Here is a 57,437-nt window from a genome sequence, read left to right as displayed (position 1 = left end):
TCCTGCCGGGGAGCTGAACTGACTGCGGTCGGGAAGGGTAATCAGATCGAAACTGATCTGATAATAGGCGCGGTCGATGAACTGATGGTGGATACGGGCCCCACTGTGGCGGATGAGCTCTTCGGCCCTTTCAATAGGATCCCAGTCGATCTTCCTCCCCGGCTGCTCGCTGAGGGATGGAATCCCGCTGATCTGCGAGGCGTTGAATACCCAGGCATTGCTGACAACGGGCCTGGTCAGCGGCCGGAATTCCAGCAGTGGGTTTCCTTCTGCGTCAAGGACCGGACTCCCACTATCATCTAAAACCTGGCTGCGCTCCTGGGTCTTGACAAACTGGATTAAAGTACCCTTTTCGTTCCTGTTGACCCTATACCCGGCAAGCTCAGCCTGCTTGAAGGTCATCCACCTGGGATCCTCCCTAGCTGACAGCAAAAGATTTATCGCATTTATTCCCTTATAACGCTTAAGGGTCTGCTGGTTATAGGGCATTGAAAAAGTGGGTATGCCACTACCACTCCAGGGCTTTTGCCAGGGGGAAGTGCCTGCCCTGAGCTGCTCGATCAGGCGCTGGGCAACCTGAAGGTATAGGGGTTTGTGTTTGCTATCCATCTTCCCCTCCTTCCTCCTCTAAAAGTTCATCGGCTTGGGCCGCACCATATATTTCCGCCTGTACCAGGCTGAGCTCAAGTTTATCTGTCCGAGCGATCGCCTCCAGGATTTCCTGAATGGACTGGGGCTGTTGTTGGTCTTTGTTTTTCATGGTTCTGTTTTTTTGCCAGGATAACCTGAAGGGATAAAAGAAATTTTAAAGGATTCACGGTCTCGCCCCCCGAGCGTACTGAAAAATGGAGGTGCTCACCTGTGGCCCTCCCACTATGGCCGGAAATCCCGATCATGTCCCCTGCGCTCACCTTTTTACCGGGATAGACCAATACTGCGGAAAGATGTCCATATATACTTTCTGTCTTTCCATGGCAGATGCGGACAAAGTTTCCCAAAAAGCGGTCATGACCACAAGCACAGATCCTTCCCGGAAGGACAGCGCGGATGATCGAGCGCCTTGCCATAAGGTCAACGCCTCGGTGAAAATCCATGCGGCCTGTAATGGGATGGACCCGTGGACCGAACGGGCTTGTAGGCCTGAACGGGAAAATGGGAAGCGAGACAGCCTGGGAATAGGAGGTATAAAAACAGAGCTGGAACAAAACAGAAAGGATAACGATGTTTTTCACCTGCCATTCCTTTCCGGCTTTTCCCTCTCGCGCAGCTGCGAAAAGCCCATCAGTACCGAGAGGCTTACCGTGGCATACTTCATGGCATCTGGATTTTTTCTGAGGAGCTGCATCGCTTCGAGCAAAGAGGCGGAACTTCCCCTATCCTGTAGCATACTGACCCTTAGGAGTACTTTGAAGGTCTGCATTTCCATCACCCTGGCGCTGCTGAGCAGTTCTCGATAAAGGGTGTTCCTGTCTTTGAGCAGCTTTACCTCACCTGCCTCATGGCCGGATAAAGTGAGGTCCCCAAAACTGACCAGGACTGCCCCTGTGAGCTGATCGATGTGGCTGATCACGCCAAGTTTAATATTGTTATCCCTGTTATGCTCATGTGGGTTTTCCACCAAAGCCAGGTTAGAGAGATATTTTTCCATAATTATTTTTTGTGATCGGTGAAAGGATTTTTGAAACCGCCCCCGGTATCAAAAACCGGTGATCAGTTTACCGGGAAGCTGGCAGTAATGCCGGTAACTTCCCTGTTGATACGTTCGAAGTTTTCGGTGAGGACCTGCTCTTTTTTGCCCTTGAAATCGTAATAGACGGGCATGGCCGGATAGTTTTTCTCTTCTTCAGAAACAGCTTTCAGGTCTAAATTGACCCGGCAGTTGATCACTGGTGGTGAAAAGGAGCCGTTAAATGAACTTACCGTATCCCCGGCAAGCATCCCAACCAGTTCCCCGGCTTTTAAAGATGCAATCTTGCCCGAGGGAATGAGGTGCTCAAGGCGTTCACTAAAGGAAAGTGAGGTTTTGCCCCTGTCGATGGAAAGGCTTTCACTGAGCTGTTTTACTTTCCCGAAAAGCTTCTCCAGCCAGTCCAGGGTTTCTTTGTTCCTCACCGATCCTGAAAGCACATTGCCCACCACCGAGCAGATCGTTGTGGCCACTTCTTTGCCGAACTGCTGCTGGAACTGAGGGAGTTCCTGCAGGCCCATTAAAACTCCTACCCGGTTTGAACGCGCTGTTGCGATGAGGTTCTCGATCCGGTGCACGTAGATGGTAGGCAGCTCATCAAGCACCAGTGCGCTGGGCAGGTTGCCCTTGGAATTGATCAGCCTAGTCAGCCGGTTGAGCACAACGGAATAACAGGCAGAATTGATATTCTGGGTATTGGGGTCATTTGCCAGGATGAGCGTTCCTGGTGAGGAGGGATCACTAATCTTCAGAGAGAAGTCATCTCCGGAAAACACCCAATATGTCTCTTTAGTGGCCAGTCTGGATATAAATATTTTCAGCGTGCCCACCTGCCCCTCCAACTGGTCAAAAGCCTTAGCCCGGTATGCACTCATAAAAGGGGAAAGGAGTGATGCAAGCTCGGGATTGCTCAGCAGCGTAGCAAAGATGCGCTCATAGGGACTGTTAAGAAAAGAAAGCACATGGGGAAGAGTGGAATACCGTCCGTTCTGGTAACGCGAGAAAAAATAAATGCATGCCGATAGGAAATTTACCGCACTCTGGGTGAAAAATTGGTCACTACCCGAGGATTTATCCCCTTTTTTCAGTGCCTCCACTAAAGCTTCGGCAGTTTCCGAGGCATCTGCAAGGGTAAGGATATAATCCGCACGCAGTACATTGATACGCCTGGACATTTCTACAGTGTTCAGGTTGATCACATGAAAACGGTGGTTTTTCAGGCGTCCCTGCTTTTTACCGAGCAAAAAATGATAATAGGCCAGCTGCGCTAGGTCAAAGAACTTAAAATCGTAAATGCATAGGCAGAATTCCTTAGCCATCAACTGGCGTATGAAAGGCATGACCACCCCGAAACTCTTTCCCGATCCGGGGGTGCCGATTAAAAGGGTGCCACGGAAGATGTTTTCGATATTGATATACCCTTTCCTGACTTTTTTACGAAAATAAAACAGGCTTGGTATACTTACGCAGGCTGGTCCGCGGATTTCCTGGGTGGCTTGCATAAAGGATTCCTGTTCTATATTCCAACGGTCTTTGCCAAGGTGCGAACTAATGATTTTGGAGATATTGTCCATGGCGGTATGTATCAGTAACGTCCCAGAGATCAGTGTCAGGCAATAAAGGAGCTCTGCCCAGCTTAGGTGCATTATTACCTCAGGCCCACCTGGGGGATAAAACAGGGTGCCTAAAAAAAAGAGTGCAAGGCCTGAAGATAAAGGATATAAAACCGCTGTACGGTAATCAAATTCTTTTTCCTTTTTGCTCAGAGTACCAATGGAAACCAGTACCGTCAGCATCAGTATAAAACCCCTGGAGTATAAGGGATTGAAATAAATGCCGATTTTGGAAATCTGCAAAAGGATTTGTACAAGAAAAACACCGCCGGGAACATCAACTTCACAAATTTTGGGCAGGCAGATGAAAATAAAGATATCCAGGGATACCGAAAGGTAGATGCAAAAGCGCATAAAATGATGAAGCCCCTGCTGTTCTCTGCTCTCTTCCATAAGCCCTTGGATTAAAAGGTATCAGCCCGCAGAATATCCCCATATCTTATGCTCAAAGAAACCTTGCGATTAGAAAGCTGCTTTTCTGCCAGGGTCAGCACAAGGCGCTTATCTGGGGAAAAGCTCAGCTTATCGATAACCAGGATATTGCGCATGCGCCTGGTAAAAGCTTGAAAAGGGTAAAGCTGCCAAACTATCGGGACCGGAATAGACTGGTGGTTGGTGGCCCTGCTGATCTTCTTATCCTCCAGGCTAAGGCTGAATACATCTGTATTATAGGGCAGGGATGAACTGTTTTCAATATAAAGATCCAAAAAGATCAGCTCACCGATGCTGTAAAGCTGCCTGACTGCCAGCGATAGCCCATGGGAAGATACCTTCGATATGGGCTTCTGAAACCGCATGGCAAGTATGTCCAGCGCATTTTTTCTGATTTGAGGGATGCAGGTGCCCGCTGTGGGAAGATTTACCGGAACCATGTGCTCTGGCAGGATTTCGATATCAGTGACCGCTTCCCAAGCAGGGAGTTCACAGCCAAGATGCAGGCTATACTGGGCCATAAAAGTCTCAGCTATGATAGTTACCACGGCAGGCTGATCCGCTGGTTTTCCTTCCGGCAGAGAACCGGGACGGATGCAGAGGATATTCTCCCCGGTAAGCTCATAAGTGATTGCTGGGCTTGAAATATCAACATAACGGATGGGCTCAGGGGAGCGGAAGTGTAGGGGTACCCCCAGTATAATATCGATCCTTGGCAGACTGGAAATTGGTCTGCCAACAGGCTCCTGCGCAACAAGGCTCAGTTTGGCTAAAGCGAGCAGGGCAAAAAGAAATAATGTTTTCATTGTTTATGGTTTTAAAGGTTTTTCTGACGGGAGGAGAGCTCATTGGGATCGACGAGATAAAGCAGTGTGCCATATTTGATTTTGGCCTTGTTCTGACGGACCAGGCGGGTAAAGGCACCTGAAGCGGATTGGAAAACCCTCCCCATTACGCTCATGAGCTGCTTGTTTTCCCCCATGGCTCCATCGATGGTAAGTCCCTGAGAGGAAGAACTGCCAATCTCCCGCCCAAGGTCGCGGAATGCTGATGAGGGGACATAGATCCCCTTCATACCATCGAGATCATAGGCTTCAAGGTTTAGCGGCAGGATTTCACCGCCCAGAAGCACTGAACTGACCGATATACCAATTCGTTGGGCAGAAAAAGAAGATATGTTCCCAAAAAGCGTGGTCCCTTTTTTTATCAGTAATTTTCCAGCCCTAATGTCTGCGAGCAGCCGCATGCGCATTCGAGACCCCAGTCGTCCGGTAATCTGTTCATCTATCATGACTGGGATATTCACCGCTCCGGGCAGTTTCCCAGGGGCAGTTCCCGGGCCTTGGGGAATGCTGTCCATCCTTACCCGAAGGGCTTGGGGCAGTGCCTGCTTTTTCGCGGCCCCGGGTAGCAGGCCCGGCCTTTCCAGACCGGTCTGCATAGAGGAACCGCCTGCTCTGCCGATACTGTCCACAATGGCCATCTGGGCCCTAAAGACGGCCATGGGATCCTGCCCGAGGTCGCGATTTTCCGGTGATGTGGCTGATCGGCCCATCTCTTCAAGGGTTTTGGCGATCGCCCGGTCCCCTTGGAGGGCACTTTTACTTCTCTTCTGCGCATCCCTGATTCTTTCTCCCTTTTGAGCGAACTGTAGGATATCCGGAGCGGCGCCGGACTGCCCGTAACGGTTACGAATAACCGATTCAATGGAATCGAGCATTTTCTGACTGTTCAGGTGCTGGTCTGTCACCAGAGGAGCATCCAGCGGTTCTTCAGCGCCCAGCTGGCTCAGCGCAGAAGGGGCATCGGATTTGCGGTAGCGCTCTTCAAAGGCCTGGAGTTTATCTTGGAGTTTTTGACCACTGACTTCAGCGGATACCCCTGCCAGGCCACTCTGCAGTCCACCTTTTTCCCTCTCTGCCATTTTATCCCCTTTAGCGGCGTAAGCCCGGAAGATAAAAAACAAGAGTATGATAAAGGGCAGGCAGAGAACCGGCAGGACATAGCGCGGGTTTTTAAAGTTGATTTTTTTCATGGTTGGTGATGTTGGTCTGAAGCTGTCTTATTCTTTGCAGCATGGCTGCTATTTTGAGGCTATCGCCGGGGCTCAGCTGTTTTGTGGATAAAAGTCCATTTAGTTCAGCCTGCATCTGCAAGACCTGCATGAGATTTCCCGCGGACTGCGATAGTCCAAGGATCCCGGCCCCGGCTTTCTCCTTTAAGCCCTGCTGCCTGGTCCCGGCCATTTTCGGTTCTGTCCTGAACAGGGTAAAGCAGAGAATGGCCGAACATGCCAATAAGGACACCATTAACAGGAAGACACGCCTTGGATTGCGGGCAGACCATTGGGATATCCCTGCAAGGCGGGAGGAAAGCCATTTTAATGCAAATGGCGATAAGATAATATTGCGTTTTTCCTTAATCATACTTTTTTATGGTTTAAAAAGGGTTTTTCGATATTGTGGAGAGATCCCTGTTTTCAAGGGTCTTCCAGCTGGTGATCAGCACTGCATGGGGATTGTTTTCCGAGCGGGCGGAAAGATCACTTAAATGCCCTTCGGTGACCAGCGAGCGGGTCGCTACCGTACTTCTGCGGTCGATTCTCTGGGTGCCGTAATAGCGGAAATATTTTGCCTTTTCATCCAAAAAGATCGAGTCGGTCTGAATGGTGAGTACTGCCGAAGAAGACAATACCGAGGAGAAAAAACTGCGTTCCTTTAAATTATTGTATTCCCTGGCCCCGCTTTCATCGATCAGGTACATCGCCTGCCTCATCTGTCCCTCGATGTATTTTTCATCCGGGATAAGCGAAAAAAACAGGTTATGGAACCTTGCAATGTGGGCCCGGTATTCCGCGCCTCTGTTCACCTCGAGCGCTGTTCTTTTTGCCGCCAGGGGAACCGATCCGTTATCGAGCAGGTAGATTCGTTTTGTGGAAAGCTCGAACTGCCGGTAGGCAAAAAACGAGACCACCGAACAGACCAGCAGGCAGAGGAGGAAGCTTGAGGCGCAAAGGAAAGTTGCCAAGCGGATTTTGCTTTCTATATTTTTGATCAGCATACCTATCCTCCTATTGCTTTGCTGGCCATGCTTCCCATCGTGCCTGCCCCGGATCCCATGGCGCTTGCCGCAGAGCTGACTCCAGAGGTGGAGACAATCCAGGTTGAAATGCTGGGGACGGTAAACATGGTGAGCGCTCCGATGATAAAGGTGATGATGACCATTCCGAAGGAAAGTACACCGTTTGAGGCAAACCAGCCCAATTTTTCTATATCTGGTCCTGCGCTGCCCAAAAGCTCAGTGTAGCGGGAGATTTCGGCCTCCAGGGCATAATGCTGGAAAAGGGATGCCACGTACATCACCAGAAAACCGATCCCCGAATACAGGTTGACCGATATGAAACGTGCGATCCAGGTAGAAAAGGAATCACGGAAGGCAGGCAGGATACTGATCGCAACAGAGAAAGGACCTAAAATAATCAGTATGGTAGAAAATATGATCTGCACGGTAAAAATAACATATACACTGATGCGCAGAATCCATACTGCAAGGGTCTCCAGCAGGGAAGTAGCCAGCAGTTGCAGACCTATTTGCAGCCGGTTTCGCATTTCCACAACTGGGTTCCACACCTGCGAAAAGCCTTCTTTGACAGAGCTTTTGACCGATTCCCAGGCATGTTCATACCAGCTGTCGGCCTCTCTTGCGGCCACCTCGGTCTCAGCCTGTACCTTGAAAAGTGCATCTGCAACCTCGGTCATCAGTTTCGCACGTTGCAGTCGTAGGGCATTGATATCCTGCTGGCTCCCCTCAAAAAGCGCTGAAGTACGGTTTTCAACGATCTCTGCGGGAAAGGCCACCACCCGGGTGAAGACAGGCCACCATAAAATGACCATAGAAAGCCCGAAAGGACGCAGCAGGGGCATAATTTCCAGGCGCTTATCCCCAGAGATCATCTCATAACTTTTAATAGCAAAAAAGATGAGCATAAAAATCGCGCATAACGCCTGTGCATCAGCGATAAAGGCATCATAATGGGTCCATATGGTGGATTTCAGTTCCTTCAGGAAATGCATCATCCCCTCTTCGTACACCCCGTTCCCCTGAAGAAAATTAAAGGTTTCCTTAAAGGAGTCCGGCACCCCACCGGGGCCTGACTGTACCAAAAGGCCGGTCGTTACGGTAATCATACTTATTGTGTTCATGGCTATAATTTTGAATGTTTTAAAATTTCATCCGCGATGGCAATGTCTCTACTTGCAGCAGAGGAAAGTTTTGGTACGGTCTTACGGAGGATGCCGGCAGCATTTGAAATGGAAATATGTTTCCATGCCAGGCGTTTTTTTTCCATCCACACCGCCTCCAGCCTGCGGTATTCCTCCAGCATGCGCTGGTAGCTCAGCAGGCGTTCTCCTCTGGAAAGAGTGGTTTTCCTTGCAGTCTGCAAACGCTCAAGCAGGCTTTCCCTTTCCTCAATGAACCAGCTGTAGAGGCCTGAGGAGAGCAGGTAAGTCCGCTCTTTTGCTCCTATATTCTCCAGTTCATTTTTTTGGGGGCTTAAAAGGGGGGCGAAGGCATACCGGTAATACAGCTGCCACAGCGGGTCCATATCACTCAGCAGTCCTGAAAATGCGCTGGCCTTCCTCAGTGCTTGGTCTTTGAGCGTATCGCTGTGCAGCTTGTAGGCCTGATCGGCCTGCGACATGGCTACCGCTAGGGCTATACGCCTGGTCTGCGGCCCCTGTGGACCCAGCGGACGCAGGTCGTTGCCGGGATAATTGGGGTGTAGTGCCCAGGTGAGCCAGTAGTAGGGGTTTAGGCCCAAAAAGCCCGGTTTAGGGGTGAATTTATCCCTGTCCCACTGCTTGAATACCATGCGCTCCTGTTGGTTTTTGATGTGTTCATCATTGACCATACGCTGGGCAGGGCAGCATACGGCCCTTAACCCCATCAATAGTATTAAAATAACTTTCTTCATTTCTTTCTTATGGTTTTATAGTTCAATAGCAGATTTTCTACCATCCGTTTATCGGTATTTACAAAGCCGGAAAAAGGATTCACCAAACGCAACAGTCCCCGGCGGGCGGCCCAGTACATGCATTTCTGCATACTATAGAGCAGCGCACGGATTGTTTTGAGTTCCAGGGAGATCTTTTTCAACAGGGCATCACGCTTGCCAAAATCCATTAGCACGTTCTCCCCTTCCTTAAGCACCAGGGCCGATACCTCATCGGCCAGCCTGATGCCCCTGCCGGCCAGCTGCCTGCAGGTCTGCTCGGCGAAAGGCAGTAGCTGCGGGGATGATGCAGCTTGGGAGACCACCTGCCTTCCCGCGGAGAGGATTTCTAGTGTCAGCGAGCCGATCTGCCTTACCGCCAGCGCACTTTTAAGTCCCTGATCTACCTGCGCTAGGGAATTATAGATAAGTTGCTCGGTAAGGATCACCGCGCTTAAGTTTAGCTGTATATCTTTGAGCGCGCTGCCGGTTTCACCAAGGCCGTGCTGGTATCCCTGTTCGGCGGAAAGCCTGGCGGCATTGTTTTCCAGAACAGCTTTGAGGTGTCCCCGGTCGATGATGATGCGCTGAGCGGATGCAGCCTGGGCAATGAGTAACAGCAAAAGAGGCCATATTTTCATGGCACCGTCCTTAGCATTCGCAATTTCTGCAGGATTTCACCGGTGAGCACCTGGTCACGTTTCCCAAAATCAGAAAAACTCACCTGTCTTCCCTGCCTTCGCTGTAATGGTGCACGCAGAGCCAGACAGATCCCGTGTAAAGCGCTGCTGATCGAGCGCAGCTGGGATATGACCTGAAAAAAAAGAAGCTTTCGCTCGCTCTGGCGCATCTGGTTGAGGTCTGCGATGCTCAGGGCGAGCCCATAGAGGTATCGCAGGAGCAACTGCGCCTGATCGGCAAGATCCGCCTGAGCGGAAAGCGCCAGAGGGATGAGCAAAGGTTCCGAGCTGCAAAGGGAAATGATGGCCGATTGCTGGAGATAAATATCATCCAAAAGGGGGGAAGATTCGATGCCTATCTGCAGGGCATCGATAGCGCCCCCCAGCACCGAAAGCTGTGAGCTGATCTTTACATAACCTTCCTTGAGGCTTTTCATACCCCCGCGGTTCAGACTTTCCCCCACGAGCAGAACCCCCTGCCTATCTCGGGCGGAAGATTGCAAGCCATGTTCGCTTTTACTTTGGGAAATGAGCTGGTGGAGCAGGGCAATATTGATCTGGGCAGGACAGAAAAAAGGAAAAAAGGTCAGAAAGGATAAAAAAAGATAGATTTTCATGGTTTTAGTATTTTTGCGTGCAGGATTACCTCGCCAGCTATGCGCTTATCGATATTGATAAAGCCCCGGTAAGGATTGATTGAATTGAAAAAGCCCCGCTGCAAGGCCCAGTATACCGAGCGGTAGATGCCATAACTCACGCCTCTAAGCACTCCGAGTTTCACGGTGATGGCATTGAGCAGCCTTGCCCGTTCCCCGGAATCCATCAGGTTCCCTTTTCCGCCCTTGAGCACAAAGGCGGAAACCTCTGCGGCAAGGGCAGATGCACGCAAGGAAAACTCACGGCCGCCCTCTTCTGCGAACAGCAGGAACTGGGGGCTGTTTTTTGCCAGTAGGGCCGTCTTTTTAACATCAGAAAAAATGTCCTGAGAAATCTCATAGATATCCCTAACCGAAAGCAGTGATCCCATCACAGCAGATACCTCGCTAAGGCCGCGGTAGATATCTGCCTGCAGGGAGTTTACGATGCCCAGCTGGCCGGTGACCGAGAGCTGGGCCTTTTCGATAAGCGATAGCCGTGAATTGGTTTTATCCAGTTGGGAATTGATCATGCCCGAGCCTGCGGCAACAGCTGCCGAGGTTGCAGGATCCACATAAATCTGCGCACTGGAGAAGAAAACTGCGCAGATGAGAAAAGCGAAGGTGAAATAAACTGTTTTCATAACATTAATGGTTTTGGTTTGCGGTATTAACCCTGAGGACAAATTCTTCCAGGGAAAGCGATGAGGACTTCAGCTCCGAGATAAAGGTATCCAGTCCTTCACGCAGGGACCCATAACGGGATATGTAACTCTCAAGCGCAAGTTTTTCAGGTTTCTCGGTAGAGAAAACCAGATACTGGGCAAGCGAGACCTCGACCCCGTATACTTCCCCGCTTGCCCCCCTTTTGATGTACACTTCCTTAAACCTTGATCGACCCTGCCGGTTATCCAGGCGGTTGATGGTAAAAATTTTATTCTGTTCGGTCTCAGACAGGGATAAAAGGGAGGCAATCTGGCCGTAATTGTCCCTGAACTTACCCTGGTCGAGCAGGCATATGGTATCGGAGTTGCTGATGATGCTGTCCTTGATGACCGGGTTACCGATAATGTCGCTGAGTTCCTGGGTGACCACGATCGCCTCTCCCCAGAATTTCCTGACCGTTTTGTACATATAAAGCAGGTAAGAGGCCATTATCGGGGAGGCTACCGCCTTCCAGGCCTCTTCCAAAATCAGCGCCTTGCGCTGGTGGGTCCTGTGCCTCATTTTCTGCAGGAATACATCCATGATGATCAGCGTGACGATGGGAAAGAGCACCTTATGCTCGCGGATAGCGTCGATCTCAAAGATGACCAGACGCTCTGAAAACAGTGAGCTGTCCACATCCTGGTTAAGCAACTGACCGAACTCGCCACCGCTGCAGAACTTTTTGAGTACATAACGGTACTCTTCCAAATCAAAGCCCACCTGATCGCAGGCCATGACTCGTGAAATCTCGGAAAGGGAAAAATGGTAAAAGGAATCAAAGCAAAGCTGCCTTTCCTCGAGGTCTGATGAGAAAAAATCCAGGTAATAAGCAGTGATCACGCTGGAGATCAGCGTGTCCTCGAGCTGCGAGACCTCCCCCCCGCTGCCTCGGAAAAGCAGACAGATCAGCGTCTTTAAAAAATCCTTTTTTTCCAGGTTGTATTCTTCCCTGGATATCTTAAAAGGGTTCATCGTGATGGGCTGCTGTTCTGAATAAGTGAGATAACGTCCCCCAAAGTAGCTGCACAGCCCGCTGTAGGAATGCCCGGTATCAACGATAACCACGTCCATGTTATAGCGCATATACTGCTCGATGAGCGAGTTCATAAAAAATGACTTACCCGATCCGGATCCCCCGAGCACAAACTTTGACCGGTTGGCGATTCTCCCTTGATTGATAGGCAGGTCCGCTGGATCAATGCCTACCGGAATACCCTGGCGGTCAGTAAAATAGACTAGAAACCCGGATTGCTCGCTTTCCATGAGCCTTTCCCTGAACATCAGGCAGATTGCCGCCTCGCAGCTCAGTAGATACCAGTCGTAGCTTTTGAGCGAAATCCCGTTCCCGGGAAGTGCTGAGCGGAAAAGCTCGAACTGGTTATAGGCATTTCTCGAACAGATGATACCCTGCTGGAAAAGTGAGGACTCCACAAAGTTCACAGCCGGAGACAGCTGCCCTTTGCCGGCACAGATCAAAAGGTTATAATGTGCGTTCACAAGAAGCTCATTGTCCCTGGCTACGCAGGTAAGCAGTTCACTGATATCCGATGCGCACATCTGGTTGGCAGGATCAGCCAGGCCCGAGTGGCGTTTGGCCTTTAGCCTGAGCTTGCGAAGGGTAGCCTCCTGTGAGGGAATCTCAACAAACTGGTTGTAGACCATGCAGTGATAATGGGGCGTCTGATATAAAAAGGACAAGTTGTCCATTGCAAAGCCGTTAAAGGCATGTCCATCGTCCACCTGGCGGTATGTGCTCAACGATGAAGGCAGATCGATGGCTCCGGTATCAATCAAAGAAAGTATTTTGATTTCCCTATCCCCTATCTCAAGCCCTGTATCATCAGCTTTCAGGTTGTTATGACAGATGTGTGGCGAGGAAAAATCCATCGACAGGATCCCTTGGGTGAGCTGCCGGATCTCCCTTGCTGATAACTTCTGCGGCAAAAGACCGCTCTGGGTCAGCAGGTCCATCACCTTATCTGACCTGGAAAGAAAATCTGTCCGGGCGCGCTCATCATAGACATAAAAGGCACCTTTTTTAATCTGGCGCGTCAGGGTGAGATAAGTCTGGGTAGAGGTATAATACCGGCCTTTAAAATGATCATGGTAGCACTGCTCCAGAAAAGATTCCCCACCTTCTCTTTGATAGTTCTTTTTTGAAAAGATATCCTGCTTATGGATGATATGTCCCTCACCCATGACCTTGATCAGGTTGAGCATCACGCCGTGGAAGTGTTCATAGGGCTGGGGATCTCCGCAGTACTGCAGGGCGGGATTGGTAATCTTGATGATGAGCGAAAAATCCCCGCGGTCGGAATAAAGCAGCTCGGTGCTGCCCCAGGGGGCAATACCGCAATAGGGAAGATCAAAAGTTCTGTTTTTTGTTGCCATAACTGATTTTAAGTCTTGAGGGTTGGATAAAAATTCCGCGGTGGCGTGTTTTGGTATGCAGGCCTTTTCGCTGGCGGGAAAGGATCAGCATAAACATCGAGCTGATCACTACCAGGCTGAACAGTGCACCAAAGTACATGTTGAGCATTGCACCGATCAGCCCGCCGCTGATCAGCCCACCCACCAGGGCCGAGGCACCCCAGCCGATGAACTTGCCTTTGAGCCCTTTATAGCTTAAGGGTTTCTGGAGCCCTTTGTAAAGCTGGTAACGGCGAGGGTCATTCATACACCGAAGAAAGCCTTGATCACCACCGATACCAGTACTAGAAAAATGCAGGAACCGCCCCAGCTCATCACCTCTTTACTGATGTCCCGGTCCCCCGAATTCCACTTGATGTATACCATTACCCCACCGATTAACCCCACGACTGCTCCGATCCCCAGAATTAGGTTACTGACCGGATCGACATAACTGGACAGTGAGGAGGTGGCAGCATTGATACCAGTAGTCCCGCCCCCTTGTGCATAAAGGGACAGGCAAAGCGGCAACATGGCCGCCAGAAGGAAGCCCCGTTTTTGTTTATTTTTCATGATAGAATGGTTTATAGTAAAAAAATAAGCCCCTAAAGGCCAAAGAGCCCACGCAGAAAGACCCCGGTGAGCAAAAGAAAAAGACTGGCGAATAACCAGCCCATAACCTGGGCATCGATATGGTGCCTGGCAGTCTGCCAGTTAAGGTAGACCCTGAGTCCACCCAGCAGCCCCATGATGGCCCCCAGCACCATACTTAGGTCGGAAAAGCTGTAGTAAAAACCCTGTATCTCCTTGCCCGCCTGATAAAATTCCCCGATCCCCGGTGGGCTCTGCGCGATGCACTGCAGTGGGCAGAGCATCGACAACAACATCGCGGCAGCCCTGCTGCCCCGCTTAGCCTTTCGCGTAAACTTCATGATGAGATCTGGTTGGTCAGTAAAATGGCATCCCCTTCTGCAAGTCCGATAATCTCCTCGATGGAAACCCCTCCGCTTGTGCTAATGGATCCCGAGCTAAGGTAACGCTCAGGCTCCTCGGCCTCGGGCTCTGCCCCACCGGGATCTATCGCCGAGGCATCTATAGGTTCTTCAAATGAGGGGAGATCGATCAGCACGGCATCCGCCCTGGAGGCCTGGGAGCTGGAAACCAACAGGTCAAAAAGCAGGTTAAAAAAATAATAAAAAAAATAAAGGACAGAAATGCCATAGAAAAAGTGGGTTGGGTTGATCATATAAAATAAGTTTAGGGTTTACCGTTTTTTACTTTTACACAGGTATTGTGAATGGATAAGATCCAAGGTTGCGCCACAGCTTTCCAGAAGTCCGGCGGGAAGCAGCATTGAGCTGATCCGTTGGAAACCGATAAGCGAAGGGATCGCCGTGGATAATGAGCCGATTTGCCGCAGGACCTTATCAGCCTGTTCCTTTAAAGGATAGCCCGCACCCTGGATGATACGGTTGGGGACAAACAACAGGCGCAGTGAAGGCCTGATCCGCAGGGCCAGGCTGGCAAAATAGATACTCGCATTAAGTGTGGGACCATCATAACAGAATGGACAGATGAGTAATTCCAGTCCTGCAATGACCGCTATCAGTTCGGTGTGCTGCAAATCCGAAGGCAGATCAATAAGGATATAGCTGTCATTGCCCGCGCCCAGCTTTTCTCTTAGTGCACCCATCAGCCTTATCTCACAGGGCAGGTATTCAAAAGGGGGGGCGTGCTCCAAAAGGGCCGAGCGTTCCCCGAACCATCCAAGTGTCCAGCGGTCTTCCCTGCCGGAAAGATAAACGCTCATTTTTTGTTTTTCTGCCAGGTAGCTGGCAAGCAGCAGTGCCAGGGTACTTTTGCCCGTGCCGGCCTTAGTGTTTCCAATCCCTATAACCATAAAAAAATGTTGTTTTTTAAGTGTCCCTTACGGCTAAAATCTTACCGGTACTGTATCTACCTGCCCGAAAAAATCGGCCGGGAATGTTGATTTGAGGGCAGGCCTATGTCCAGAAACAGGGATAGGGGCATAATTTCCTCTGCATCTAACAGCCGGCGGTCCCGGTGGTCGATCAGGCTTAGGCCGGTAACCCCGGTCCTTGAAAAATGGTAACAGATTTCAAGTCCCTCGCTGTCCAGCAGAAAATCTGCAAGGTCCGAGCGGTATCCCGAAATCCTGCGCCACTGTTTTCCGCTTGTCTGCTGATAGATGGGCTCCGGCTTTGCGCTATGGGTATCCATCGCGCGTAAAATGACACTTTTGATCCGCGCGCTGCCCTGCAGGTCCCGGAAAGATTCGTCCAGACGGGCCTGCAGGGCGGAGGCATTGATGCGCATGAGCGTTTTTCCGTAACGGCGGATCAGAAAATTGCCCCGGTAGGGGAAAAAACGGTATCCGCAATTTCCCAATAGAGTCTTTAGCTGACCGGTAGAGCTGCAACGGTATGCCAGAAGGCGTGAAAGGTCTCTTTTAAAACTTTCCTGCTCATCTATCCCGCAGATCTTGTTGAGATGCCCGATCGCCCGCACGCGGTCAAACTGATCTGAGATCTTTGAGCCGTCTAGTCGCACATCGGTTGATAGGATATGCACATGAGCGTTATGGGTATCACTATGAAAAAAAACCAGGTAAGGCTGGCTGGCATACCCCATCGCTTCCATCCAGGCATGTGATACTTGGGCAAAGCCCGCACGGTCCATGCTCTCCCCGCGGGCAGAAAGCACCACATGGAACTGGTCATACCGGCTTCTGGAATTCAGCGAGGCCACCGCGCCAAAATAATGTTCCAGGTCAGCGGTCTTTAACCGATCGAAGCCGTCAAGGATTTCAAGGTTTTTACAGCACAGCAGCTCGGCCTCCCCCCTTGATACCTTCTCCATGTTATAGCGGATGGCGGGAAATCCCTTTGAGGTGGTAAAAAGTCTTACAATCATTGCGCTTATAGGGGTTTTGATTTAAGGTCCAGCCGCTGCATGATTGACCTGACTTGCCTTAAAAGGGATTCCTGCGAGGCGTGAAAGGTTTCCATGGAATTTTCCAGGCGCAGCAGAGAGCCTGAGTCCATCCCTGTTAACAGGCCTGAACCTTCTCTGATTTCGCCCAGCAGCGCACGGATAGCGCCAAGCTCGGTGCCGATACACCCAAAAAGGGCCAGCAGCTTGCCTGGATCTGCTTCGATCAGGCCGCCATGAACGACCTCCCTTCTGATGAGGTCTGATGAGTTGAGGTTAAGCGCTGCGGCTAAGGCACGGAACTTTCGATACTCATTATCATTCAGGTAACACCTGACAAGGTTTGCCCGGTGCCCTCCTTCTTTTCTTTTCGCCATAACTAGTTTTTTTAATGGTTAATGAATGTAAAGTTTACTTTCTGCTGGTTGAAGGAATGGCAGGCTACCTGGATTTCTTTTTCAAGTGGAAATTTTCCATCTGCCCTGGCGCTGCCCTTCTTTGGCTACTGGTGTGCTGGATCAGTTCGTTATAGTCGTTGTATCCCCGGTAGATTTGCGAACGGTCAATGGTATGGGGATGTTTTTTGAGAAATTCGTCACTGGCTTTTCTTCCCGAAAGATCATGGTCGAAATATATTTCCAGGTTGGCATAATTCCCGGCCAATTCAATAGCAGGATTTAAAAAGGCAACCGAGTTCAGGATCAATGCGCTGGAAGTCGCCTGTGGATAGTCTGTCTTCCAGCTCAGAAAATCCATCATGCCCTCGAAAACAGACAGAGAAGTACTGCTGCCTTGGATAAAACTCATTGACTTTCTGCCCAGGCAGCCTTTAAAGTTTTTGTTCCTCACCTCCCATCCCCCCAGCTCATTCTGCCAACCTGCAGCAAAGAGCTCCATACGTTTTCCACCTTCTTTTTTGACGCTATAGTATACCTCCCTGATATAGGGTGCTGCGACCTTGAGGATCCCCCTGCTGAAGAGAAAATCACTGATTGCAGCCTTACTACCAATCGGCCTTGTTTGCCGGATAAGATATGAAGGGTGTCGCATGGGCAGCTCGGTCTGCTGGGGAAGTACCATTATCGGCTGCCCCCCGGTGCCCCCGGCATGGGAAATGAGCTTTTCCATTGCCTGGCGGAAATCAAGCCCGGGCCAATAGGCAAGCGCGAAATCGACCACGGTCCCTCCCTTTGCAAGCCCGTGATCATACCAGATGCCCAACTTCTCATTGACGCAGAAGGATGGCGAGGTATCGTTCTCCCTGAGCATGGAGAGATAAAAAAGTTCTCCGCCCGAACGTTTACTGGGTTGAAAACCTAGGTTTGAGAGGAGCAGAACCAGGTTGGTCTCTTCCTTTAGTGCTTGAAGGTCAATTTTGTTCTCTTGCATATGCTATTAGTAATTTTGGGAGGAATTCCAGGTGCGTTTTATTATTACCAGAAAAAAGCGGGCAGGTACCAAAGGGCATAACAGCGCTAAAAAAAACGACAAAAAAAAGGGCACAACGCAAAAGCGCCTGCCCGGTTCCCCAAAAAGACAAGCTCATGGGGATATTTATTTTTCGGAACTACCAACGTCATTTTATACAAAACGGGCCCCATGGACCTGCCAATGCGTTTTCGCCTTTTTGAGGTTATCTCAAAGCTTCGCAAAATTTCCTGCGCTAGCAGGATAATGTTTCATTCCCATACGTCAAAGAGCTCTGCCCTCGCTCTGTAGCTCAAAGGCGGCGGAGCGGATGGACAAAGGTTTGACTTCTGTGGATTTTTCTTTGACAATACCCATGACAATACCCAACGATTAACTTAAAAACGAGCTTTAAACCTGCAAAGAGAAGCATACAGGAATTTATTTTTTCACAAGATCATGGCTAGGATAAGCCCTTAAGAGCCTATTGGATCTGAGAATGAACTGTTTTTCGGCCGGTATTAAAACCTGTTGGTCGAGAATTTCCCTGAGTTGGTATAATATGGTGGGAAAGGGTGAAACGTTTGACAGATGAGCGCGTCTCATTATCAAACAATCACAAGTTATTAATTAAGATATAAACAAAAATATTATGAAAAATTTATTCTCAACCTCAGCAAAATCTTTAATGGCAGCTTTACTTTTAGGCGCCTCAATCTTTACCACAAACGTGATGGCAGTTGAAAAGGAGCCTGTTAAAACCTCCGCCCCAAAAAACTTCGATAAGGTATTGGTAAGTGGAAATGTAGAAGTTACCCTGATCCAGAACGGAACCGAGGGTGTGGCCTACTCGGAGAACAATACCGGAAAAGTAAAAGTAGTGCAAGATGGATCGGCATTGAAAATTACTTCAACCGACAACCACTTGGCAAAAATCACAGTGTATGTAAAAAACATCTATCGTGTTCAGGCATCTGACCAAGCTCAAGTAAATACCAGTGGTAAACTTGATGTAAAATACCTCCAGGTATTTTTAACCGGTAACGCGGTGGCGAAAATCAATTCGAAAACCGAAAGTTTGTTTACTGTATTAGAAGGCAATGCTGATTTAAAATTAAGCGGTGCTACCCTAAGCCACAATCTGGTAATGGGAAATACCCCAAAATTGAACCTGGATAAATTTGCCGCCTCTAAAACAGAGGTCAGCACACCACCGACAAGCATTGTTCAAACTGCAGCTTTGTCCAAATAGAAACCCTCTTTTCATATCTTAAAGGCGACAAAGTTCTGTCGCTTTTTTTATACGCTGATTTTTCGTTTTCAAAACATATATTTACAAATCAACCGGAAAAGAAACTAGCGTTCCCGAATAATGAAAAACCTCTGCACAATTTTATTTGTACTCACTTTTGTTGCATGCCATTCCGATAAGGAAAAAAAGAATAAGCCCATCACTGGCGGTACCGCAAAAAAAGCAGTTGAGCGAACAAAGGCAGCTAAAATGCAGCTAGCGAACATAACCATTGCAGAATTTGTGGGTTATAATGATGATGGTGATTATTTTCAGCTCATGGCCCGCACAAAGAATGAAACCTTGTCTTTTATTAATGAGAGCAATGATGATAGAGGCTTGTTAAGGGGGGATCTAATCTCGATTGTATGGAAGACCGATACCATTTATATCGCTGGTGATGGTGACACACCACAACTGGCAGAAAAGATTATTTCAGTCAAAAAACTGCAGGATGGAAAGGTTTCCAGATTCAGAAAAACCTATAATAAGATCCTGAAGTACCACTGGCCGCAGGAAGAAAATTACACTAAATCCTATCTGGATAAACTTTATATGGTGGTTGAATATTATGTGGCAGGTTCGAAAAACCAACTGCTTGAGTTATTGATTAAAAATGGTGAAGAAATAGATTATTCCATAGAGCCCCAGACCAGGGAAGGTAGGGAATATGTACTTATCGGGATTTCGGGGATATCAGCGCACCACAGCAATACCATACAATGGCTTTATTACGATAACGGGCAGGATAAGCTATATGAATATGACCTGCCTAAAGACAGCCTAATTGAATTTAACAGATAAAACCTAATGCAATGACCGGTGCTTTTCTAATCAGCGTTTTAATTATAATTTTCCTTTTTAATTTCATTTTTTTAAGGAATAAATCACTAAAGGTAAAAATATTAGCTTCAATAGCACTGGTATTAGGGGCATTTGGGCTTTTAATCGCAATTGCTGCTTTTCTGTTTTACAACTCAACTGATCCAAGGGAAAGGGCCGCAGAAGAGGCTGCGCGGAGCAAGTGGCTTTCAATAAAGAACCTCACCCCATATAGCCATCTGGCTATCATTTCCTTCAGGTTTAAAGATGGAAAAGAGTTAAAAAAAATCAGCGATACACTAAATGTTACAACCGGGGCTTATCACTCATCTGAGTATATGCTACCAATATCAACGGGAGATAGCATTTATTTTCCCGAGGACTTCAAACTCCAGATCAAAGATTCCTTGAATAATACCATAGTAGCATATAATAAAGCGCAATTCCTTGATAAGGCAGTGAGTGACGATTCGACATATAGGCCAAAGAACAAAATGGCGTTGAATTTTTACGTGATAGAAATCAATTGATCGGCTGAGGCAACAGGATTATGCATATCCTAAATTCCCCGGTGACGATAAATTCAAGATGACCAGGCCTTTAAAAATTATTTCAATTCCCTTTATCAGCGTACGCATTGCAAATCATGACCTTCTTTTTTGTATCCAGACAGTCCCTACAGTAATAAATGCGAGCGCCTAAGTGATATTCTCAAGGTGGAAAATTAAAATAAACCTTATTATCCCAAGGGACGCTAAAGGTTAATTCCTTATTCCGCGGAATCCCTGCTGGTACCTGCGGCAAACTAAAAAGTGAAAGCCGGTTGCGTGTTGAGGTTTTTAAAGATCTCCAACATACTGTTCACAAGGAGGATAAACGGTATATACATCAACCGGAAGGCTCACTATTAAGAGCGTGTATCCATCAATTCCCTCTTGAGCAAAACTGTCCTGAGGTTATAAACCAATAGCAGATTAATATTCCTGCTGGTCATTACCCTCAATTCAATTCCGGTAAATAAAAGCCTGTACCCAACACTATATATAAACATGTAAAAAATAATTCCACCATTCGGCCGATTTAAATGGCCATTGGTCGAGAATTTCTATGTGTTGGTATAATTCCCTGTTTTTGGGTGCAACGTTTTGACTTCGACGGCGTCTTATCTACAAAAACAGAAACAAAATATTATTAAACATATAAATAACAGCATTATGAAAACCTCAATCAAAATCCTAACAAAATCTCTTTTAGCAGCAATGGTTTTAACATCATCCATCTTTACTACAAACGTACTGGCCGATGAGAAACAACCAACAAAAGTTTCAGTGCCTAGTAACTTCAGTAAAGTTTCAGTAAGTGGAAATGTGGAGGTAACATTGGTGCAGGGTCCGAGAGAAGGTATAAGTTATAATGATGATAATGCCGGAAAGGTAAAAGCAATCCAGGATGGATATACTCTAAAAATTTCCTCAGAAAGTAAAGAGGTTGCAAAAGTTACTGTTTATGTGAAAAATATTTACAGGGTTCAGGCATCTGAAAACGCAGTCGTAAAAACAACAGGTAAACTGGACACCAAATACCTTCAGGTATTCTTAAAAGAAAATGCAATGGTGGAAATCAACTCAAATACCGAGAGTATCTATACCGTAATCGAAGGTAATTCTGATTTAAAGTTGAAAGGTGCTACGCAAAACCACATTCTGGTAATGGGAAAAACACAAAAACTTAATCTGGATCGTTTTGCAGCTTTAAAAACAGAGATGAACACTCCTCAATCGTTGCAAATCGCATCGTTGGCAAAATAATTTATTCACTGATATATAAAAGGCGGCAAAATATAAGTTTTGCCGCCTTTTCATTTTTATTTTTTTTTGATTTATCAATTAAAAATCTGCGCTTCACGGTAGTCGTGATCCATCCTTTCGAGCCTGCCTGCATTAAAATGCAGTTTTACCGTTGATGTTCCGCTAACACTTGAGCTCACAAAATCTGAAAATACAAATTGCCAGTCATTATAGTTATTCAGATCAACATCATAAGGTTTGTTTAACGGCTTATCAGAAAGTACAAAACCATAGCTGGCATAAGCCGGCAACTGGTGAATCTTCAACAGTTTAGCCCCTATTGCACTAACCGGGTCATCTACCTTGATCGCTGTATCATCAGCAGCGCCATCCGGCCATTTAGCAACCCCTGTAGTCAGTCCACTGCCGGTGGCAATCTCCTGAATTTTATCAGCACTAAACAGAAATACCACACGATCTAAAGTCCCACTATTACTGTAAATAGTCAAGGCATAGTAAAATGGAATAATTTCTGCTACTTTTTCAGGGGTACTGTAAGGTTTGCGGCCATAAATGGCAACGTTTTGAAAATCAAGCGTTGAACCAGCTTTTTGTAGCTGTGCATATACCTCAGCTTGGGTACTGCCGATCTTGATACCCCATTTTTCCCCCATAGTAATCGATTCAGAATAATCGCCCTGCTTTTCCTTTTTACATGCCGATATGACAATCAGCAATAACATCATCGGTAATAGTTTTTTCATTGAATTGGTTAGGTATTGGTCTTATGGCTATAAACGGACAGATTATACCTTCCGCTACATCTTCAATAAAAATAATCGGCTAAAGGTCTCAGTTTAAAAATTTAGCTGAACATCCCTACTAAGGCCTATAGGCGTCCGCTTCTTCTATTTTTTTAATCAACACTTCACGCATCTGGTCCAAAAACCTGGTCTTGCTCATTCCTTTGCGCTGTTTGATCTCCGCAAAACGCCTGAAATACCGGCTTAAATTAACCTGAAAAAGCTGTTGAAAGGCAGCTGCAATCTCGGAAAGCTCTACCCTGCCATTATTGATCTGTCCCGAACCATGTAGTGCATAAAGGATTTCTATCAGGTTAAGGCTTTCCCCTGTCCACTTCATCCGGGCTTTGCCCACGACAGCATTTTCTGCTGTTAACCCCTTGCGAGCCGACAACTTTCTTTTTAAATAATCCTGTAGGAGCTCGCAGGCCCGGAACTTTGAAAATAGGTATTCATGGCCGGTACCGAAGGAGGGATCAACAGTAGGCACCGAACTCAGGCGAATGTCTTTTGATGATGCGCCACGTAAAAAAAAGAGGTGGTCAAGTTCGTCGTTACCCAGCCGGAAATATTGATACTGAAATTCATGCGAGCGGAGAAAACGGTTGATGTAGCGCACCTGTTCACGGTAATGATCATTTAGACGCTTACCCTCACCTAGTGGCCTAGTGGAATCGATATTCAGCAGTTCGGTGTAAAAGATCAGCCAACGGTAAAACATTGGTTTTTCTGTTTTAAAAAACCAGATTTCTTCATCTTCATCAGCAAACGGATATTTTTCGATGATCTGCTTTAGCTCATCGAGGTAGCGATGGACAGTTAGTACAGCATTTTTTAGCATATCCATTTTGTCCATCTGGTCATCATTGAATTTTTCAAGTTCTGCTTTCATTTTGGTATAAAGCGCAGAAGATAGTTTTTTGATCATATCAGCACAATAATTGGTTAGCCATAACAGAAATTTCCATCATGGTATGTAAATCGATAATCTGTCAATATGAGAAGCGTCAATTTAAAAACCAGCTGGCCCAACTGAAGGATATCAGCAAGAACATGGTTAAAACGAATGTTAACAATTCCCTTAACGAGGTTTAGTCAATGATAAAAAATGAAACAGGCGGTTAATCATTTGATAAGCTCAATATTTAGCGGGCATCTTATAAATGCCTAGTGATGGACTTGTATTCGTAAGATAAAAAAGAATATTCAGAGAATCATAAGTTAAATAAAATTCAAAAAGTTTTTTTCTTTATACTTGTATAAGTAAGGGGTGAGAGCCTTACATCCGGCGAAAGCCAGGAGAGCGTTAATTTAAATTGGGGTAATCATTAATCTGATTATCCCTTTTTTCATCCATTAAAACCTGCCTTTCCCAGGATCGAAAGCATCCGCATCATCAAATTTACTGTTCAGCCCGTTCTGCTACAACTCCAGGAAATGAGTCCTGCTCAGCCGCTTCCTCGTACTCAAGTCATCAAAACCACGCTTGGGAATCCCCAAATCAATCTCAAAACACCTCCCCATCCGCTCAAAAAACTCCGTAATCCCCACCTTACCGTTCTCAATCTGGCCCGACACAAAAAAGCGAATACGCCAGCTCAATTAGGTTCACCTTCTCCCCCGTCCATCGCATTCTCACAAGCCTTTACGGCAAGCTTACCTTGATCCGGTGACCCCGCCGTCTCGCCTTTACCTAGCTCTAAGCGCATCAGCTCCGCAAGCAGATAATCCCTCAACCTTTCCGCCGCCATAAACCTTGCCCACAGATCAGTACAGGGCGGGGCAAGACCATCACCAGCATCAAACCCAACCCCTAAAAGCATACCCCCACCCTCACCTGAATGCACAAAATACCTACCGTCCAGCTCATCCATCCCCTGGCAGAAATAAGCATACTGCAAAGGATACCGCGAAAACAACTGCTGGGCCAGCCCCAGTTCCCCTTTTAGATAACCCAACACCTTTTCCACCACATCCTCCGGCCTGGCCAGCTCAATAGCAAAACGGTCCGCCGCATAAAACTGCCAGCCCATCACCGAGGGCCACAACGTTTTAAAGAAATAAATCTCCTCTCCACTATCCGCAAAACCATTTTCCACCACCTGGGAAAGCTGCGCCAAACCATTCCTTACCAAAAGCACCACCGCCCTCATCCGGCTAAGCGGCGTAATTTCCGCCACATAAACCCTCCTGACATCTTTATCCATCTGCTCCACCAAGCGCAACACCTCATTTTTTTTAATACCGCCCATAACATTTTTTTTAGTTAAGAAATAAAATAAAAAAGCGTCAATCCAACAGAAGATAATAAAAGGACACAAAGGCCGTTTAAAATAATATCCTTCCGACGGGACAATATTATCAAGGTAAGTGCGCTAAAAAGTTGATTTGTGACACAATCGACAACCTATGCACAAACAAATCATTGATGAAGCCGATTTACTCGAAACGCTCAGCTTTATCGCACCCCTTCCCGCACCCTTGCAGCACCGGGTCAACCAGGAAGCAATCACCGAGAATTTTAGCCGCAAACACCTCCTGCTCAGGCCGGGTGAAATTTCAAGAAGATTATATTTTATCCGCAACGGTTTTTTACGTGCCTTTTTCTTAGACGAGAATGGAAAAGAATGCACCACCTGGTTCATGGGAAAAGGTGACCTGATGATCTCTGTTTACAGCTTTTTCACCCAAAAACCCGCCCATGAGTATATTGAAGTCCTTCAGGAATGCAAACTGCAATCAATAAGCTGGCAACAGTTAAATGCCTACTATGCGGACTTCCCACAAGGAAACCTATTGGGCAGGATCGTGACGCAGAAATACTACATCATGAGCGAGGAAAGAGCGATTTTTCTGCGTACCCAGACCCCAATCCTGCGCTACGAAAAACTGCTCGAACAGCATCCGGATATCCAGCAGCAAACCAGTCAACATAATATCGCCTCCTACCTCGGAATTTCCCGGGAAACCCTGAGCAGGATCAAGCGTAAAAAACTAAAAATGTGTCACCAGACACAAAAAGCGCAAAATCCGTCATTCATTCTTAAGTAAGAAATTAACAATATGAGCTCAAAACTTAAAATAATAATCGCATTCATACTCCTGATATCAGCATGCCATAAGGAACAAATCAGCGACGATCCATTATCAACAAACCCAGCTAAAAAAATTACCCTGCCCCTGCATGATGCAAAAGAATTTATTACCGGCATTGATCCCGATAGCGGCAAGGCAATTGCGAAAATCAAGATCGACTGGGAACTTGCGAAAAGCGAATCTACAAAAGAAGGCAATAAATTTACCATCTTGCTTAAAGGACAGCCCACCTATCAAAACATTAAACAAGGTTATAGACAACTCATCATATTGAGAAACCAGAAAACCGAAAAAATCGAAGCCAAAATACTGGAAATAATCCCTGATGCCATTCACCTGCAGAAAAAACAAATAGCCAAAACATCCGATTTTACCGGCCGGGTATTCGAATATAACCTGAACTATAAATTAACCGGCGGCAGGCTGTACAGCGAAGGCAAACCGGTTGGAAGCATTCAGCAGTTTTCACAGCAAGACCAAATTACCCAGGCAAACCAAACACTAAAAGAAGTCAATCCATTTAGCGGAGCACAGGGAAAACTCATGCTCTACGCACCGGCAACCTGCAACTGGCTACAAGACTACTATATCGATGCAGAAGGAGACTTTACCGTACACTCCACCAAAGTCTGCTCTACCACGTATTTCGATGACAGTGGCAGCGGTGGCGGAGGCGGATACTATGATGGCGTAGGAGGAGATCCATCCGGACCACAGCATGGAGGTAGCGGAAGTTAATCCCAAAGCGGCTGTTTATTTTGGATCATTGCCTCCATTGTAAATACTCTACCAGGCGCCGAGGTTGACATTAGCTTTTGCGGTCTGTTAGCAGTACGTAGATGAGTATCAAAATAGGTCTTTGCCTCCTCAATGGAAATCGATTTTTCTAAAATGTTAGAGTTTGGCTGAAGTAAATCCTTTTTACAACCTTGCGCCAGAAAAAGGCACAATAAGATTAGGCAAGCTCTGGCTCTGCCTTTAAAGAGTGTTAATTTTTTCATCGTTAATTTAAATATCCTAATGTGAGAGGAATGATTTCCGCAAAAATACAGGCATGAGCGAATTGAATAAAACGGGAAGCTTAAATTTTACACAAAAGCCGCAGGTATACCTATCTAAACTATGCAAAGGCATATTTTAAATTAAAAATTTACACATCAGTTAACTTCCTGCGGAGTCAATACAATAAAATTAATTTAATTGATATTTGAATAATGAGGGAAATCAACAAGATTATCAATACGCTAAGCATTATCGATGCGATTTGAAGAAATTAATTTATCAAAAAGTTAAAATTCCAAACTTGGATGATTATAACAGTTTATCAGATTATTGGTATCCCCGCCCGCCGTGCTTTATTCCTTTGTTTCTAGGATCTGTAGCGTCACATAAAGGAGTGGTCAATCACTTCTTTTGTGATAGAAAACCCACGTTTGCTAAATATTCTTTAGAAAAAGGTTTAATTACCGAGATCGCCCGAAATTCTAAACCATGGATCACATTGATCGTTCTGGAACTGATTACCTTAAAAGAAGCCTAAATGAAGATATAATCAATTTTTGCAAGCAGGTAAATTATTATGACTACGAGGAAGTTGCTGAGTTTACCCTTAATTATGGAGATAACCTTGGGTATTTCATAAAAAATGGCCGCTAGTTCCGTTTTCAAAGACTGGCTTTAAAATTTGGGTAACGTTGATGAACCAATAAACCATTTAGGTTTTTGGAAAAGGGGTGCAGGTGAATGATTAGTCATTGCGAGCAATTAGAATTACCACTTAAACACTGGATAAGCAAAGATATTAAAAGAATAAAATTAATAAGATAGATTAGTTTCGGTCTTTTATTGTTGTAGGCTTATATCTCTCTATGCTACGACTTAGCAGATTGATCAAACCCTTCGCTAAAGAACTCAGCAAGGGTAATATCCAATGCTAAAAGCACTTTCAGCAAAGATGAGAAATACAAATCTTCCCCGTTTTCATAGCGCCAGAGCTGGGTACGGTTAAGGTCATGTTTAAAAGCAAATTTTTCATAGTTCCGTTCCCCTTTCGCTTCCCTGAGAGAACGAATTCGTTCTCCAACCAATTTCAAAACTTGCTTTGCTTTTTCGCTATCCTCGTCGTTTTTGGCTCTACTCATAACGTAAAGTAAACCAAAATGATGCGCGAGAGGTACCTCTAAAAAGAAACATCTCAACAGATACATCTTATTAGAAACAAATTTATTATCTTTATAAAGCTGCGGATATAAAAAAAATATGGAAAAAGAGGAATTATTACAGACCCCTATTGACAGACTCGGTTTTAGTACTGAATTCTGTAAAGCTTGTAGTTCAATGCATTTCAGCACACTAAAAGACATCACATCTGTTGTGCCTGAACGACTGATAAAAAAAGAAGGATTTAGCTATAACTGGCTGGGGGAACTCAGCGCATACTTAGATAAGAGAGGACTGTTGTATTTATTGCAACGGCCATAGGAAAAAAATTACGGTTGATCCGCAGAACCATCCGCTGTAACAAATCCCGCACGCGCGCAGCAGTGTGCTGGTCAATACTATAAAATTCTTTGCTAAGGCTTCCAGGGGAAATGACAGCTTGTCTTTTACTTTGATAGTGACCAGCGAAACATTTGAAAATGAACTGAAGATTTTGAGTAGCAAAAACACTTTCTTCGTACAGTAAACGAATCAGGCAGGACAGGTGAGCAACTGACATTTCCAGCGGTACCTTAGGAACAGTAACATTACTCCCCTTGCACAAAGATTTTTCTGTCATCAGAATTTCTTCGGTCAACCAATCTCCTAACATGGTTTTTATTGAAGGCCATGAGGGGTCATAAGCTATGTTTTTAATTTCAGGAGATGATACAGTTTCTACTTTCTGCTCAACCAAATAATTAAGTCTTTCGTGGGTATCTCTAAAATCGCAAAGGGCATTCCTGATTGTATTCTGGTAATAAACAAAAAAAGATAGGTTATTGAAATTTGAGCGAATTAGTAGAGAAACCAGTAATTTTTCCGCCTCATCCGAATCATAATCGAGTGAACCTAATTGGTGAATAATATATCCGAAATAATGTAATGATCGAAAGGTAAATCTTACTTCTCCACTACTCTCATACATTACATTGAACCATTCTAACAGGCAGCCCATAAGAGAAGGATCTAAGTCGATTGACTTCAGCGTTTTCCGTATAGCACAAATATCTCCGGTAAGCTGGGAAACTAAACGTTGATGATAAGTCATAGGGACAATCGCATCTTCATTGAAATAACTGGAATAGTATTTTCGCAGATGGTCTATAAGTACTAAAAGTTCATTTTGGAGAAGTATATTTGTTTCAGCATCGTGGGAATGAGATAATGTATTGGAGATGGTTGATATAATATCAAGATGATAATGAAAATAACGCACCAGGGTTTCCTCTGGCGTATTGCAAAATATTGCTTCTTCCCATGCTTTATAGATTTGACCAAAGCGAGTTTCAAGATTAATTAAAGCTGAATAATTGCTATAGCAGCATTCTTGCTCAATTAAAAATTCTTCTATATCCTTCAGCTCATTCTTAAGCATACCCAAAAAATTTTCCTGGTGCATTATTCATGTTCTTCTATCGGTTGAAAATATGACTACTTGAAATGACTGTGGTATTTACCGTAGTGGTATCAGTTTGAGTCCATCTATTCTCACTTTTAAAAGATCTGTAGTGGTTAAGAAGCTGTGTGCTTTTTTGCGGAAGTTTTTTTGATTTCATCATAATTTAATTTTTATGTTAATTTAAGATTGTATATATTAATCAAGTAATTTATTACAGATTCGATTGATTTGGGAGTTAAAACTATAGGAATGATAATGAATTTGATAAAAGCGAAACTAAGCCCAATAGCTCGAAAGTTATTTATTGTTCATGTTACCTGCTGGATACTTTTCATTACCTATGAATTAACGTTCATCTACTATCATCTTGGATCGTTAGAAAGACCCTATATTTATTTTGTATTTTATTCAATAAATCTATCTCTGTTTTATTTATATATCAGATTGTTAAACTTCACGTTTAATGGTGCAAAATTGAGATACGTTACGGGCTTTTTAGCATTTGTGAGCTTAATAGTACTCTTTCTTGTAGTTAAATGTATCGCGGATTATTTCTTGGGCAATCCGCAACCTATGCCCTATGATCCTTTAATTTTCATTAGAACATTTTTTCCAAGAAATATTGCACGGGCTTTCTACTTCATTTTACTGGGAACATTTTACTGGTCTGCAAAACATATTGCTAATTACAGGAGCCAGGCTACAGAAGCTGAAAAGCGACAATTAATCATAGAAAAGGAAAAGGCAGAGTTAGAAGCACAGCTTACCAAGTCCCGAAATGCCTACCTGCAACAACAAATCAATCCGCACATGCTCTTCAACGCGCTGAATTTCGTGTACAACAGCGCACAAAAATATTCCGATGACGCCGCTCATTGCATCTGGCTCCTTTCTGAGATTATGCGTTTTAGTCTGGAAGAAGCAAATTCCGATGGGAAAATAAAACTTGATAGAGAAGTTGAGCAGATTGAAAACCTCATCGCAATCAACCGCTACCGGTTTACAGAACCTCTATACCTTAAGCTGGAAGTGCATGGTGATTTCAGCCGTTATAAAATAATTCCGCTGATCCTGCTCACGCTGACAGAAAACCTGTTCAAACATGGGAACCTGACCGAAGTTACGTCTACAGCTGTACTAATATTAACGATGGATGAAACTGGAAAACTAACTTTTTACAGCAGGAACTTAAATAAATCAAAGAACGGACGTCCCCGTCAGCGAAAAGCATTAGGTCTACAAAACATCCGGCTCCGCATGGATTCATTTTATAAAGGCAATTACAAGCTGGAAATCATCGAGTCCGGGGAATTTTACGAACTCACTTTAACCCTTAAATTATGAGCTTAACTTGCTATATCATTGATGATGAATATCATTCAGTTGAAGTACTCGATAAGTACGTCCATCAAACTCCAGGCCTGGAACTTGTCGGCAGCTCCACCAACCCACTTTTAGCACTGGAAGAATTATGCACTATTCCAACTCCCGACATTGTACTTCTAGATGTCGATATGCCCCAACTCAATGGTCTCGATGTAGCAGACCTTATAGGCTCAGCGAGTAATATTGTTTTCACAACTTCCTACCGGGAGTATGCACCTGAGGCATTTGAAAAAAATGCAGTCGATTACCTGCTAAAGCCCATCAATTACGCCAGGTTTTTAAAGGCAGTTACCAAAGTACGCTCAAATCTCACCAGTAAGATTAATCAAGTCACAGCTAGCCCCTTCTTTTTCGTCAAGAGCAACATTAAAGGAAAATTTAACCGGATCACTATCGCAGATATTCTGTATATAGAAAATATTGGCAACTACATCATCATCCATATGAATGATGAAAAAGTAACCACTTACCTCACTTTAACTGAAGTCCTTTCCAAGCTGCCTATTGAGAGTTTTTCCAGGATTCATCAGTCTTATATCGTCAACCATGCAGCTATTCATTCGTTAGAATATGCGCAGATAAGGCTAAGCGAGGTGAGTATTCCGATTGGCGGGACTTTCCGCACTGCCTTCCGGGAAAAAATACAGCCGACTTTACTCATTAGCAAAAGAGACAAAAGTGATCACTAGACTGAAGATTTCTCGCGGGCCAAACTTGAACCAGCAAATTTTTGCAGGCAATAGTAAACGAGCAATTCCTGTTGCCTTTGTCTAGAGGAAAAAGTTCGGTTCAGTTGCATATGCACCAGGTCTGCCAATAGCTCCATTTTTTTACCTTTTGAATAGCTTTTGGTAAGCTCGTTTAAAACTAACATGTACTTTAACAGCGGCGAGAGATGCTTTGATAATCTGTTACTTTCCAGCAAGTCCGCTATCAATAATTTATTCTCCCTGTATTTCTCATCCATTGCGACCTTCAGCGATTTATCTGCCTTAAACTCCGCCATAAACTGATCGGTCACATTACCAAGGTAATCATGGGAATCAGCTAGAGATGGGAAAAAGCTGCTGACCATGCGATAAGCAGTTAGTAAGCCCAGTTCAAACTCGCTAAGTTGGAAGGAATGGTTCCCTTTTAAAGTTAATGCAAAGGCAGCAAGATGGCTTCCCGCACAGAAAAGTTCCTCAACATGCGAAATGAGACCCGCCCCATAGCGTTCGATTTCTCTCCGGTAGGTATCTCCCTGGAGATCCCGGATGAACTTGTCATGTCCGGATGATTCAATCTTTTTACGAAAAGCTACGAGTATCGCGCCAAGATCACATTCTTCCGCCTGTATGCGCAGACGCAGGTGATAGCCTTTATCGGTGTAGCGGATGAAAAACCACTTTTTTATCCGCTTTTTCTGCCCTTTAATGAACGGAAAAATAACCTTGCTTAGGATTTCATCCGAAGCGCGCGGAATGCAGAAAATTTTAAGGTAAAGCCAGTTACTCCCCATTAAAAAGTCGCGTTGCTTTTCAACATACACATTGGTACTTTCCTTTTGTGAAGCTTTATAAACAATATTTTCATGGGCAAGAAAGGCAATCATTTGCCCCGCAAGTGGTTTTTTACCAGACAGTACGGACCGGTCAGGCAATAAATATTCATGAATGGTTACCCGCTTCAAACCGTGAATGCATTGCAGGAAAAACCTTGCCTCGCTGGTATTGGCCAAATCAAAAACCAACTGTTGGTCTGTTGCCCCTATCGTGATATGCCGGGGCAGGTGGTGTTTTTTGCGAAACTCATCCAAGGCTTTAATGGAATCAGCATTATCCCCATCAGATAAAAGCGCTAGGTCTGATTCCTTAAAATTCCATTTCGCAAGACAGAAAATCACCTTTCCATAGCAGACCCGAGGATAAAAAGTCAGTCCCGGAAAAAAATTTTCCAGGCTAAATGAAAGTCCTGCCTGTATGCCCTGGAATTGCAGATCACACAACAGCCGGAAAACCGGCGAATGGTTATTTCGAAAGTTATAAGCTGTCGCTAGACGTGGAATGACTCTTTTGTTAAGCTTAGACGACTCTAATATCAATTCCCCTCCTGAAAGAGAAAGCATGAGTTCGCTTGGCAGTACCAGGTTTTCAACTGGCTGTGAAGAAAATACATTCAGGGGTATCTCGAATGAATAAATGGGCTTACGACGATTGATGTTGTCAACGTGGCTATCGGATTGCTGGGCGATGTCGGCAAAAACAACTTCCGGGTTTGAAGTACTTTCCTTTGCGGCAAGCTCAAAGCAAAACTGGTGTACCGAATCACTGAAGCAGGAAAACCTTCCAATCAGCGAAGTGGCAGTGACACCTCCCGAACTTTCGATGATCAGGTGCTCACCCGTCGAGCGGTACATGAGCGCCTGCGTCTGGGGCAAAGGCAATACTGCCTTTTTATGATTTCTTAGTTTAATCACATCATCTTCGCTGATCTGAAGGGGCGACCAGGGATCGCGAAGGGTGTCCCCTATCCAGAGTTTAAAGATAAACTGCTGGCAAACATGCCAACCAAGGGTCCTGTTTTCTTCTTCTGGCTTAGGGAAGGGGATATTTCCCAGGATATCCTGGTCAGGCATGGAGGGTTCCATATCACCATAATGCAGTCCTCCATCGGGATCCAAGGCCAGCAGCAAAGGCACCTTTTCCTGATCGAAACGAGCACGGAAATCACGAATAAAACGCGACAGGTCAGCAGGCTGCTCAGCATTTGACAATAATTGCAGTACATCGACAGCTTTAGACAGCTCCACCTGTTCAGCACGATCTGGTCCTCCACCCTTGTTCGGCCTTTCCAGTGCCGAATAAAATGGCTGCCCCAAAGGTTTATCTTCCATTGCAATTTTCCCGATATCCCTGGCCAGAGCGGAAAGGGACTGTTCAGCTGATAAGGGAATCATCGTGTAATTTTTCCAGAAATCATTCCAGCCAGGTAAGCCAGATAGGTTTTCGATGACCTCATCACTGATTACTTTACCTTGAGTGCCACCGAAAACAGCTCCGGCATCCAGCAGAAACCGGATGTAGTCTTCCGCTTCTTCTGCTGAACATTCAGCATGCTGCACAATCCAGCTCAGCACTAATTTTTTTGAAACCTTTTTTGACGATAAAAATGAAAAGAGCTGTATATTAAATTTTACGGCGGCAATCCCTTCCAAAGAAAAACTAAACCGTCCCTTATCATCTAAAGATGATTTGGTATAGCGGAAAACGTCATTAAACCGGTACAGCGCAGGGTTGACCATTAAGCTGTCTGACAGATCAGACTTCGCCCTGATATTCAATTTTCTCAAAAATTTCTGGTCAGGCAATAAATGGAGGATTGACTCACCGCTTCCGGCTAGCCTGACCTGACCGCCACTTCCCCAGTGGAGTAAAGTAAAGGAGGAAAAGCTTCCAAAAGGCGTAGACCGGAAGCACATCCGGTTATAATACTTATAAAGGGTATGTTTTTCCTTATCCGCTAATTTATTAAAATCAAAATCCTTTTTTTCAAGCAAGGAATAAAACTCGGCGCTTGCTAAAAATACTGCATTTCGGAAAGCCTGTTCCTGAAGTACCTCCGGCAACCGCGAAAGATCATAACCGCTAAAGCTATAATAAGGTGCCCTTAAAAATACCTGTGGTAAAAACCGGTAAACTGTAGACTTACTTTCTTTCATCTCTTCATCGCTTTAAAGGGTATACTACCCATCTCATACTGTTTTAACTTTTCTAATCCCCGTTAATTTGTTTCATAATTCTTTTACCATGAAAGCAATTTTAAAATCAACCGTTCCACCACTGCTTGTACTGCTGTTTGTATATGCTGCATTCAGTAAACTCTTTACTTTTTCAGACTTTGACCAGCAGCTTCACAACCAATCTTTTCCCGGCTGGCTGGCAGATTTTCTGTTGTATTTTTTGATCCCCGCAGAAATTATTACTGCGCTTCTGCTTTGTTACAAGCGGACAATGTTATCAGGTTTACTCATTTCCGTTGGACTGATGCTGGCCTTCACCACCTACATTGCCATGGTCATGCTCCATTTCTGGGACAGGGTTCCCTGTTCATGCGGAGGCATCCTCAGTCAGATGGGCTGGACGGCACACCTGATATTTAACAGCATTTTTCTAATCCTAAACCTTATCGCTTTGTACTTCTATATCACTGAAAGAGAGCTATCTCAAATAATCACCAACGACCAAACAGGGGAAGCCGAAAACCTGCGAAAAGAGTAGGCACCATTTATTCACTAAAGTTTTTCTGAATGTTTTTTGATGTAATAAAGCATTCGTTTCTTATGAAAAGTATCAAATTAAACTTTGCTGCTATCGCATTCCTACTTGGAACAGGCGTAGCAGTAGCATCTACTGCTCAAAAAGCCAATGTTAAATGGGGCTTCAATGGTACCTCTTATGAGGTAGCAGGGGAAGATTATGGCTGCGAACCCTCTGATAAGATTTGTACCCGCACTTATCCAGAAGGCCAAAATCCCAATGTCAACCCAGAGGGATACCTTAGCCAGCAGCTTGGCAATTTTGCACAGTAGCATCTGATTTAACCCTTTGAACCAGCAACCGGCATCTCACCGGTTGCTTTTTTCTTTACCGCTCATTCTGAACAATCCCACTGGCAACTATCTCTTCAGCGGGAATGGGCAACACATAACGTTTATCTCCAGGGTTTAATCTGTAGAGCTGGCCAGCAACCGTCCGGACGATCGTTTTTGCAAAGCGTGGGTCTTTATTGAGCCGTTTGAGGTCTCCCCAACGAAGTCCCCTGAAGGCGAGTTCCTTACGCCTTTCCTTAAGGATAATCTTCAGAGCATCTTCTGCATCATTCGCATTCAAGGCCTGAAAAGTCCCTTTGGCCCAGCGCGTGACCAGCAGGGTATTCAACTCTTTCATGGCATCGGCAAACTGGCCCAACCTGGCCAGTGATTCGGCGCGGATGAGGTACAATTCATCCACAGCAAGTCCGCCGAAAAGTTGCAGGCGGGAACCCGTATAACGCCCTTTTACATAGAAAGGCGCAGTCCCTGCAAAGAATATGCTTTTGCGCAGGTCCTTATCCGCATAAAGCTGGTATAGTTCATCTGCTACCGTTGCCCTTGTTGAGGAGGTAAATCCATATGGGATAAGCTTATCATAAAATATGACCTCCGGATTGTCGGTTGCCGGAGAAGATGGAAATGGGTTGCTGGCGGTCAGACTGATGGTATTGTAATCCAGCAAAGAACGGTTCAGCGCAAGCGCGGATGCCGCGTATTTATCCGCCAGTTCATAATTTTCCATACCCAGGTATACCCTCGCCAGTAACGCATCAACTGCTGCACGGGAAGGGCGGCTTTTAAACCGGGTCTGCTGGGGCAATAACTTTTCTGCCTCCAGCAAATCAATAGTCAACTGGTCATAAACCTGCTGCATGGTAGCCCTTCCCACCTTTGCATTCACATCTGCGGTAAGGCGCAACGGTATGCCCAGATCCTCACCTGCGGTTTTCCTGTCATAGGTCCTGGAAAATAACTGCACTAGGTTATAAAAAGCAAATGCCCGGTGGAAAAGCGCGCTACCTTTTGCAGTGTTCCATGCGGATTTTGATCCTTCGACCCCTTCCAGGTTTTTCAGCCCATCCAATATAATATTGGAATAAAATATCTGTTGATAAGGAAGGTTCCAGTCTGCACAGGGCTCATTTTGATAGAGGTCTCCAGACCACAAGTAACTGTTTTTCTGGACCACCGTTGTGAATCCAGCCACTGCGGCATCGGTGGCGTAAAAATCATCAGCTGAAATCTCCTGTAGGGCTGGGCTGATATTAAAAATAGACAAGTTATCCATCAAAGCAGTAAAATCTTCCAGGGTCGTCGGAATGAGCAGCGCCTTATCCGGTTTTTTATCCAAGAATTCCTTTTGGCAGGAGCTGAAAAGCAGCCCGGACAGCAAAAGCCACATGAGCATAAATATTGGTTTCATAATTTTCAGTTTTAATGGTTATCATTTCAAAAATCAGCTTTGATACCTACCGCAACCGTGCGGGCGGGAGGGAAATCAGCAGCGGGATAGTCCGGATCAAAACGGGATTTCGTAGATTTCCAGATGATCCCGATATTATTTGCATACAGATAGATCTGCAGTTTACTGAGCGATAGCCGCTGCAACAGGTTTTTACCAATCTCATAAGACAGGCTAATGTCCTGAAGTCGGATGTTATCAGCCTTTTCTACAGTTGCGGTAGAAAAATTATAAAAATCATCCCTTGCCACATTGATGCCTGGAGGCATTGAGGGGAGGGTTGTGAAGAGTTCATCGCCTGGTTTTTGCCAGCGTTCACTGTACCTACCCTGAAAGTAGCCCTGTCCGGAAAGAATGCCGGAATAAAGGATTCCGGGCTGCCTGAAATAGTAACCCAGTCGATAGCTGATGTTTGCAGAAAGGGAAAACTGTTTGTAGGTGAATGTATTACGCATGGCGCCATAACTTACCGGCCGGGCAGACCCACTGTAAATTAAGTTATCTGTGGTCGTTGAGGTCAACAGCTGGCTATAATCTTTGCTTATTTTGCCGCCCAGATAACCCTGAGGATCACCGGTCTGGGGATCAAGGCCTGCAAAGGCATAACTGTATACCGCATAAAAGGGTTTCCCCTGCAAAGGATAAACTTCGCTGTCGGATAACTGCGCATATCTTCCTGCCGGTTGCTGCAGCGCATAATCCACAACTTTATCCTTGACATGGCTAAAAAAGAAACTGGTCTGCCAACCCAGTTCACCGACTAAATTCCGGCTGTTCACGCTAATATCAATGCCCGTTCCGCGGGTATTTGCCGTATTCCCACGAAAAGTGGTGATACCCGATGAGGGCGCAAAGGCAATATCCCCGATCAGATCCATGCCCCGTTTTACGTAAGGCTCTATCGTGCCGCTGATCCGGTTATTCTTAGTTGCAAAATCAATCCCCATATTAATCAGGCGAACACGCTCCCACCTCAGCTCAGGGTTTGGAGGATTGATGACCTCAGCATATACGGTATTGATGGCATTGCCCGTGATGTATAGCGCTGTTGTGAAGGCAGAAAGGCTTTTATTCACATTGCCATTATAACCGTAGGTCAGCCTCATCTTTAAATAAGGAAGCCATTCGAGCTTATAAAAATTTTCCTTATTAATATTCCAGGCGATTCCCGCTGAATATAAGGGCACCCCTTGCTGATTTGTTTTTACCCCGAAAAGATTACTCCGGTCGAGCCTGGCACTCGCCGAAAAGGTATAACGGTCCAGGAAAGTATATGCCGCATTTGAATAATAAGAAATATTGCGGTCGCTCAGATCAGTCATGCTGTTATAAAAAGGAATAGCCGACAAAGAACCGGGGATGGCAAACTGGGGAAACTGGCTTAGGTAATCTATCCCTAAAGCAGTTGCATGACTGTCATCGTACCCATAAGAGCGGTTACGATTGCCTACCGTGTGAAAATCACGGATTTCATACCCGGCAATCGCCGTGAGGCTATGTTGATCATTCCACTGACGGTTTAAATTAAGTTGCCCCCTCAGGCTTTGGCTAGTGGCCGTAAACTGGTCCAGATCCAAAATCGCGCCTCGCGGAATAGCATAAGTGAGTTTCCCGTTAGCATCGACCGCCGAAAAGCTGTTGATCAGGTTCCGGGTAAAATACGTTTTTTCGCTCTGGAGATTCCGCCCGCCAGTGATGGTCTGCCCATACTGGTACAATAAGGAGAAAGAAAGATAAGGCCTGATTTTGTAGCTGGCATTAAAATTCAGCCGGTAATCTACTAGTTTCCGGGTTTTATCTGCCAGATAGATTTCTTCCAACGGCTTATAGCTCCAGTCAAGCAACCCCTGCTGCTGTGCAGCCTGGATAAATCCCTGACGGTAGTCGTGTGTCATCGAAAGCGGATTGCCTGCAGCATCGGCAAGCCTCGCATAGGGATAAAGCGAGGGGCCGTTACCTGTTTTAAGTCCGATCAGGCTTGTTCCAGGATTGTTGGTGGTGGTATTGCTCTGGCTATAATAAAACCCGGTCGTGATCTCCAGTTTTTTATGGAGTAAATTCAACGACTGCCCCCCATTAAACGTATAGCGATCAAAACCGTTTCCGACCAGATTATCCCTGTTATGGTCATATCCTCCTGAGAGGTTAAAACGTTGGATTTCGCTCCCCCCACTAAAATTCAGTGCATACTGCTGGTTTACACTTTTTCGGTAAAAGTACTTATCAAAATCATTGCGCACATCATATCCGGCCAAATCATTGATCTGCGCATCCGCCTGGGCAGTGGTTATTTTCCCATCCCTTCGGGCAATCAGCAATTCCACCACAGGCGTAATCGCCGGATTATTGAAACCCGTTTCGGAATTGAGATAAAAACCTTTATCAAAAAGCATTTTTTCAACACCGATAAAATCCGCAGCAGACATCCTGGGCTGATAAAAAATATCGGGCTGATCACCAATGGCCGTGTTGGCATTAAAGCCTATTTTGACGGCCTGGTTATAACGTCCTTTTTTAGTGGTGATCACAATCACACCATTACCAGCCCGCGAGCCCCAGATAGAAGCCGCAGCAGCATCCTTAAGTACCGAGATACTCTCTATATCATTGGGATTGATATTATTGATATCCCCATCATATGGGAAATTATCCAGTACAATCAAAGGACTGGAATTCCCATAAATCGTATTCTGTCCCCGAACACTTATCAGGCCTGCGCCGGCTGACTTTCCTTTGTTAAAAAGCAATCCCGGAGTGACATCTTCCAGCCGTTCCAACACGCCTGTACTCACCCTTCGGCTGAGCAGTTTATTGTCCACCTGGACAAAAGAACCCGTAGCCCTTTCCGCCGGAAGGGTCTGGTAACCCGTGGAAACGACAACCTCGTCCAACTGCGCCGCGGTAGCAGAGAGGATAATTACCGATGACTCATCGCCAGCCAATACCTTAACCCGAACCGGCTTGTAACCCAAAAACGAAACCAAAAGGGTAACCCTGTCCAGCATAGTTTTTAATGCGAAACTCCCCGTTTGGTCAGTCAGCACCGAAGCCCCTGATTCTTCCATTTTGACGGTTGCCCCATGCAGGGGAACGCGCCCATCGGCCGCTACAACCCTGCCCTTGATTTCTTTAGCGGGCTGCTGTGCTTCCGCTGCTAAACTGTAAAGCACAAATAGTGCGGTGAGGTATAGTGATAAAATTTTCTTCATAACTAAAATTTTGAGCATTAACGTTTACGGATAACGAGCATTTCGATTGCCACAGGTTTTTCAACAAAACGCAAATCATAACGGGCCAGCGCCTTGTTCACATCCTCCACACTGCTCATATTGGCAGTGAGCTGCAGGTCGACCATTCCCGTATATCCAGTCTGGTCAATCAGGGGAAGCGGACTTGCCTGAAAAGGGACCTGCAAGCGGTCGAGGAAAACAGCGAGGAAGCAACTGGTCAGTTTGCACCCAAAGCCATCCATCACAACCGCAGGTGTGCCACCCGAAGTTCGGATCCTATCCATTGAAGAGGTACGCACCAGCGCCAGCGCCTTCACTGTCCGTTTCTCCAGGCCAACCTCAAAATCCGAGAAAAAGCCCCGCAACTGATTTTGCATCAAAGCATAAGCCCGTCCGCTGGACTGCTGACTGATCATCAGCTCATAACAATAAGCCCTGCCTTGCTTCAACCAATCCAGAAAATCTGCACCCGCTAAATGAGGCTCAAATTCTTCTGCCAAACCACCTTCCAGTACCGTTTCCTTTTTTCCTTTTTTATAAGCGATCCGGAACAGTTCGGGCATCGTCAGGTTACGCCCGGTAATGCGCCTCACCGGCCCGGCTGACTGTACATCCACATCTTTATAGATCCCCCGCCCGATATTGACCACATAGCCCGAAAGCTGCGAGCGGAAAATACCATCATTAAAATCAGAACCTGCAAAAAACAAAGGCTCACTGGAATCATACCGCACCTGTTCATCTACCTTAGCCTTAAGCCTAACCGATCCAGCCGCCAACAAAGCATTTATATTTTCACGGGACACCGCCTCACGGTCAGTAATGGCCTTCAACACCCCATCCGCACCGATCCACACATAATGCGGCAGCGTCTGATGCGGAAAAAGCCTGACCAAAGTCGTATCCGCAGAGGCCATCGGCAGAGAAGAAACTTTCCCCGTCTGCCGCTGCAGCTTTTTATAAAAAGCATCAACCTCCTTAAAGGATTGATAAGCCACCGGGAGGAACTGCACACGCCCCTTAAACTCCTCCTGCAAACCCTCCATTTTAGGGATCATCGCAATACAGGGCGAACACCAAGTTGCCCAAAAATCCAGGATCAGCAACTTTCCCTTAAAAGCTGAAAGCGGCAAGACTCCCAAATTCTGACCAGCCCCATCAAGACCTGAAACATTCCTTATCAGCACATCCGGCACCCGCTGCCCGATGATCACCCCCGAATGATCCGCAGATGCAGACGCAGCCACACCGGCAACAGATATATTTTTATCCTGCGCACACACCCCAAAAAAAGGGCATAGCAATAGCAGGAAGCACAATTTAAGCTTCATTTTGATTGATTTAAACGTAAAAAAAAATAAAAAATTGAACTGTAAAAGTCCACCTATGCCCTAAGCCCTCACTCCCTCAATCTTACCCTCCTCCATCAGTGTCCACACCGCCATGACCAATTCGATCAGACCATCAAACACCTCACTAACCTCCTGCTCACCAATACCAAGATCCAGAAAACCTTTTCGATCATTCAAAGCGTAACCCTGAAACGACTCCAGCAACACCAGCTTCACCTTATCGGCACTATACTTACCATAAAATAATTCCAGCACCTGCTGAGCTGTTTTAAAAGAAGGGCTTCCAGGATTATCATCAGGTAAAGTCATAAATAAATGGTTATAGAAAAGTGTATTAATTGATTAAAGCCAAAGCAAAGCTTGACATTTATAATCTGGTTGTGTTGTTCGGTTAAAGCTGATTGATAAAAAGCAATAGCCGGAATCATATCCCAAGCCCACACTACAATTTGCCGCTACACCCTTCGCAGACAGCACACACAGCAGGAGTTCCAGCCAAAAAGTTCTAAATAATACTCCCCCCTTACGGCAAACCCATTATATTTTTTAGAAATTAAAGGAAAACCTAATCGCCAAGAGCAAAAGCAAAAAAAACAGGGCAGGCTGCATTATCAAAGAACCTTAAGAATCATTAACCATTTAGGTCCCTGCCTGCCCTGCCAACCCTCAAACGGGATTCTTCGGCTTTAAAGCATAAAGCCTGTCAAAACGATACTTTTCATTTAGGCCCATACGCTCCGGTTTATATTTATGTTAGAAAAAAACAAGTAAAAACCAGCCCCCTCCACATAAAATATGCAGATACAGTAAACCGTATTGCGTAATAGAAAAAAGATACCTACCTTGGGAATGCGAATAACCATAGTGATGCACCCTTGCCTAAACAGCAATAAAGGGCTGGCACCAAGCTAAATTAACCCACGGGAATCAGTGCGCTCTCTAACACCAACCCCTGTTTTCTTTGGGCTATTTTATACTCGGTAAAATCCAGCGCGCATTACGACGGAGAACAAATAACGTTCTTTAACAAGAGTTTAAGGGAAAACCGAAGTACCCCTTCCCTGAAGTGGTACAAACTGATGGCGCGTAATTTTTTCGTTTTCATAAACGGTTGTTTTTATGTAAAACGATGCGGACTCAAAAGCAAAAGGAACCATATTGGAAAGAAACCAATAGGGCGAACCTCAATGCTTTTGGATGCGGTACCGTCAAGAACCACCTAAGCCAAGGCTTAAGCTTCACAAAAGACTGAAACGAGGTTCGCCCTATTGAATAATATATCAAAGATATAAATATCCAATAGAAATGGCGAACACACGATCGGCTCATGTGAAAGTTTGACGGTTTTCATCCATGAGTGACATCGTAAAAAGCAAGGAAAACCTAACTCTATTTGTCGCTATAAATAACTGAAAACAAATATACCATATAAAATATAAAAATCAAAGAATTTCTATTAATTAAAATGAAGAAGATAGTAGTTATTACTGAGTATGCAGATATTTTAAGAAAATACATGAAAAAATTTTCATTAGAAGCTATAGATATCGCATATTTAGCTAATTCAATTAAAAAAACTATCTCCTCTATTTTAGATCATAATGGTAGTTTAATGCTTGAAACAGCAGAAGCTATAGCAAATTCATTTGGTCTTCATTACTATCAATTCGGAAATCCAAAATACCCAATCCCACCTCTTGAATCACTACCGGCAAAAACTCAACATCGAATAGCCTTTCGGAAAAAAGAAGGTTTACCTAAAGAAAAGACTTATAGCCGTAATGCTGTCAATGAACGAATAAAATCAATATTGGCAACTTATAAAATTGGTAGCGAATTTTTAGCAGAAGAAATCGCAAATAAGATTTTAAGTAAATACGGTGAAACCTATCCAGTTAGTGAGATTGTTGACAGGTTTAAAAAGACTTTCAAAAGCAGCATTGAGAAAACTGGGAAGAAGGATACTGCTAGAGAAGGTCGTGGGCCGAAGCCAATTTACTATATATTGGTTAAAAAAGAGCCAGTGGAAACTTTAGCCAAAAATTAAATACATTAATAATGATGAGTTATTTTGGAAGTATTTCTTTTCCTAATAATTACTGGCATCAGGGCCTATTTTTTGATTTTATAGCTTAGCATTCAAAGCAAAATACCATGAAGACTTTTAAGGAGCTTAGTATACATGACCAGAAAAACGATAAGAAAAATCTAATACGTTTTTTGGATTTCCTGAAAAAACCTACAAATAATAAATGGACATATCGAGTGGATCTCTCGGAAGACTATGCAAAAAACATCTTCAAAAGCATTTCTGAAGTTGGTTGTTTCGAATCTCCTATACTCGAAGAACGTCGGGCATTGGTGTGGTTGGTACTTTGGAGTAAAGAAATTAAGATTGCCAATATTGTGCCTACAGAAACTGGTAGTCTGGGAATCGATTACTATAACCGTTTTTTAGAACTATTCAACTCTGAAATGATTATGCCAGCTGCAAAAGAGGTCGGCGTAGATGTTTTGTCAACCTCTGGATACGAGGATATGGAAACCCTTATTGGAACAGAAACTTATCGCAAATTGGTTACTTGGGCAAACACTACAAACCCAAATCATGGCAACGGTCATCCACTTGATTTTGAGCGTTGGGCGGCATTTCTGACCACTTCTTTTGAACATGACTCCAAGCTCACAGCCAAGATGTTGGAACGGTGGCTTATAGAAGATAAAGATTGGGAGGATAATGAGGCACTACAACAGTTGATGGCAGATTATGAATATGGACTAGAATTATTGGAATATTATGTCAATAATCGCTAGCTCAAAGATCATTAGCCTCGATGAGGCTATCATCTTATTAAACGCCGACTACAAGCCAGTCATCTTCTGGGATAGCTGTTCTCTTCTAGATATCATGCGACTGCCGATGCCTACGCGTAAGCAGCCTATAGATAGGTTGACCAAGATTATGCAAATCAAGCAAGCGATCGTCAATGGCGATATCCTAAGCCTTGCTTCAAAGCTTTCCATAAAAGAATTTAATGATCATATTAATGATATAGATAGCGACCTTTATTTTGAAGCTAGACGAATCAGCCGGGAATATAATGCTTTCGTTGCATTTATAAATACGGTGAATCCGTCAGTTACGCTTCCACTAGTGGATTTAACAAGTCATAAGGTCGAGTTAGGCTTAATGGATATAATAGCAAGCATTGTCGATGAGACTTATTTTATTGATGAAGATTCAAGGTTTGCCGGGCCAGCCTCGCATAAAACAATTAATAAAACTCCACCTGCCCATAAAAAAGGGGAATATAAAGATTGTTACATCTGGACAACGGCTACCTTAGCAAGATCATTAAGCGATCGTCGTCGCATTTTCTACGGATTTATTTCAAGTAATGTGAAAGATTATGCTAATCCAAAATCTGTAAATCTAGTTCCAGATTTAGCCACAGAAGCTGCCACAGCAAGTTTGGATTATTGCGCTAACATTGATGTAATGTACGGTGCGCTCAAAAAGGTGGGTGTAATTTAGAAAAACCTGTTTCACCATTACTGAAATAAACACGATCCACTTAGTATTAACCAAACTTAATACTAAAGTGGATCGATAGATCACTTACTTAATTTTTTTTAAATTAGATCTTAACAACACGGTCATTAATTTCAAAACCAGTCATATCTATTTCTCGGGGAATAAATATAAAGTCTGTTTTAATTCTATTGGATTTCTTTAAAGCATTTTTAAATTTGATAATATCACCATTTTTAATTGTGGAAACCATGATTGCATAAGGAGATAAATCAAGTGTGTTAACACCACGCCCCCTTGCATTTTCATCCACTAAAAGGCTTTCCAATTCCTCAATGCTTATTTTGAAATTTTTCAATAAATCACTTGTTATTTGAGAGAGTCTTAGCAGATCTGTAGGTAATTGTTCCCTTTGAAAATTTTTAGTCAGAAATCCAAGCACTTTTTTTAACTCAAGTGTCTTTTTATCCTCCTTCGCAAGTTCGGGAAGCAGGGATAAATGTTCTGCACCACTGATAGCAAGTTCAGCTTGTTCCAGCATGGCTTTTATTTGAAATGCCACTCTCGTTTTTGCCCAGCTTATGTTATCTGCCTTATAAACAAGATCGTGCGTAGAAATAGACCAAGCATGCTGCAAAAAAGTCTTTATCTGCATTTCGAAAATATTACCATTAAGGGATGATTGCGGCATATAGTCCGGGGTTTTAATCTTGAGATAAAGTCTTAAATCATCAAATGGAAAATTTGTAGCTTCTTTTGAAGTTTCGTTATCAGTTTTAGGCTTCCTGTAAACAATTTCGAATTCCTTTTCGATTTCTGAATAAACCAACCTAATTTCTGCAAGATTTTGCACAACTATTGTTGCAGCAAAAAAATCTTCAAGGTTTTTTGGATCTGCAATCCTTCCGGTTTCTAACTTAAGAGCAAAACTTTCTTTCGATTTCACTCTGCTAAAATAATACCATCTAGGATGACGGAAGCTGTCTACAATTCTATCAACTTCTTTTTTTAACAGATCAGCTTCAGGAGAAATCTTATTGTATAAAGCTGAAACAGAATTAAGTATTTTCATTTTGACCTAAGAGCGCTAATTTCAATGATTGGTATCTCGCATCTCGTTGAGGTAAATCGGTTGATGCACCTTTTGAATTTTTAAAATATTGATAGTGATTGGTAAAAGAGGCATCAGAAGAAACCAGGGCATCTGCATCCTCAGTAGCACTGAGAACAGCAAGTTGGTTCATAAATGTTTCATATCGCCTGGCAATTACGTCTGCTTCGGGCAACTCGGTTTCTAAGGCAATGAGTGACCAGAGCACATATAAGTTATTTGCTGTCTTGCCGTATTGTGAAATACTATTGTTTTCTGCTTCCATCGCACGCAGATAACTTTTTATAAAGCGTTTTTTAGCCAAAAATTCATCCTCATCAAATGCCTCTTCATCAACTTCAACAGTTACATCATCAAATGTAGCATACATCTCATCAATATGATCCTGACTGAAACCAACAATCTTATTCTCAATTAGAACAAATAACAACTCAGAGATGAATTGAACATTTCTCATCCTTTTCTCTTTTGCTGAAGAATTGACGCGAACATCCCACCAAAAATCGTCTTCACTTTCGTTTTCTGCTTCTGTAATGAACCATCCATTGTATCTAGCGTGTCTCAATTCTTGTGGCTGGAGATTTCTTGAATTTCTATTCACCCGATCAAAAACCTCTTCGATATTGGCTCCATCTATTGTTTCAATAAAATCTACTACTAAGGTATAGTCCCAAAATTTTCGCTTGTCTTCCATCAAAAGATCGTTGAACTTTTTCGAATTCAAGTTAATATCTCCAAATGTGGGATCGAGAGCTATTTTATTCTTTGCGAAACTTAAGATAGTTTCTAGACGCTGTTTTCCATCTACGACATGATATTTTGCTACACCCTGATCGCTGAGAGAACGATGGATAAAAATCGGAGGCGTAGGATAATTCCTAAATATAGTATCTAGAAAGAATCTTCTATCTTTTGGCGACCATACACTTTTCCTTTGATATGGAGGATTTAAATCTAACTGTCCATTTCTATCGAGGTCCAAGAACCAAGTAATTTGCTGTGTTGAGGGCTGTCTTTTCATTTCAGATATTATTTTTTATACAAAAGGCAATGCCTTAGTTTCTATTTCGGTGCAAAATGCATCAAGACTTCGATTCCTAGATCGAAATGTTAACAATTGTTTTTTAGTAGCAGATTTGAATTCTTGGCTATATTCACTATAAAGTTTAAAATCTGGCTTCATCTTTCCTATTTTGAATCCTTTCAACCTTTCTAATTTTTTTTTTGGATCGGCAGATTTTGATGAATCACGGGTTTCCAATAAAGTTAATATCCATGCGTCGGTTTCCTCAACAGCAATCGCATGCAGCAACTTGTCTCCTATATCTTCACCCATCCAATCTCTTATCTTACTAATGATCGTAGTTCGAATTATATCGCAATAATCATCATCTTTTGTTGGCTGTTTGACACCAAATTGTGCACTTTCAGCCGTATCAATCTGAACAACGATAAAGTTTTCCCCAGTGCGCTCAAAAAAGGGATTTATAAATTCTCTCTCATGACATTCTCTCCGAACCGAAGTCCAGCCTCCAAAATATTCTTTTGGAAGGTTTGCTAAGTCTGTCTCATCAAGTCCGTTAATGGGAAGTATTGCTAATATATCATTACCTTCTATACCTAAAATTCCCTGTAGTAGATTAGATATTACTGCCCGATCCGAATGTCCTTCTGCAATGATTCCGATTTTCATATTAAAAATTAGTAGGAACAGCCCCTAATAAACCCTTTACCCACATATCGGATAACCGAAATGGCTTATCTTCAAGATTGGATTTAAACTGAATTCTTTCGACTTTTGTAAAACCTTTATCATTTCTGGAAACTTCAAAAAGCCTTTGTTCGTCATTCATAAGATTTAGACCGTCGAGAATTGCCGGATTGTGGGTAGTAATTAATACCTGTTTGCCATTTTTATTTGCAAGTCTTGCTAACTCTTTGATCAGCACACGGCAAAGCCTAGGGTTTAAGGCTGTTTCGATATTATCTATTGCAAATATTGTTGGCGTATTGTTACTCATGAACAAATTCAGATAAAACAAGACATGTAGAATACCCTCATTAGAATTTTCTGCTGAGAATATATTATTCTCTTGCCTCATAAATTTATCCCTAAAGTATAAATTCGATTTGCTCCTACCTGGCTTGAGTCCCTTTAATTTAGGATCTTCTTTCTTATCTGCTATTATTTCAGCTAACCAACTGAAATAAAACTGATTATTAATATAATTTCTATCTTCCTTATTCAAACCTGAGATTAGAAGATCGAGACCTTCACCATTTAAACCCAATGGCGTTTTACGGCTTTCAATACCGGAAATTCCCCGGAGTGTAGCAGTGTTAATGTCATATATAGCATAATCTGATAATAATTCATAGAATTTATTATCTTCAGTATCCTTTTCTTTTTCTACAATCTCTCCCACCATTTCCAAAAGTTTTTTAATACTTATCCCGGGATTTTCTTTTGTAATGGTGTTTATTTTCTGCAACAACTCTTTAGAATCCGAAGAATCAGCAGCTAGGTCCACCCATTTTGTAAAGGTGTCTTTACTATCTACGGGACTTAAAGTCACTTTTATATCTTCATTATTTTCACCATTTTGGAAACTTAATTTAACATCGATTACCGGAACAATATTTTCATTCGCAAATGAACTTATCATGAGATCGGGTTTCGCAAACCTCACTCCCCGACTATTTAATCCATCCAAAGAAAGATCATTCACCTTTGCTGCACCAATACAGGCCAAAACTTCAAGCAAGTTACTTTTGCCTGACCCATTTGCACCTATAAAGACATTAAATCTTCCAAGATCAATCGTTGTATCTACAATCGATTTATAATTTTTAATAACGAGCTCCCGTAGGAAAATATTTGATTTTTCCTGTTCACTCCTTCTTGCCTGAAATCTTTTATAATTATCTAGCACCAATGTCCAATCCTGAGTATTATAAAATCTCACTGTATTATATACTAGATCTGACAAAGAATAATGCGTCAATGAGCTAGTCTGTTCTAAATCCGGATTATCAGGATTCAATAAAGCTATATTATAATCGACAAAAGGCTTCAGAGCAATTTTGCGAAATGATTCCCTAGAGTTCGCTTTGTAATCGGCTTTATAATAATTATTTACAAAAACCATAATATCTTTAGAAAGCCTCATACTTTTATTGGTGAGGTTCTTCCAATCATCTCCAGGTTTTTGTCCGGCCAAAGCCAAAAAAGTAAGAGCACACAATCGATTTTGCTTATCTACCGGAAGTCCTAAATCTCCAAGGATTTTCTGTGCAGAGATAATCTTATCCTCAATTAATTGATCCATAATTGTAATTCCTTTAAATCAATATTAAATATCTCCTGGACAATTTCATCGATTAGTCTTTGTGCAAAATTGTCACTTGCGATTAGCTTACCTATTTTTTTTATAATCTTTATTTCAGGCAATGGGATTTCCCTAAGCTCAGTCGCACTAACATTGATATTTCCATTAAAAGTACGGAAATATACATCAAATAATTTGCTATTTAGAAGAGCTGATAGTCCCAGAAGCTCATATTTATCGAATTTCCCTTTGACACTATAAATATAATTCAGGTGATTCTCGACCCCCAAAAATTTATAGTCTACCAAATCTTTAGCAAAATATGGGGTTGCAATTAATTTGCTCTGGTCCTCTTTTGAACTAAAACGCCTTAAAAAAATATAATCAAGATTTTTGATCAATATGGAGCCTGTTTCCTTCTCGGCAATGATGTATTGTGGTTTCTCTTTCCCTTTAGGGAAATTCTTAACTGGCCAGGAGAATTTCATTTTATCAACATTATTAAGCCAGATCAAAGGAACATATGTTCCTTCAGGAAAATCTCGTATCCAGGACAAACTCCTATATGCAACAACCTTACCTGTTGAAATTTGAATGTTAAAATCTTTCAGTGTGTTAGTCCAAGATTTAAAAAGTTTTATTGCCCTGTCATCTTTTGGTGATGTAGGAATATGTAAAATTTGTTGGTCGGAACTGAAGTTAATCAATTCACTTATTTCATATTTTTTTTCTTTTCGCTCGTCTATATCACTTATTCCGTTACTCACTGATATACTAACCATCTTTTTTTCAGTAAAAGGAAACGACAATTGCTCTTTTGTTTTTGTAAATTTAAGACAAGAGGCTATTATATTTTCCTGCAGGACATTATCCCTGCCAAAGGCGTCTCTCCTAGAATCAAATAGATGTATATTTTTAAATTCTACTAAGGAGAAAAGTATCTGTCTAAATAATCTGAAATAGCTTCCAGAGCTAAAACTTCTTGGGGTTATAAATATTAATTGGCCATGTTCTTTCAATAATTTAACAGATAAAATAAGAAATATCGAATAAATGTTGGTTTGGCCATAAATAATTGATTTTGCTGCGATATTGATCGGACTATTCTTTGCAATTTTGAAATAGGGCGGATTGCAAATCACAATATCAAACAATTCTTCACTTGAGGAAATGTTCTCTAAAACCGGAGCATTATGCATTATAAAATCGTTAACACAAATAAACTGTGTTAAAAGAATTCCTTTTTTGTGCAGCCACTCGCCCAAATAAGCGAAGCTTTTTTCTGTGTATGGCAAAACATCCAAGTCGGTCTCGAACGCTTTAATTTGAATTTCCTTAATCTTGGGGTTTTTTTCGCAGATATACTCAACCAAGGTGCAACTAAGTATTCCAACGCCACATCCCGGATCTAAAATATTAATAGTCTCTTGGTTAACAACACAATACTGCGACATCAATTTAGCTACCTCAATAGGTGTAAAATACTGGCCTAATGATTTTTTATGATCTATTGAAACTTTCTTTGTATACTGCAGTCCTAACTTATCTGCATAAATGGAAGGTAATTCGTCAAACTCGGGCTTGTTTATTAAAATCATAAATCAAGAACAAACTTAACAATTTGTACTCAAAAATCTCATAAATTACATATCCGGAGATCAAAGAGTCTATCAAAAACATTTATTTTGATAACTTTACACTCACCTCCATCCTTATAATTGTATTGCTTTGTGAGTATATTTTTCCGAAAGGTTAACCAATTTCTCGACTACACCGCTGTTGTAATAAAGTTTAAGTTTTATTGGCACATCTGCACTATCATTAGTATTCGCTTAAAAGTTAATCAGCGCAGTGCAAACAGTCGTAGTTTCCTCCTGAAAAAGTAGGCTTTCATTTGGAATACTAAATAAGTAACCATCGAAAAATGGCAGACCAGGCTTTACCTGCTCAAATACCGCATCAAAAATGCACGGGAGAAGAAAACCCCGTCAAAAAAGCCCACGAACAAACCATCAGAAAATAAAGCCCCTGGATTAACAAAGCGCAAGCAAAATGCTGTTGCTAAACCTAGGCTAAAAAAGCAATAAGCTCAATCCAGTCTGTACTACACCATATTACCACGAATCCGCCAATCCCATCACTAATATGATTGCAGGGCTAATAGCATATGCATTCTTACCAAAGAAACCATCCATCAATTTTCAAAGAGCTAAACCAGACCAAATTTTTGCATTCTGATTAATCGAGCTCAGGTTAATATGTATCGCTCAGCTTCTAATTTGCTATCGTTCGCCCACTCTTGTGCCTTAAAATAAAGGATTTCATGTACAGATGGCTATATTGGCATCAAACCTTAACACAAAAAAACTATGATTAGCATTACACCAAAAAGTATTTTGATAGAAATACCAGGGTTATACGACCCAGATGAAATTGACATTATCCGGGGGAAGCTTATAGAGGCTCTCGAGATTGCTATCTCAACTAAAGAGCGGGAACACGATAATTTCAGCCGGCTATTCGGTTTGCTAAAGGCGATCTGTCCCAGCCAGAATGAATAGATTCAGAATTGTATAGTTTCAGGAGACAGGGCGGCAGATCTGGCAAATACGTAAAAGCAGTAGTTCTGAAACTGCCAGCCCAGCATAAAAAACAGGACTCCTCTGTTAAAATCAGGCTGGCTACAATCTTTGTCCTATCTGTAGTTTCTGTTGCCACATCTCTGTTTTTAATGACAAGCTATTTCAGTACAAGACAGTCAGCAAAATCAAAAAATCCTTTCCGTTCTGAGGTGGATTTTGATTTAGCCTGATGATCATGTTACACAGGAATTTTGCTACAAACAGGACAAGAAATCCTGAAAGTATAATTCCCAATATATAAGGTTTTGATCGATTAGTTTTATCCATAGTTATATTGATTTACCTGATGCTATACCGATTCCTTTTCTCCCCGCATCATCGCAGCAATACGCTCAACAATAATCTCTTTTAACTTTTTCACGTAGTGCTCGATCATATTAAGCATCGTTCCATTCTCAACGCCAAAACGCTCTAACTTTAATGAATTAGGGTAGTTTCAAATATTGAAACTTACGGGATTTGGATAAAAGTCTTATTTTATTAAATCGCTTATAGCTACCTGCTCCATGGAAACTGCATAACGGCCACCAAGTACCAATATTTCTCTCTCCCAATCATATATTTTGATCTTCGTATCTACTTGGGACGATAATTCATACAACTCAAAAACTTGTTTGAGACTAAAATTCTTGAATAGATCTGAAGGAACTTCTGAAATATTGTCATTTGTATAGCCTTTAAACATAGGCTCGGACACGAAGTCGTTATACACATCTGTCCAATTCATACGTCTTTTGAGGATATTTCTTTTCAACGCCTCTAATTCTTGTACGGACTTCTGGTCTGCAGATTTTTCAAGTTCGAATAACTTATTCTTTATCGTTGATATGCCAATCCTTTTGATATTATTCTGGTTGATATGATAGTAGTTTGCAATATATTTAATGTTGTTATCTGCATATAGAATATTAATATCAACCGTGTACATCAACGCTTTTGATATCAGTCCCGCATAACTGACCCTTCCATTTGGCTGTTGTTGTACCTCATTTCCAAGCCCCCCACAGTCAATGACCAGCATTCTTTTTTTATCCAGGGATACCCGATCAAGATGGAGCAACTCCAATAATGTTGCATAGCCCAGGTTATCCACGGCTCCGCCATCAATCACCCTGATAACAGAATCAGTATTCTTTATGCTCAGCTTAAGCATAGGCAGCACGCCCGGAAAAGCTGCACTTCCAGAGATGGCATAGCTTAATGGGAAACCGTAACCCTTATTGATCTCAAATTGTTTCTTAGGGAGTAATGAGCCATTTATTCTCAGTGCATTGATAATATGTGGCATAAACGGAAGTCGCTCACCATTATTATAAATTGTACCATTTGTAACAAAAATAGGAAACCTTACCTTCTTATCCGAAGATTCAACCGGGATAAAAAAATCACTTAAAAACATTGTGTCAATAGGTTTATCCTCAAGATCTGGCTTCCCCAACTGCAATAATTCATGGTCGATCATAGAGGGATAAGATTTAAATATAGCATTCCTTTCATATCCTGGTAATTTGGCTATTGTAATTGCACTTGCCCCCTTAAATAAAAACTCCTGAAAGCGTTTCTTTCTGGCATCCGATTTCCAGTAGTCAAAGTAAGAAGGGTACTTGTCCAGAATATTGTTTTTTTTCAGGGTCAAATAGTACCCAGCGGCAAAACCACCGCCCGATACAGTAGAAAAATAATCAACCTCGTTTAAAAAACTGCTTTGGTCTTTTTTAATCTCATCAAGGGCAATCAGAACGCCTGTTCCGAAATACTGTGCCCGGGAGCCGCCACCTGAGATGGCTACTCCCAAGGCTAAACTGCTTGCTTGGCCTTCCCTTTCTTGAGGAGATTTGTAAAGTTTGGTCTCAATTGCAGGTATAGGCTTATACCTGGTATTGGAATTAATGACTATCTTATTGTTTACACATGAACTAAGGAAATTCATTGCCATGGCTACCAACATTAGAAGCAGCATGTTTTTGTTCTGGAAAATTGATTTTTTGAGAGACATTACGGGAATGATTAAGGTGAATTATTTATTTTATGACATTTATTCTCTTTTGGTTAAATTATGGGATACGTGAAGAAGCCTATCAAACTTAACGTTAATACAATTAATAAACAACTGAAAATCAGCTGAAAACACACAAAAAGCATACAACACAAAAATAAACTTCTCCCATGTCAGGGACAGACGCTGCATCCTTTTGGAACAAAAGATAAAGCAATGTAGTTGTTTTTTTCATGAGTCCTGTATGCGGTTTACTATGGTTCTACCACGAAGTTATTCCTAAAAGTGTTGCCAGAAAATACCCACTACTAGGTATATTAATGGCAAACAGAGAGTTAGGAATACGGGGATTCAATTAATAAACTATAATATATTGCACTAGCCCAAATTTTTTACAAATTGCAATGATAAATCACAGAACGAAAAAAGTTCTAGCCATTTGAATTCTCGATTTGAACATTTTATTCCCTACGCCTTTGTTTCACATGATTTAATCTGGAACCTGATCCCGGCCGATCCATCTTTTAACAGCCCGAAGAATGACAGGCTTCCAAGGATTGAAGATTACTTCGATGGGTTTTATAACCTATAGAAAACCGCAATTATCGTTATGGGTGAACACTATCCGAAAGAACCCATAATGGATGAATACCTGAGTATGTTTCCAAATACCAATGCGCACCAATTGCCTGAAATGGATTTAAGAGGAAGGTTTTTAGAAAATATTCAGCCGCTGCTTACCATCGCGAACAATAATGGTTTTGAATACATGAGTAAGTTTCTGCTGTAGCAGCCTAGCTAAAACACAACACTACGTTTTTCCGGAATGGATCCACCTAATTCGCAGTATATATCGGCAGAAAAAACCAGGTTCAGATCAGCATCCGTCTCACTGATCTGCCAAATTACTTTTGAGCAAGGCTTTTTCCAAGTTGTGAATACACTCAGGTTACGCAAAGCGCCATTTCATGCTGCAAAATTAGCATAGCAAACAAATTAAAAATTCCCAACAACCCAACCGGCCAGTCAAAGACTGGAATTTAAAATCATACGATATCGGACGCAAGCTGGAGTCTAAGGAAATGGATGAATCAACCTCCACCATCAGAGATAAATATTAAATCGCCTTAGTGTAAAAACTGCTCAAATACAAGGCAAATCGCAGGTAGCAAACTTACACTCATCTGGAAAACCATCGCTGCACACATCCTGTAATAAAATCTTAATCCAAAGCGCGCGAGCGGTTGCAGCGGCATCCTCCCGCAGGGAGATACAGCGGAAGAGGCGACCCTTCAGGGGCACGCCAAAAGAAAAAAGTTAATCAATAATTCCAGAAAATAAAAAACAACCTTAGCGGCAGAAACCAACCTACCCCCATACGCACAATTTATCTCCTATCCTCAATGTTAAAGCCCAAGTTATAAACAAAATACCCAATCCTTAACCTCAACACCAACAGCTCATTAGCCCAAGTTGTAAGCAATCTCTCCACATCAGTTGATTTTGCTAATATTTTTAGTAATTTTGATCCATAAACCAACAGGGTTATGATTAGAGAACTAGAGATACCAAAAAACAATCTGCTTGATACACTGGACAACCCAGCTCGTGTTTCAGGTTTTATATCTCCTGCAGAGGACTACAAACAGCGAAGATTACATATCGCACAGAGGATTGTTGGCGATCCAACCAACACCTATTACTTCGAGTCCGATGACGATCACATGCGCTACTTTGGCATTATGAAAGGGAGCATCATTGTAGTTGATAAATCCATCAAAGTAAGCTCAGGCATGCTGATCGTATGCTGCGTGGAAGATGAATGGCTCACCCGTAAACTCCTTATAAACGGAGACAATACCTACCTGTGCATCAATGATGGTATGGAAGCCTGCATGAACATCACCGGTAAAAACATCACCGTATTTGGCGCCGTTACCTGGACCTGCCTACCCCATTCAAAGCAGCACCATGTTCGCACTGGCAGACTGTAATAACTTCTATGCAAGCTGCCACCGGTTGTTTGAACCCCAATACAATAACGTTCCTGTCATTGTACTGAGCAATAACGATGGCTGTGTGATCGCCCGTAGCAACGAAGCGAAAGCCTGTGGCATTGCCATGGGTGCACCATTCTTTAAGATTAGGGAAGAAATCAAAAGGCACAACATCGCCGTATTTAGCAGCCACTATACCCTATATGGCGATATCAGCTCAAGGGTAATGACCAACCTGGCCAGGTTTACTCCTGATGTGGAAGTCTATAGCATCGATGAATGTTTCTTAGGCTTAAGTGGCTTTGAAAACCTGAAAGATTATGGCAAGACGATCAGAGAGACCGTTATGAATAACACAGGCATCCCGATCAGCGTAGGAATTGCCCCAACAAAAGTGCTGGCAAAAGTTGCAAATAAAACATCAAAGAAACACAACGGAGTAATGGTACTGGAAACAGAACAGCAGATCCATGATGCACTGGCACATTACCCTATTGAGGATTTATGGGGGATTGGCAGACAGTTTGCGCATAAACTTATCAAAGTTGGCATTGAAACCGCTGCACAGTTCAGGGCCTTGCCCATTGACTGGGTGCAAACCCATATGACAATTGTCGGGGTTAGGATGTGGCGGGAGCTCTGGGGCGAAAGCTGCATCCCATTAAAAACAATACTCGATCCCAAAAAAGGGATGTGTACCAGCAGGGCATTCGGCAAGCTTACAGGCGACTATCATGAACTAAAGGAAGCAACATCCAATTATGCTGCAAGACTCGCAGGCAAGCTTCGCAGGGAGCAATTATGCACCACCGTTTTATCGGTTAAAATCTTGACAAACAAGTTTATTGCTGAAGAATTGCAAGCTTATCCTTCAATCACCATACCACTTGAACACCCTGTAAACAATACCCTCGACTTGATAAACACAGCACTTTGGGGACTAAAGAAAATTTACCTAAGGGGTTATCTTTACCAAAAGGTCGAAGTAAACGCAACAGGGCTGATACCAGAATCAGAAGTACAGCTGAACATCTTTAGTGCGTTCAAGGGCAAAAAGTATGATCAGGTTTCCAAAGTGCTGGATCAACTCAACTTACATTACGGGGCAGGAACACTGCGAATGGCCGGCGAGGGTAAGGACCAAAAGTGGTCAATGAAGCGCGAGTTCTTGCGTCCCCACTATACTACAAACTGGAACGATATTATTAAAGTAAAATGAAAGAACTACTAGCACTTATTAAAAGATATTTACTCAAGGAAGCATCTACCCTAAACCAAATTAACGACCAGCCAAAACCCAAACGCAGGAAGAAGTAAAACCAACTGGCTATCAGGCTTGTTATAGCTTTTAAAAGCCCAATATGTGCGCCAGATATACATTAACTGCCGAGGAAAAAGAAATACTTAAAACCCATCCACACCAGATCCAGGGAGAGTGGGCACCTAATTACAACCTCGCCATTACACAAAAGGGACTAGTCATCACAGCAGATGAACCAGACATCATCCAGCAAATGTCATTTGGTATTGTACCCTACTTCGCTGAGAGTTTAAAACTCACCCGTGACACCTGGAACATTAAAAGTGAAACGGCAATGGAAAGCAAATTGTGGCGTCCACTTCTTATCAACCATAAAACCTGTTTGGTAATGGCTGATGGTTTTTATGAATGGAAAAAAGATGCTAAGGGTGAACAACAACCCTACCGCTTCACTGTAAAAGACAGAAAGCTGTTTTGCTTTGCAGGCTTATGGTCACAATGGGTGGATCCTGAAACAAAAGAGAAATTCCGAACTTATGGCATATTGACTACCGAGGCAAATCCAATGGTTGCAGAAATCCATTCCAAAAAACGTATGCCAGTGATCTTGACTAAAGCTGAAGAAGAGATATGGTTGAGCAAAACACTAG

The 57,437-nt window shown here is 43.4% G+C and carries 60 protein-coding genes (2 of these 60 running past the window's edge); 19 read left to right on the top strand and 41 right to left on the bottom strand.

What is annotated here, in order from left to right:
• The 23 genes from R2R28_RS05810 to R2R28_RS05705 all read right to left on the bottom strand — a co-directional run.
• Positions 1-609, bottom strand: the start of a protein-coding gene (locus R2R28_RS05810; protein WP_316824767.1) for an ArdC family protein. 615 nt of this gene lie to the left of the window's left edge; the window shows 609 of its 1,224 coding nt (coding positions 1-609); the start codon lies at positions 607-609; its stop codon lies beyond the left edge, outside the window.
• Positions 602-760, bottom strand: a complete 159-nt coding sequence (locus R2R28_RS05805) for a hypothetical protein (RefSeq protein WP_316824766.1) — start codon at positions 758-760, stop codon at positions 602-604. Before R2R28_RS05805 ends, R2R28_RS05810 begins: the two co-directional genes overlap by 8 nt.
• Positions 690-1,094, bottom strand: coding sequence for a M23 family metallopeptidase (locus R2R28_RS29135; RefSeq protein WP_410479159.1), 405 nt, complete (start codon positions 1,092-1,094; stop codon positions 690-692). The genes R2R28_RS05805 and R2R28_RS29135 overlap by 71 nt, the downstream gene beginning before the upstream one ends.
• A gap of 134 nt (positions 1,095-1,228) precedes the next feature.
• The gene (locus tag R2R28_RS05800) at positions 1,229-1,648 is read right to left on the bottom strand and encodes a hypothetical protein (protein ID WP_316824765.1); all 420 of its coding nucleotides are present in this window, start codon (positions 1,646-1,648) and stop codon (positions 1,229-1,231) included.
• Positions 1,649-1,710: 62 nt separating this feature from the next.
• On the bottom strand, positions 1,711-3,693 hold the full coding sequence (locus R2R28_RS05795) for a type IV secretory system conjugative DNA transfer family protein (RefSeq protein WP_316824764.1): 1,983 nt from the start codon (positions 3,691-3,693) through the stop codon (positions 1,711-1,713).
• Between the two features lie 11 nt (positions 3,694-3,704).
• A complete protein-coding gene (locus tag R2R28_RS05790) occupies positions 3,705-4,538 on the bottom strand; it encodes a DUF4138 domain-containing protein (RefSeq protein ID WP_316824763.1) in 834 nt (277 codons plus the stop codon).
• Positions 4,539-4,549: 11 nt separating this feature from the next.
• Positions 4,550-5,767 carry a conjugative transposon protein TraM gene (traM, locus tag R2R28_RS05785; protein WP_316824762.1) on the bottom strand — a complete coding sequence of 406 codons (1,218 nt, stop codon included), beginning with the start codon at positions 5,765-5,767 and terminating at the stop codon, positions 4,550-4,552.
• Positions 5,748-6,158, bottom strand: coding sequence for a hypothetical protein (locus tag R2R28_RS05780; protein ID WP_316824761.1), 411 nt, complete (start codon positions 6,156-6,158; stop codon positions 5,748-5,750). The genes traM and R2R28_RS05780 overlap by 20 nt, the downstream gene beginning before the upstream one ends.
• Positions 6,159-6,171: 13 nt before the next feature.
• Positions 6,172-6,792: a conjugative transposon protein TraK gene (gene traK, locus R2R28_RS05775; RefSeq protein WP_316824760.1), complete on the bottom strand. Its 621-nt coding sequence runs from the start codon at positions 6,790-6,792 to the stop codon at positions 6,172-6,174.
• 2 nt (positions 6,793-6,794) lie between these two features.
• The gene (locus R2R28_RS05770) at positions 6,795-7,934 is read right to left on the bottom strand and encodes a plasmid transfer protein (RefSeq protein WP_316824759.1); all 1,140 of its coding nucleotides are present in this window, start codon (positions 7,932-7,934) and stop codon (positions 6,795-6,797) included.
• Positions 7,935-7,936: 2 nt separating this feature from the next.
• Positions 7,937-8,707, bottom strand: coding sequence for a hypothetical protein (locus R2R28_RS05765; RefSeq protein WP_316824758.1), 771 nt, complete (start codon positions 8,705-8,707; stop codon positions 7,937-7,939).
• Positions 8,704-9,366: a hypothetical protein gene (locus R2R28_RS05760; protein WP_316824757.1), complete on the bottom strand. Its 663-nt coding sequence runs from the start codon at positions 9,364-9,366 to the stop codon at positions 8,704-8,706. The genes R2R28_RS05765 and R2R28_RS05760 overlap by 4 nt, the downstream gene beginning before the upstream one ends.
• Complete coding sequence (locus tag R2R28_RS05755; protein WP_316824756.1) at positions 9,363-10,022, bottom strand: hypothetical protein; 660 nt, start codon at positions 10,020-10,022, stop codon at positions 9,363-9,365. Before R2R28_RS05755 ends, R2R28_RS05760 begins: the two co-directional genes overlap by 4 nt.
• Complete coding sequence (locus R2R28_RS05750) at positions 10,019-10,684, bottom strand: hypothetical protein (protein WP_316824755.1); 666 nt, start codon at positions 10,682-10,684, stop codon at positions 10,019-10,021. Before R2R28_RS05750 ends, R2R28_RS05755 begins: the two co-directional genes overlap by 4 nt.
• Positions 10,685-10,688: 4 nt before the next feature.
• Positions 10,689-13,139 (bottom strand): TraG family conjugative transposon ATPase, encoded by a 2,451-nt coding sequence (locus tag R2R28_RS05745; RefSeq protein ID WP_316824754.1) that lies wholly within the window; start codon positions 13,137-13,139, stop codon positions 10,689-10,691.
• Positions 13,114-13,425, bottom strand: coding sequence for a DUF4133 domain-containing protein (locus R2R28_RS05740; protein ID WP_316824753.1), 312 nt, complete (start codon positions 13,423-13,425; stop codon positions 13,114-13,116). The genes R2R28_RS05745 and R2R28_RS05740 overlap by 26 nt, the downstream gene beginning before the upstream one ends.
• Entirely contained in the window at positions 13,422-13,730 is a 309-nt protein-coding gene (locus tag R2R28_RS05735; RefSeq protein ID WP_316824752.1) for a DUF4134 domain-containing protein, read from the bottom strand. Before R2R28_RS05735 ends, R2R28_RS05740 begins: the two co-directional genes overlap by 4 nt.
• Before the next feature lie 32 nt (positions 13,731-13,762).
• A complete protein-coding gene (locus R2R28_RS05730) occupies positions 13,763-14,089 on the bottom strand; it encodes a DUF4134 family protein (RefSeq protein ID WP_316824751.1) in 327 nt (108 codons plus the stop codon).
• Complete coding sequence (locus tag R2R28_RS05725; RefSeq protein WP_316824750.1) at positions 14,086-14,403, bottom strand: hypothetical protein; 318 nt, start codon at positions 14,401-14,403, stop codon at positions 14,086-14,088. The genes R2R28_RS05730 and R2R28_RS05725 overlap by 4 nt, the downstream gene beginning before the upstream one ends.
• Positions 14,404-14,421: 18 nt before the next feature.
• Complete coding sequence (locus tag R2R28_RS05720; RefSeq protein ID WP_316824749.1) at positions 14,422-15,057, bottom strand: hypothetical protein; 636 nt, start codon at positions 15,055-15,057, stop codon at positions 14,422-14,424.
• A gap of 56 nt (positions 15,058-15,113) precedes the next feature.
• Positions 15,114-16,037 (bottom strand): relaxase/mobilization nuclease domain-containing protein, encoded by a 924-nt coding sequence (locus tag R2R28_RS05715; RefSeq protein WP_316824748.1) that lies wholly within the window; start codon positions 16,035-16,037, stop codon positions 15,114-15,116.
• 59 nt (positions 16,038-16,096) lie between these two features.
• Positions 16,097-16,486, bottom strand: coding sequence for a hypothetical protein (locus R2R28_RS05710; RefSeq protein ID WP_316824747.1), 390 nt, complete (start codon positions 16,484-16,486; stop codon positions 16,097-16,099).
• A 64-nt stretch (positions 16,487-16,550) separates the two neighbouring features.
• Positions 16,551-17,498, bottom strand: a complete 948-nt coding sequence (locus R2R28_RS05705) for a toprim domain-containing protein (protein WP_316824746.1) — start codon at positions 17,496-17,498, stop codon at positions 16,551-16,553.
• 670 nt (positions 17,499-18,168) lie between these two features.
• Between R2R28_RS05705 and R2R28_RS05700 the strand changes: the two genes are divergently transcribed.
• From R2R28_RS05700 to R2R28_RS05685, 4 genes are all read left to right on the top strand, one after another.
• Positions 18,169-18,768: a GIN domain-containing protein gene (locus tag R2R28_RS05700; RefSeq protein WP_316824745.1), complete on the top strand. Its 600-nt coding sequence runs from the start codon at positions 18,169-18,171 to the stop codon at positions 18,766-18,768.
• A gap of 120 nt (positions 18,769-18,888) precedes the next feature.
• Positions 18,889-19,611 (top strand): hypothetical protein, encoded by a 723-nt coding sequence (locus R2R28_RS05695; protein WP_316824744.1) that lies wholly within the window; start codon positions 18,889-18,891, stop codon positions 19,609-19,611.
• An 11-nt stretch (positions 19,612-19,622) separates the two neighbouring features.
• On the top strand, positions 19,623-20,159 hold the full coding sequence (locus R2R28_RS05690) for a hypothetical protein (protein ID WP_316824743.1): 537 nt from the start codon (positions 19,623-19,625) through the stop codon (positions 20,157-20,159).
• Between the two features lie 684 nt (positions 20,160-20,843).
• A complete protein-coding gene (locus R2R28_RS05685) occupies positions 20,844-21,437 on the top strand; it encodes a GIN domain-containing protein (protein WP_316824742.1) in 594 nt (197 codons plus the stop codon).
• Positions 21,438-21,511: 74 nt separating this feature from the next.
• On the opposite strand, the gene R2R28_RS05680 is transcribed toward R2R28_RS05685, so the two are convergent.
• The 4 genes from R2R28_RS05680 to R2R28_RS05670 form a co-directional block, all read right to left on the bottom strand.
• Positions 21,512-22,180 carry a hypothetical protein gene (locus R2R28_RS05680; RefSeq protein ID WP_316824741.1) on the bottom strand — a complete coding sequence of 223 codons (669 nt, stop codon included), beginning with the start codon at positions 22,178-22,180 and terminating at the stop codon, positions 21,512-21,514.
• 118 nt (positions 22,181-22,298) lie between these two features.
• Positions 22,299-23,147, bottom strand: a complete 849-nt coding sequence (locus R2R28_RS05675) for an RteC domain-containing protein (protein ID WP_316824740.1) — start codon at positions 23,145-23,147, stop codon at positions 22,299-22,301.
• 494 nt (positions 23,148-23,641) lie between these two features.
• On the bottom strand, positions 23,642-23,797 hold the full coding sequence (locus tag R2R28_RS29130) for an RteC domain-containing protein (protein ID WP_410479160.1): 156 nt from the start codon (positions 23,795-23,797) through the stop codon (positions 23,642-23,644).
• A 20-nt stretch (positions 23,798-23,817) separates the two neighbouring features.
• Positions 23,818-24,471, bottom strand: coding sequence for an RteC domain-containing protein (locus R2R28_RS05670; protein WP_316824739.1), 654 nt, complete (start codon positions 24,469-24,471; stop codon positions 23,818-23,820).
• Between the two features lie 157 nt (positions 24,472-24,628).
• Here R2R28_RS05670 and R2R28_RS05665 point away from each other — a divergent pair, with 157 nt between their 5' ends.
• Both R2R28_RS05665 and R2R28_RS05660 read left to right on the top strand, forming a co-directional pair.
• A complete protein-coding gene (locus R2R28_RS05665) occupies positions 24,629-25,270 on the top strand; it encodes a Crp/Fnr family transcriptional regulator (protein ID WP_316824738.1) in 642 nt (213 codons plus the stop codon).
• Between the two features lie 12 nt (positions 25,271-25,282).
• The gene (locus tag R2R28_RS05660) at positions 25,283-26,053 is read left to right on the top strand and encodes a hypothetical protein (protein ID WP_316824737.1); all 771 of its coding nucleotides are present in this window, start codon (positions 25,283-25,285) and stop codon (positions 26,051-26,053) included.
• Here R2R28_RS05660 and R2R28_RS05655 read toward each other — a convergent pair.
• Positions 26,050-26,316 (bottom strand): hypothetical protein, encoded by a 267-nt coding sequence (locus R2R28_RS05655; protein WP_316824736.1) that lies wholly within the window; start codon positions 26,314-26,316, stop codon positions 26,050-26,052. The genes R2R28_RS05660 and R2R28_RS05655 overlap by 4 nt on opposite strands.
• Positions 26,317-26,579: 263 nt before the next feature.
• Between R2R28_RS05655 and R2R28_RS05650 the strand changes: the two genes are divergently transcribed.
• Complete coding sequence (locus R2R28_RS05650) at positions 26,580-26,855, top strand: hypothetical protein (protein WP_316824735.1); 276 nt, start codon at positions 26,580-26,582, stop codon at positions 26,853-26,855.
• A gap of 331 nt (positions 26,856-27,186) precedes the next feature.
• On the opposite strand, the gene R2R28_RS05645 is transcribed toward R2R28_RS05650, so the two are convergent.
• Both R2R28_RS05645 and R2R28_RS05640 read right to left on the bottom strand, forming a co-directional pair.
• The gene (locus tag R2R28_RS05645) at positions 27,187-27,456 is read right to left on the bottom strand and encodes a helix-turn-helix domain-containing protein (protein WP_316824734.1); all 270 of its coding nucleotides are present in this window, start codon (positions 27,454-27,456) and stop codon (positions 27,187-27,189) included.
• Between the two features lie 287 nt (positions 27,457-27,743).
• Positions 27,744-28,892, bottom strand: a complete 1,149-nt coding sequence (locus tag R2R28_RS05640) for a hypothetical protein (protein WP_316824733.1) — start codon at positions 28,890-28,892, stop codon at positions 27,744-27,746.
• A 498-nt stretch (positions 28,893-29,390) separates the two neighbouring features.
• Here R2R28_RS05640 and R2R28_RS05635 point away from each other — a divergent pair, with 498 nt between their 5' ends.
• Positions 29,391-30,260: a sensor histidine kinase gene (locus R2R28_RS05635; RefSeq protein WP_316824732.1), complete on the top strand. Its 870-nt coding sequence runs from the start codon at positions 29,391-29,393 to the stop codon at positions 30,258-30,260.
• A complete protein-coding gene (locus tag R2R28_RS05630) occupies positions 30,257-30,991 on the top strand; it encodes a LytTR family DNA-binding domain-containing protein (RefSeq protein ID WP_316824731.1) in 735 nt (244 codons plus the stop codon). Before R2R28_RS05635 ends, R2R28_RS05630 begins: the two co-directional genes overlap by 4 nt.
• Here the strand turns inward: R2R28_RS05630 and R2R28_RS05625 are convergent.
• Positions 30,988-34,002: a thiopeptide-type bacteriocin biosynthesis protein gene (locus R2R28_RS05625; RefSeq protein ID WP_316824730.1), complete on the bottom strand. Its 3,015-nt coding sequence runs from the start codon at positions 34,000-34,002 to the stop codon at positions 30,988-30,990. The genes R2R28_RS05630 and R2R28_RS05625 overlap by 4 nt on opposite strands.
• Positions 34,003-34,090: 88 nt before the next feature.
• Here R2R28_RS05625 and R2R28_RS05620 point away from each other — a divergent pair, with 88 nt between their 5' ends.
• On the top strand, positions 34,091-34,561 hold the full coding sequence (locus tag R2R28_RS05620; RefSeq protein ID WP_316824729.1) for a MauE/DoxX family redox-associated membrane protein: 471 nt from the start codon (positions 34,091-34,093) through the stop codon (positions 34,559-34,561).
• Positions 34,562-34,623: 62 nt separating this feature from the next.
• A complete protein-coding gene (locus R2R28_RS05615; RefSeq protein WP_316824728.1) occupies positions 34,624-34,872 on the top strand; it encodes a DUF6520 family protein in 249 nt (82 codons plus the stop codon).
• A gap of 55 nt (positions 34,873-34,927) precedes the next feature.
• Here the strand turns inward: R2R28_RS05615 and R2R28_RS05610 are convergent, their stop codons facing one another.
• The 4 genes from R2R28_RS05610 to R2R28_RS05595 are packed head-to-tail and all read right to left on the bottom strand — an operon-like array spanning position 34,928 to position 41,228.
• Complete coding sequence (locus R2R28_RS05610) at positions 34,928-36,298, bottom strand: RagB/SusD family nutrient uptake outer membrane protein (RefSeq protein ID WP_316824727.1); 1,371 nt, start codon at positions 36,296-36,298, stop codon at positions 34,928-34,930.
• A 26-nt stretch (positions 36,299-36,324) separates the two neighbouring features.
• Positions 36,325-39,546 (bottom strand): SusC/RagA family TonB-linked outer membrane protein, encoded by a 3,222-nt coding sequence (locus tag R2R28_RS05605; RefSeq protein WP_316824726.1) that lies wholly within the window; start codon positions 39,544-39,546, stop codon positions 36,325-36,327.
• Between the two features lie 17 nt (positions 39,547-39,563).
• On the bottom strand, positions 39,564-40,898 hold the full coding sequence (locus R2R28_RS05600) for a TlpA disulfide reductase family protein (RefSeq protein WP_316824725.1): 1,335 nt from the start codon (positions 40,896-40,898) through the stop codon (positions 39,564-39,566).
• A 60-nt stretch (positions 40,899-40,958) separates the two neighbouring features.
• The gene (locus tag R2R28_RS05595) at positions 40,959-41,228 is read right to left on the bottom strand and encodes a hypothetical protein (RefSeq protein ID WP_316824724.1); all 270 of its coding nucleotides are present in this window, start codon (positions 41,226-41,228) and stop codon (positions 40,959-40,961) included.
• Between the two features lie 1,156 nt (positions 41,229-42,384).
• On the opposite strand from R2R28_RS05595, the gene R2R28_RS05590 reads away from it, so the two are divergent.
• The 3 genes from R2R28_RS05590 (at position 42,385) to R2R28_RS05580 (ending at position 44,454) form a co-directional block, all read left to right on the top strand.
• Complete coding sequence (locus tag R2R28_RS05590; protein ID WP_316824723.1) at positions 42,385-42,966, top strand: hypothetical protein; 582 nt, start codon at positions 42,385-42,387, stop codon at positions 42,964-42,966.
• A gap of 107 nt (positions 42,967-43,073) precedes the next feature.
• Positions 43,074-43,733, top strand: coding sequence for a hypothetical protein (locus R2R28_RS05585; RefSeq protein ID WP_316824722.1), 660 nt, complete (start codon positions 43,074-43,076; stop codon positions 43,731-43,733).
• A complete protein-coding gene (locus R2R28_RS05580; RefSeq protein ID WP_316824721.1) occupies positions 43,717-44,454 on the top strand; it encodes a hypothetical protein in 738 nt (245 codons plus the stop codon). Before R2R28_RS05585 ends, R2R28_RS05580 begins: the two co-directional genes overlap by 17 nt.
• Positions 44,455-44,557: 103 nt before the next feature.
• Here the strand turns inward: R2R28_RS05580 and R2R28_RS05575 are convergent, their stop codons facing one another.
• The 6 genes from R2R28_RS05575 to R2R28_RS05550 all read right to left on the bottom strand — a co-directional run bounded on the left by R2R28_RS05575 (position 44,558) and on the right by R2R28_RS05550 (position 53,529).
• On the bottom strand, positions 44,558-45,523 hold the full coding sequence (locus R2R28_RS05575) for a hypothetical protein (protein WP_316824720.1): 966 nt from the start codon (positions 45,521-45,523) through the stop codon (positions 44,558-44,560).
• Positions 45,510-46,583: a DUF262 domain-containing protein gene (locus tag R2R28_RS05570; RefSeq protein WP_316824719.1), complete on the bottom strand. Its 1,074-nt coding sequence runs from the start codon at positions 46,581-46,583 to the stop codon at positions 45,510-45,512. Before R2R28_RS05570 ends, R2R28_RS05575 begins: the two co-directional genes overlap by 14 nt.
• Positions 46,584-46,598: 15 nt before the next feature.
• On the bottom strand, positions 46,599-47,255 hold the full coding sequence (locus R2R28_RS05565) for a hypothetical protein (RefSeq protein ID WP_316824718.1): 657 nt from the start codon (positions 47,253-47,255) through the stop codon (positions 46,599-46,601).
• Between the two features lies 1 nt (position 47,256).
• Entirely contained in the window at positions 47,257-48,891 is a 1,635-nt protein-coding gene (locus tag R2R28_RS05560) for an AAA family ATPase (RefSeq protein ID WP_316824717.1), read from the bottom strand.
• Positions 48,879-50,489: an Eco57I restriction-modification methylase domain-containing protein gene (locus R2R28_RS05555; RefSeq protein WP_316824716.1), complete on the bottom strand. Its 1,611-nt coding sequence runs from the start codon at positions 50,487-50,489 to the stop codon at positions 48,879-48,881. The genes R2R28_RS05560 and R2R28_RS05555 overlap by 13 nt, the downstream gene beginning before the upstream one ends.
• Positions 50,490-52,005: 1,516 nt before the next feature.
• The gene (locus R2R28_RS05550) at positions 52,006-53,529 is read right to left on the bottom strand and encodes a patatin-like phospholipase family protein (RefSeq protein ID WP_316824715.1); all 1,524 of its coding nucleotides are present in this window, start codon (positions 53,527-53,529) and stop codon (positions 52,006-52,008) included.
• A 439-nt stretch (positions 53,530-53,968) separates the two neighbouring features.
• Here R2R28_RS05550 and R2R28_RS29125 point away from each other — a divergent pair, with 439 nt between their 5' ends.
• From R2R28_RS29125 to R2R28_RS05530, 5 genes are all read left to right on the top strand, one after another.
• On the top strand, positions 53,969-54,121 hold the full coding sequence (locus R2R28_RS29125; RefSeq protein WP_410479158.1) for an HNH endonuclease domain-containing protein: 153 nt from the start codon (positions 53,969-53,971) through the stop codon (positions 54,119-54,121).
• A gap of 18 nt (positions 54,122-54,139) precedes the next feature.
• The gene (locus R2R28_RS05545; protein WP_316824714.1) at positions 54,140-54,319 is read left to right on the top strand and encodes a hypothetical protein; all 180 of its coding nucleotides are present in this window, start codon (positions 54,140-54,142) and stop codon (positions 54,317-54,319) included.
• A 757-nt stretch (positions 54,320-55,076) separates the two neighbouring features.
• A complete protein-coding gene (locus tag R2R28_RS05540) occupies positions 55,077-55,523 on the top strand; it encodes a LexA family protein (RefSeq protein WP_316824713.1) in 447 nt (148 codons plus the stop codon).
• The gene (locus R2R28_RS05535) at positions 55,501-56,745 is read left to right on the top strand and encodes a Y-family DNA polymerase (protein WP_316824712.1); all 1,245 of its coding nucleotides are present in this window, start codon (positions 55,501-55,503) and stop codon (positions 56,743-56,745) included. The genes R2R28_RS05540 and R2R28_RS05535 overlap by 23 nt, the downstream gene beginning before the upstream one ends.
• 142 nt (positions 56,746-56,887) lie before the next feature.
• Positions 56,888-57,437 carry the 5' portion of an SOS response-associated peptidase gene (locus R2R28_RS05530; RefSeq protein ID WP_316824711.1) on the top strand. It continues 155 nt past the right edge of the window, so only the first 550 of its 705 coding nucleotides appear in the window; its start codon is at positions 56,888-56,890; its stop codon lies beyond the right edge, outside the window.

Origin of the sequence: Pedobacter miscanthi, assembly GCF_032678605.1 — a bacterium.
Lineage (GTDB): Bacteria > Bacteroidota > Bacteroidia > Sphingobacteriales > Sphingobacteriaceae > Pedobacter > Pedobacter miscanthi_A.
This window is presented reverse-complemented; position numbering and strand designations above follow the sequence as displayed.

Bases quoted from the DNA above. Each gene is read 5' to 3' on its own strand.
- R2R28_RS05805 (WP_316824766.1), bottom strand. From the start codon at position 760: ATGAAAAACAAAGACCAACAACAGCCCCAGTCCATTCAGGAAATCCTG.
- R2R28_RS29135 (WP_410479159.1), bottom strand. From the start codon at position 1,094: ATGGATTTTCACCGAGGCGTTGACCTTATGGCAAGGCGCTCGATCATC.
- R2R28_RS05800 (WP_316824765.1), bottom strand. From the start codon at position 1,648: ATGGAAAAATATCTCTCTAACCTGGCTTTGGTGGAAAACCCACATGAG.
- R2R28_RS05795 (WP_316824764.1), bottom strand. From the start codon at position 3,693: ATGGAAGAGAGCAGAGAACAGCAGGGGCTTCATCATTTTATGCGCTTT.
- R2R28_RS05790 (WP_316824763.1), bottom strand. From the start codon at position 4,538: ATGAAAACATTATTTCTTTTTGCCCTGCTCGCTTTAGCCAAACTGAGC.
- traM (WP_316824762.1), bottom strand. From the start codon at position 5,767: ATGAAAAAAATCAACTTTAAAAACCCGCGCTATGTCCTGCCGGTTCTC.
- R2R28_RS05780 (WP_316824761.1), bottom strand. From the start codon at position 6,158: ATGATTAAGGAAAAACGCAATATTATCTTATCGCCATTTGCATTAAAA.
- traK (WP_316824760.1), bottom strand. From the start codon at position 6,792: ATGCTGATCAAAAATATAGAAAGCAAAATCCGCTTGGCAACTTTCCTT.
- R2R28_RS05770 (WP_316824759.1), bottom strand. From the start codon at position 7,934: ATGAACACAATAAGTATGATTACCGTAACGACCGGCCTTTTGGTACAG.
- R2R28_RS05765 (WP_316824758.1), bottom strand. From the start codon at position 8,707: ATGAAGAAAGTTATTTTAATACTATTGATGGGGTTAAGGGCCGTATGC.
- R2R28_RS05760 (WP_316824757.1), bottom strand. From the start codon at position 9,366: ATGAAAATATGGCCTCTTTTGCTGTTACTCATTGCCCAGGCTGCATCC.
- R2R28_RS05755 (WP_316824756.1), bottom strand. From the start codon at position 10,022: ATGAAAATCTATCTTTTTTTATCCTTTCTGACCTTTTTTCCTTTTTTC.
- R2R28_RS05750 (WP_316824755.1), bottom strand. From the start codon at position 10,684: ATGAAAACAGTTTATTTCACCTTCGCTTTTCTCATCTGCGCAGTTTTC.
- R2R28_RS05745 (WP_316824754.1), bottom strand. From the start codon at position 13,139: ATGGCAACAAAAAACAGAACTTTTGATCTTCCCTATTGCGGTATTGCC.
- R2R28_RS05740 (WP_316824753.1), bottom strand. From the start codon at position 13,425: ATGAATGACCCTCGCCGTTACCAGCTTTACAAAGGGCTCCAGAAACCC.
- R2R28_RS05735 (WP_316824752.1), bottom strand. From the start codon at position 13,730: ATGAAAAATAAACAAAAACGGGGCTTCCTTCTGGCGGCCATGTTGCCG.
- R2R28_RS05730 (WP_316824751.1), bottom strand. From the start codon at position 14,089: ATGAAGTTTACGCGAAAGGCTAAGCGGGGCAGCAGGGCTGCCGCGATG.
- R2R28_RS05725 (WP_316824750.1), bottom strand. From the start codon at position 14,403: ATGATCAACCCAACCCACTTTTTCTATGGCATTTCTGTCCTTTATTTT.
- R2R28_RS05720 (WP_316824749.1), bottom strand. From the start codon at position 15,057: ATGGTTATAGGGATTGGAAACACTAAGGCCGGCACGGGCAAAAGTACC.
- R2R28_RS05715 (WP_316824748.1), bottom strand. From the start codon at position 16,037: ATGGAGAAGGTATCAAGGGGGGAGGCCGAGCTGCTGTGCTGTAAAAAC.
- R2R28_RS05710 (WP_316824747.1), bottom strand. From the start codon at position 16,486: ATGGCGAAAAGAAAAGAAGGAGGGCACCGGGCAAACCTTGTCAGGTGT.
- R2R28_RS05705 (WP_316824746.1), bottom strand. From the start codon at position 17,498: ATGCAAGAGAACAAAATTGACCTTCAAGCACTAAAGGAAGAGACCAAC.
- R2R28_RS05700 (WP_316824745.1), top strand. From the start codon at position 18,169: ATGAAAAATTTATTCTCAACCTCAGCAAAATCTTTAATGGCAGCTTTA.
- R2R28_RS05695 (WP_316824744.1), top strand. From the start codon at position 18,889: ATGAAAAACCTCTGCACAATTTTATTTGTACTCACTTTTGTTGCATGC.
- R2R28_RS05690 (WP_316824743.1), top strand. From the start codon at position 19,623: ATGACCGGTGCTTTTCTAATCAGCGTTTTAATTATAATTTTCCTTTTT.
- R2R28_RS05685 (WP_316824742.1), top strand. From the start codon at position 20,844: ATGAAAACCTCAATCAAAATCCTAACAAAATCTCTTTTAGCAGCAATG.
- R2R28_RS05680 (WP_316824741.1), bottom strand. From the start codon at position 22,180: ATGAAAAAACTATTACCGATGATGTTATTGCTGATTGTCATATCGGCA.
- R2R28_RS05675 (WP_316824740.1), bottom strand. From the start codon at position 23,147: ATGATCAAAAAACTATCTTCTGCGCTTTATACCAAAATGAAAGCAGAA.
- R2R28_RS05670 (WP_316824739.1), bottom strand. From the start codon at position 24,471: ATGGGCGGTATTAAAAAAAATGAGGTGTTGCGCTTGGTGGAGCAGATG.
- R2R28_RS05665 (WP_316824738.1), top strand. From the start codon at position 24,629: ATGCACAAACAAATCATTGATGAAGCCGATTTACTCGAAACGCTCAGC.
- R2R28_RS05660 (WP_316824737.1), top strand. From the start codon at position 25,283: ATGAGCTCAAAACTTAAAATAATAATCGCATTCATACTCCTGATATCA.
- R2R28_RS05655 (WP_316824736.1), bottom strand. From the start codon at position 26,316: ATGAAAAAATTAACACTCTTTAAAGGCAGAGCCAGAGCTTGCCTAATC.
- R2R28_RS05645 (WP_316824734.1), bottom strand. From the start codon at position 27,456: ATGAGTAGAGCCAAAAACGACGAGGATAGCGAAAAAGCAAAGCAAGTT.
- R2R28_RS05640 (WP_316824733.1), bottom strand. From the start codon at position 28,892: ATGCTTAAGAATGAGCTGAAGGATATAGAAGAATTTTTAATTGAGCAA.
- R2R28_RS05630 (WP_316824731.1), top strand. From the start codon at position 30,257: ATGAGCTTAACTTGCTATATCATTGATGATGAATATCATTCAGTTGAA.
- R2R28_RS05625 (WP_316824730.1), bottom strand. From the start codon at position 34,002: ATGAAAGAAAGTAAGTCTACAGTTTACCGGTTTTTACCACAGGTATTT.
- R2R28_RS05620 (WP_316824729.1), top strand. From the start codon at position 34,091: ATGAAAGCAATTTTAAAATCAACCGTTCCACCACTGCTTGTACTGCTG.
- R2R28_RS05615 (WP_316824728.1), top strand. From the start codon at position 34,624: ATGAAAAGTATCAAATTAAACTTTGCTGCTATCGCATTCCTACTTGGA.
- R2R28_RS05610 (WP_316824727.1), bottom strand. From the start codon at position 36,298: ATGAAACCAATATTTATGCTCATGTGGCTTTTGCTGTCCGGGCTGCTT.
- R2R28_RS05605 (WP_316824726.1), bottom strand. From the start codon at position 39,546: ATGAAGAAAATTTTATCACTATACCTCACCGCACTATTTGTGCTTTAC.
- R2R28_RS05600 (WP_316824725.1), bottom strand. From the start codon at position 40,898: ATGAAGCTTAAATTGTGCTTCCTGCTATTGCTATGCCCTTTTTTTGGG.
- R2R28_RS05595 (WP_316824724.1), bottom strand. From the start codon at position 41,228: ATGACTTTACCTGATGATAATCCTGGAAGCCCTTCTTTTAAAACAGCT.
- R2R28_RS05590 (WP_316824723.1), top strand. From the start codon at position 42,385: ATGAAGAAGATAGTAGTTATTACTGAGTATGCAGATATTTTAAGAAAA.
- R2R28_RS05585 (WP_316824722.1), top strand. From the start codon at position 43,074: ATGAAGACTTTTAAGGAGCTTAGTATACATGACCAGAAAAACGATAAG.
- R2R28_RS05580 (WP_316824721.1), top strand. From the start codon at position 43,717: ATGTCAATAATCGCTAGCTCAAAGATCATTAGCCTCGATGAGGCTATC.
- R2R28_RS05575 (WP_316824720.1), bottom strand. From the start codon at position 45,523: ATGAAAATACTTAATTCTGTTTCAGCTTTATACAATAAGATTTCTCCT.
- R2R28_RS05570 (WP_316824719.1), bottom strand. From the start codon at position 46,583: ATGAAAAGACAGCCCTCAACACAGCAAATTACTTGGTTCTTGGACCTC.
- R2R28_RS05565 (WP_316824718.1), bottom strand. From the start codon at position 47,255: ATGAAAATCGGAATCATTGCAGAAGGACATTCGGATCGGGCAGTAATA.
- R2R28_RS05560 (WP_316824717.1), bottom strand. From the start codon at position 48,891: ATGGATCAATTAATTGAGGATAAGATTATCTCTGCACAGAAAATCCTT.
- R2R28_RS05555 (WP_316824716.1), bottom strand. From the start codon at position 50,489: ATGATTTTAATAAACAAGCCCGAGTTTGACGAATTACCTTCCATTTAT.
- R2R28_RS05550 (WP_316824715.1), bottom strand. From the start codon at position 53,529: ATGTCTCTCAAAAAATCAATTTTCCAGAACAAAAACATGCTGCTTCTA.
- R2R28_RS05545 (WP_316824714.1), top strand. From the start codon at position 54,140: ATGGGTGAACACTATCCGAAAGAACCCATAATGGATGAATACCTGAGT.
- R2R28_RS05540 (WP_316824713.1), top strand. From the start codon at position 55,077: ATGATTAGAGAACTAGAGATACCAAAAAACAATCTGCTTGATACACTG.
- R2R28_RS05535 (WP_316824712.1), top strand. From the start codon at position 55,501: ATGTTCGCACTGGCAGACTGTAATAACTTCTATGCAAGCTGCCACCGG.